Origin of the sequence: Alteromonas sp. MmMcT2-5 (assembly GCF_022348315.1) — a bacterium.
GTDB classification, from domain to species: domain Bacteria; phylum Pseudomonadota; class Gammaproteobacteria; order Enterobacterales; family Alteromonadaceae; genus Alteromonas; species Alteromonas macleodii.
In genome coordinates this window covers 1-57671 of sequence record NZ_JAKRFB010000025.1, presented here as the reverse complement: position 1 = coordinate 57671, position 57671 = coordinate 1, and the positions used below count along the sequence as shown (strand labels likewise).

General features: G+C 44.6%; 49 protein-coding genes and 6 tRNA genes (1 of these 55 running past the window's edge). 27 read left to right on the top strand and 28 right to left on the bottom strand.

Annotated elements, in window-relative coordinates:
* Nucleotides 1–202 carry the start of an ATP-binding protein gene (locus MHN09_RS12165; RefSeq protein ID WP_239240888.1) on the bottom strand. 2276 nt of this gene lie to the left of the window's left edge, so the window shows 202 of its 2478 coding nt (coding positions 1–202); it begins with the start codon at nt 200–202; its stop codon lies off the left edge, out of view.
* Nucleotides 203–375: 173 nt separating this feature from the next.
* Here MHN09_RS12165 and MHN09_RS12160 point away from each other — a divergent pair, with 173 nt between their 5' ends.
* The gene (locus MHN09_RS12160) at nt 376–735 is read left to right on the top strand and encodes a VOC family protein (protein ID WP_239240886.1); all 360 of its coding nucleotides are present in this window, start codon (nt 376–378) and stop codon (nt 733–735) included.
* A 119-nt stretch (nt 736–854) separates the two neighbouring features.
* Here MHN09_RS12160 and asd read toward each other — a convergent pair whose 3' ends face one another.
* A complete protein-coding gene (asd, locus tag MHN09_RS12155; protein WP_014948878.1) occupies nt 855–1979 on the bottom strand; it encodes an aspartate-semialdehyde dehydrogenase in 1125 nt (374 codons plus the stop codon).
* 483 nt (nt 1980–2462) lie between these two features.
* On the opposite strand from asd, the gene MHN09_RS12150 reads away from it, so the two are divergent.
* Entirely contained in the window at nt 2463–3029 is a 567-nt protein-coding gene (locus MHN09_RS12150; RefSeq protein ID WP_049585883.1) for a cytochrome b, read from the top strand.
* Between the two features lie 137 nt (nt 3030–3166).
* On the opposite strand, the gene MHN09_RS12145 is transcribed toward MHN09_RS12150, so the two are convergent.
* From MHN09_RS12145 to MHN09_RS12135, 3 genes are read right to left on the bottom strand one after another with little or no spacing between them, the layout of a single operon-like run.
* Nucleotides 3167–4765, bottom strand: a complete 1599-nt coding sequence (locus MHN09_RS12145; RefSeq protein WP_049585884.1) for a sensor domain-containing diguanylate cyclase — start codon at nt 4763–4765, stop codon at nt 3167–3169.
* Complete coding sequence (locus MHN09_RS12140) at nt 4758–5201, bottom strand: hypothetical protein (RefSeq protein ID WP_049585885.1); 444 nt, start codon at nt 5199–5201, stop codon at nt 4758–4760. Before MHN09_RS12140 ends, MHN09_RS12145 begins: the two co-directional genes overlap by 8 nt.
* Nucleotides 5202–5210: 9 nt before the next feature.
* Nucleotides 5211–6455 (bottom strand): hypothetical protein, encoded by a 1245-nt coding sequence (locus tag MHN09_RS12135; RefSeq protein WP_239240884.1) that lies wholly within the window; start codon nt 6453–6455, stop codon nt 5211–5213.
* Between the two features lie 331 nt (nt 6456–6786).
* Here MHN09_RS12135 and MHN09_RS12130 point away from each other — a divergent pair, with 331 nt between their 5' ends.
* The gene (locus tag MHN09_RS12130; RefSeq protein ID WP_049585887.1) at nt 6787–7284 is read left to right on the top strand and encodes a YgjP-like metallopeptidase domain-containing protein; all 498 of its coding nucleotides are present in this window, start codon (nt 6787–6789) and stop codon (nt 7282–7284) included.
* Nucleotides 7285–7396: 112 nt separating this feature from the next.
* Nucleotides 7397–7816 carry a CBS domain-containing protein gene (locus MHN09_RS12125; RefSeq protein WP_239240882.1) on the top strand — a complete coding sequence of 140 codons (420 nt, stop codon included), beginning with the start codon at nt 7397–7399 and terminating at the stop codon, nt 7814–7816.
* 103 nt (nt 7817–7919) lie between these two features.
* Here the strand turns inward: MHN09_RS12125 and MHN09_RS12120 are convergent, their stop codons facing one another.
* Both MHN09_RS12120 and MHN09_RS12115 read right to left on the bottom strand, forming a co-directional pair.
* Nucleotides 7920–10961: an efflux RND transporter permease subunit gene (locus tag MHN09_RS12120; RefSeq protein ID WP_069943992.1), complete on the bottom strand. Its 3042-nt coding sequence runs from the start codon at nt 10959–10961 to the stop codon at nt 7920–7922.
* A gap of 3 nt (nt 10962–10964) precedes the next feature.
* On the bottom strand, nt 10965–12047 hold the full coding sequence (locus MHN09_RS12115) for an efflux RND transporter periplasmic adaptor subunit (protein ID WP_061485276.1): 1083 nt from the start codon (nt 12045–12047) through the stop codon (nt 10965–10967).
* Between the two features lie 209 nt (nt 12048–12256).
* Here MHN09_RS12115 and MHN09_RS12110 point away from each other — a divergent pair, with 209 nt between their 5' ends.
* On the top strand, nt 12257–12871 hold the full coding sequence (locus MHN09_RS12110; RefSeq protein WP_014976048.1) for a TetR/AcrR family transcriptional regulator: 615 nt from the start codon (nt 12257–12259) through the stop codon (nt 12869–12871).
* Between the two features lie 509 nt (nt 12872–13380).
* Nucleotides 13381–15462, top strand: a complete 2082-nt coding sequence (locus MHN09_RS12105) for a TonB-dependent siderophore receptor (protein ID WP_049585922.1) — start codon at nt 13381–13383, stop codon at nt 15460–15462.
* A gap of 94 nt (nt 15463–15556) precedes the next feature.
* Here the strand turns inward: MHN09_RS12105 and MHN09_RS12100 are convergent, their stop codons facing one another.
* From MHN09_RS12100 to MHN09_RS12070, 7 genes are all read right to left on the bottom strand, one after another.
* Nucleotides 15557–16048 carry a GNAT family N-acetyltransferase gene (locus MHN09_RS12100; RefSeq protein ID WP_049585890.1) on the bottom strand — a complete coding sequence of 164 codons (492 nt, stop codon included), beginning with the start codon at nt 16046–16048 and terminating at the stop codon, nt 15557–15559.
* Between the two features lie 93 nt (nt 16049–16141).
* Nucleotides 16142–19321: an efflux RND transporter permease subunit gene (locus MHN09_RS12095; RefSeq protein ID WP_156086138.1), complete on the bottom strand. Its 3180-nt coding sequence runs from the start codon at nt 19319–19321 to the stop codon at nt 16142–16144.
* A 9-nt stretch (nt 19322–19330) separates the two neighbouring features.
* Complete coding sequence (locus MHN09_RS12090; RefSeq protein WP_014948891.1) at nt 19331–20479, bottom strand: efflux RND transporter periplasmic adaptor subunit; 1149 nt, start codon at nt 20477–20479, stop codon at nt 19331–19333.
* A 139-nt stretch (nt 20480–20618) separates the two neighbouring features.
* The gene (locus tag MHN09_RS12085; protein WP_069943995.1) at nt 20619–21734 is read right to left on the bottom strand and encodes a GGDEF domain-containing protein; all 1116 of its coding nucleotides are present in this window, start codon (nt 21732–21734) and stop codon (nt 20619–20621) included.
* A 2-nt stretch (nt 21735–21736) separates the two neighbouring features.
* A complete protein-coding gene (locus MHN09_RS12080; protein ID WP_069943996.1) occupies nt 21737–22348 on the bottom strand; it encodes an ABC-type transport auxiliary lipoprotein family protein in 612 nt (203 codons plus the stop codon).
* A gap of 177 nt (nt 22349–22525) precedes the next feature.
* Nucleotides 22526–24178, bottom strand: a complete 1653-nt coding sequence (pqiB, locus tag MHN09_RS12075) for an intermembrane transport protein PqiB (protein WP_049585894.1) — start codon at nt 24176–24178, stop codon at nt 22526–22528.
* Entirely contained in the window at nt 24175–25317 is a 1143-nt protein-coding gene (locus MHN09_RS12070; protein ID WP_145912130.1) for a paraquat-inducible protein A, read from the bottom strand. The genes pqiB and MHN09_RS12070 overlap by 4 nt, the downstream gene beginning before the upstream one ends.
* Nucleotides 25318–25641: 324 nt before the next feature.
* Between MHN09_RS12070 and MHN09_RS12065 the strand changes: the two genes are divergently transcribed.
* A complete protein-coding gene (locus MHN09_RS12065) occupies nt 25642–26022 on the top strand; it encodes a hypothetical protein (protein WP_239240880.1) in 381 nt (126 codons plus the stop codon).
* A gap of 17 nt (nt 26023–26039) precedes the next feature.
* Here the strand turns inward: MHN09_RS12065 and asnS are convergent, their stop codons facing one another.
* Nucleotides 26040–27437 carry an asparagine--tRNA ligase gene (gene asnS, locus MHN09_RS12060; protein WP_014948897.1) on the bottom strand — a complete coding sequence of 466 codons (1398 nt, stop codon included), beginning with the start codon at nt 27435–27437 and terminating at the stop codon, nt 26040–26042.
* 325 nt (nt 27438–27762) lie between these two features.
* Between asnS and MHN09_RS12055 the strand changes: the two genes are divergently transcribed.
* Nucleotides 27763–28251 carry a hypothetical protein gene (locus tag MHN09_RS12055; RefSeq protein WP_239240878.1) on the top strand — a complete coding sequence of 163 codons (489 nt, stop codon included), beginning with the start codon at nt 27763–27765 and terminating at the stop codon, nt 28249–28251.
* Between the two features lie 183 nt (nt 28252–28434).
* On the opposite strand, the gene MHN09_RS12050 is transcribed toward MHN09_RS12055, so the two are convergent.
* A complete protein-coding gene (locus tag MHN09_RS12050) occupies nt 28435–29403 on the bottom strand; it encodes a calcium/sodium antiporter (protein ID WP_049585898.1) in 969 nt (322 codons plus the stop codon).
* A gap of 252 nt (nt 29404–29655) precedes the next feature.
* Here MHN09_RS12050 and MHN09_RS12045 point away from each other — a divergent pair, with 252 nt between their 5' ends.
* Together MHN09_RS12045 and MHN09_RS12040 are read left to right on the top strand one after the other, a co-directional pair.
* Nucleotides 29656–31143: a RimK family protein gene (locus MHN09_RS12045; protein WP_239240876.1), complete on the top strand. Its 1488-nt coding sequence runs from the start codon at nt 29656–29658 to the stop codon at nt 31141–31143.
* Complete coding sequence (locus MHN09_RS12040) at nt 31140–32414, top strand: GNAT family N-acetyltransferase/peptidase C39 family protein (RefSeq protein ID WP_239240873.1); 1275 nt, start codon at nt 31140–31142, stop codon at nt 32412–32414. Before MHN09_RS12045 ends, MHN09_RS12040 begins: the two co-directional genes overlap by 4 nt.
* Before the next feature lie 125 nt (nt 32415–32539).
* Here MHN09_RS12040 and MHN09_RS12035 read toward each other — a convergent pair whose 3' ends face one another.
* The 3 genes from MHN09_RS12035 to bioA all read right to left on the bottom strand — a co-directional run bounded on the left by MHN09_RS12035 (nt 32540) and on the right by bioA (nt 35309).
* A complete protein-coding gene (locus tag MHN09_RS12035; protein WP_196494329.1) occupies nt 32540–32821 on the bottom strand; it encodes a hypothetical protein in 282 nt (93 codons plus the stop codon).
* 465 nt (nt 32822–33286) lie between these two features.
* Nucleotides 33287–33808 carry a DUF2937 family protein gene (locus tag MHN09_RS12030; protein ID WP_239240870.1) on the bottom strand — a complete coding sequence of 174 codons (522 nt, stop codon included), beginning with the start codon at nt 33806–33808 and terminating at the stop codon, nt 33287–33289.
* 175 nt (nt 33809–33983) lie between these two features.
* Nucleotides 33984–35309 (bottom strand): adenosylmethionine--8-amino-7-oxononanoate transaminase, encoded by a 1326-nt coding sequence (bioA, locus tag MHN09_RS12025; protein WP_187446124.1) that lies wholly within the window; start codon nt 35307–35309, stop codon nt 33984–33986.
* Between the two features lie 38 nt (nt 35310–35347).
* Here bioA and bioB point away from each other — a divergent pair, with 38 nt between their 5' ends.
* The 4 genes from bioB to bioD are packed head-to-tail and all read left to right on the top strand — an operon-like array spanning nt 35348 to nt 39721.
* The gene (bioB, locus tag MHN09_RS12020; RefSeq protein ID WP_168532636.1) at nt 35348–36472 is read left to right on the top strand and encodes a biotin synthase BioB; all 1125 of its coding nucleotides are present in this window, start codon (nt 35348–35350) and stop codon (nt 36470–36472) included.
* Nucleotides 36472–37833 (top strand): 8-amino-7-oxononanoate synthase, encoded by a 1362-nt coding sequence (locus MHN09_RS12015; RefSeq protein ID WP_168532634.1) that lies wholly within the window; start codon nt 36472–36474, stop codon nt 37831–37833. Before bioB ends, MHN09_RS12015 begins: the two co-directional genes overlap by 1 nt.
* 2 nt (nt 37834–37835) lie before the next feature.
* Entirely contained in the window at nt 37836–38954 is a 1119-nt protein-coding gene (locus MHN09_RS12010; protein ID WP_239240867.1) for a methyltransferase domain-containing protein, read from the top strand.
* Nucleotides 38951–39721: a dethiobiotin synthase gene (gene bioD / locus MHN09_RS12005; RefSeq protein ID WP_187446126.1), complete on the top strand. Its 771-nt coding sequence runs from the start codon at nt 38951–38953 to the stop codon at nt 39719–39721. Before MHN09_RS12010 ends, bioD begins: the two co-directional genes overlap by 4 nt.
* On the opposite strand, the gene pepE is transcribed toward bioD, so the two are convergent.
* Nucleotides 39692–40414 (bottom strand): dipeptidase PepE, encoded by a 723-nt coding sequence (gene pepE, locus MHN09_RS12000; protein WP_014978798.1) that lies wholly within the window; start codon nt 40412–40414, stop codon nt 39692–39694. The genes bioD and pepE overlap by 30 nt on opposite strands.
* Before the next feature lie 93 nt (nt 40415–40507).
* Between pepE and MHN09_RS11995 the strand changes: the two genes are divergently transcribed.
* From MHN09_RS11995 to MHN09_RS11960, 8 genes are all read left to right on the top strand, one after another.
* Entirely contained in the window at nt 40508–40984 is a 477-nt protein-coding gene (locus MHN09_RS11995) for a low molecular weight protein-tyrosine-phosphatase (protein ID WP_239220152.1), read from the top strand.
* A gap of 57 nt (nt 40985–41041) precedes the next feature.
* Nucleotides 41042–42019, top strand: coding sequence for an iron chelate uptake ABC transporter family permease subunit (locus MHN09_RS11990; RefSeq protein WP_061094643.1), 978 nt, complete (start codon nt 41042–41044; stop codon nt 42017–42019).
* 15 nt (nt 42020–42034) lie between these two features.
* Nucleotides 42035–42970, top strand: a complete 936-nt coding sequence (locus tag MHN09_RS11985; protein ID WP_239220153.1) for an ABC transporter ATP-binding protein — start codon at nt 42035–42037, stop codon at nt 42968–42970.
* A 179-nt stretch (nt 42971–43149) separates the two neighbouring features.
* On the top strand, nt 43150–44493 hold the full coding sequence (locus MHN09_RS11980; RefSeq protein ID WP_187446129.1) for a 3-deoxy-7-phosphoheptulonate synthase class II: 1344 nt from the start codon (nt 43150–43152) through the stop codon (nt 44491–44493).
* A gap of 159 nt (nt 44494–44652) precedes the next feature.
* Nucleotides 44653–45651, top strand: a complete 999-nt coding sequence (locus MHN09_RS11975) for a DUF4118 domain-containing protein (protein WP_156078139.1) — start codon at nt 44653–44655, stop codon at nt 45649–45651.
* A 4-nt stretch (nt 45652–45655) separates the two neighbouring features.
* A complete protein-coding gene (locus tag MHN09_RS11970; RefSeq protein ID WP_239240864.1) occupies nt 45656–46351 on the top strand; it encodes a response regulator transcription factor in 696 nt (231 codons plus the stop codon).
* Nucleotides 46351–47007 carry a TrkA family potassium uptake protein gene (locus MHN09_RS11965; RefSeq protein ID WP_014948916.1) on the top strand — a complete coding sequence of 219 codons (657 nt, stop codon included), beginning with the start codon at nt 46351–46353 and terminating at the stop codon, nt 47005–47007. Before MHN09_RS11970 ends, MHN09_RS11965 begins: the two co-directional genes overlap by 1 nt.
* On the top strand, nt 47004–48368 hold the full coding sequence (locus MHN09_RS11960) for a TrkH family potassium uptake protein (RefSeq protein ID WP_039227356.1): 1365 nt from the start codon (nt 47004–47006) through the stop codon (nt 48366–48368). The genes MHN09_RS11965 and MHN09_RS11960 overlap by 4 nt, the downstream gene beginning before the upstream one ends.
* Here MHN09_RS11960 and MHN09_RS11955 read toward each other — a convergent pair.
* The 3 genes from MHN09_RS11955 to MHN09_RS11945 all read right to left on the bottom strand — a co-directional run bounded on the left by MHN09_RS11955 (nt 48365) and on the right by MHN09_RS11945 (nt 50790).
* Complete coding sequence (locus tag MHN09_RS11955) at nt 48365–48688, bottom strand: hypothetical protein (protein WP_101563943.1); 324 nt, start codon at nt 48686–48688, stop codon at nt 48365–48367. The two genes, MHN09_RS11960 and MHN09_RS11955, sit on opposite strands and share 4 nt — an antisense overlap.
* A 65-nt stretch (nt 48689–48753) precedes the next feature.
* Entirely contained in the window at nt 48754–48969 is a 216-nt protein-coding gene (locus MHN09_RS11950) for a DUF3820 family protein (protein WP_014948919.1), read from the bottom strand.
* Nucleotides 48970–50790 carry an ABC transporter ATP-binding protein/permease gene (locus MHN09_RS11945; protein WP_101563945.1) on the bottom strand — a complete coding sequence of 607 codons (1821 nt, stop codon included), beginning with the start codon at nt 50788–50790 and terminating at the stop codon, nt 48970–48972.
* A 324-nt stretch (nt 50791–51114) separates the two neighbouring features.
* Here MHN09_RS11945 and moaA point away from each other — a divergent pair, with 324 nt between their 5' ends.
* Nucleotides 51115–52083 (top strand): GTP 3',8-cyclase MoaA, encoded by a 969-nt coding sequence (gene moaA, locus MHN09_RS11940; protein ID WP_156078142.1) that lies wholly within the window; start codon nt 51115–51117, stop codon nt 52081–52083.
* Between the two features lie 128 nt (nt 52084–52211).
* Nucleotides 52212–52739 (top strand): GNAT family N-acetyltransferase, encoded by a 528-nt coding sequence (locus MHN09_RS11935; RefSeq protein ID WP_156078143.1) that lies wholly within the window; start codon nt 52212–52214, stop codon nt 52737–52739.
* A gap of 45 nt (nt 52740–52784) precedes the next feature.
* On the opposite strand, the gene MHN09_RS11930 is transcribed toward MHN09_RS11935, so the two are convergent.
* From MHN09_RS11930 to MHN09_RS11910, 5 genes are all read right to left on the bottom strand, one after another.
* Nucleotides 52785–54407, bottom strand: coding sequence for a response regulator (locus tag MHN09_RS11930; protein WP_101563950.1), 1623 nt, complete (start codon nt 54405–54407; stop codon nt 52785–52787).
* Between the two features lie 245 nt (nt 54408–54652).
* Nucleotides 54653–54728, bottom strand: a tRNA-Val gene (locus MHN09_RS11925).
* A gap of 37 nt (nt 54729–54765) precedes the next feature.
* Nucleotides 54766–54841, bottom strand: a tRNA-Val gene (locus MHN09_RS11920).
* Nucleotides 54842–54878: 37 nt separating this feature from the next.
* A tRNA-Val gene (locus MHN09_RS11915) sits at nt 54879–54954 on the bottom strand.
* Nucleotides 54955–54991: 37 nt separating this feature from the next.
* Nucleotides 54992–55067: transfer RNA gene (locus MHN09_RS11910), tRNA-Val, on the bottom strand.
* An 845-nt stretch (nt 55068–55912) separates the two neighbouring features.
* On the opposite strand from MHN09_RS11910, the gene gltX reads away from it, so the two are divergent.
* The 3 genes from gltX (at nt 55913) to MHN09_RS11895 (ending at nt 57652) form a co-directional block, all read left to right on the top strand.
* Nucleotides 55913–57322 carry a glutamate--tRNA ligase gene (gene gltX, locus MHN09_RS11905; protein WP_239240861.1) on the top strand — a complete coding sequence of 470 codons (1410 nt, stop codon included), beginning with the start codon at nt 55913–55915 and terminating at the stop codon, nt 57320–57322.
* Between the two features lie 85 nt (nt 57323–57407).
* Nucleotides 57408–57483, top strand: a tRNA-Ala gene (locus MHN09_RS11900).
* A gap of 93 nt (nt 57484–57576) precedes the next feature.
* Nucleotides 57577–57652 (top strand) — tRNA-Glu (locus tag MHN09_RS11895).
* Nucleotides 57653–57671 lie beyond the last annotated feature (19 nt).

The following is a 57671-nucleotide window of genomic DNA, read 5'->3' as shown; positions in this document are numbered from 1 at the left end:
GGCGTTGGTGTATCGAGAGTTGGTACTGAACATAAAGCGCGCCCACTTTTCTTTTTTCATCTTGCGTTAATGTGTCAGATAACAACCAAGCTTCAAGCTTTTTTATTGCTGCCCCTATAGGCATAGGCACTAAGGTTTCAACGTCCACTTTAATTTCGCTGACCTTGTCTGAGATAGATGCATGAGCACTAACCGTTCCCATACTCCAAGTTAGGACAAGCAATAAAGCCAAACTAATAAAATGCTGCAAACTAAGTGACCCGAATAAATGCTATTTGTCTTATGTTAAACGATTAAGCACGTTTAGAATTTAATCAATAAGTCTAAAGTTGGTGATAGTATGAGCTCATCATTTTTTTAAAAGAGGAGAGTGACATGCAAGAAAGCAGCAAACTCAACTATGTCGAATTTGCATCTCTAGATATTCGCCGCTCAAAAGCGTTTTTTGAAAGTGCGTTTGGCTGGTCTTTTACCGATTATGGCAGTGAATACAGTGCGTTTAGCAATGCTGGCATGGACGGAGGGATTTTTTCTGCACAACGTGTGATGAAGGCAGAAAGTGGTGCGCCTTTATTGGTGCTGTATTCCATTAACATTTCTGAAGCGCAAGAATGTGTAGAAAAAGCAGGTGGAGCAATTACTAAACCGCTGTTTGACTTCCCGGGGGGCTGTCGCTTTCATTTTGTCGAGCCAGGTGGTAATGAGCTTGCTGTTTGGTCTGAGTCGGCAAAATAGCGCTACCGTATCTTCGATGTCTAGTGATTCTGGCTTTTATAGTCTGATAAAAAAACGCCTTGCGTGTAACGACACAGCAAGGCGCTTTAAATTCAGATTAATTAGCTATTGGCTTGTCGTTACTTTTGCTCAAGCACAATGCGCAGCATTCTGCGAAGCGGCTCTGCGGCACCCCACAATAGCTGATCGCCGACAGTAAATGCCGAGATATATTCAGGACCCATGTTAAGCTTGCGAATACGGCCTACGGGAATAGACAGTGTACCGGTCACTTTCGCTGGCGTAAGTTCTTGCATCGTCGCGTCGCGATCGTTAGGAATCACTTTTACCCAGTCGTTGTGGTTAGCCAAGATTGTTTCAATTTCGGCTAGAGGCAAGTCTTTCTTTAGCTTAAGTGTGATAGCCTGGCTATGACAGCGCATGGCGCCAACACGTACACAAATACCGTCTATCGGCACTTCACTGCCTTTAATGCCTAAAATCTTGTTGGCTTCCGCTTGGGCTTTCCACTCTTCGCGGCTTTGACCTGAAGGTAGTTGCGAATCGATGTAAGGAATTAAGCTACCCGCAAGCGGAACACCGAACTGTTCACTAGGATAGTCTGCGCTTCGAATAAACTCAGACACTTGCTGGTCAATTTCTAAAATCGCGGTAGCAGGATCTTCAACTTTAGCTTTCACATTACTGTGAATTGCACCCATTTGATTAATTAGCTCACGCATGTGCTGTGCACCCGAACCTGAAGCGGCTTGATAGGTCATTGGCGAAGCCCATTCAACCAAGTCTTTCTCAAACAGGCCACCGAGTGCCAGCAGCATAAGGGAAACCGTGCAGTTTCCACCTACGTAGGTACGAATGCCTTTTTCAATGCCGCTATCAATTTCTTTGCGGTTTACTGGATCTAGAATAATTACGGCATCGTCTTTCATACGAAGCGCTGACGCAGCATCAATCCAATAACCGTTCCAGCCAGTGGCTCTTAAATCGTTGTACACGGCTTTTGTGTAGTCGCCGCCCTGACAGGTAATAATGATATCCTGTTTAGATAGCGCTTCGATATCGTGCGCATCTTCTAGAACACCAGCATCCTTTCCAGCAAAATCTGGTGCTGCACTACCTTTTTGCGAGGTAGTGAAAAAGGTGGGCTCAATGTGCGCGAAATCTTGCTCTTCTTGCATGCGCTGCATTAATACTGAGCCAACCATACCGCGCCAGCCCACTAAACCTACTTTTTGTTGTGACATTAAATTGAGAACCCTTGTTACTAAAATGAAAAGTACTTCACCGCTTATGTTTGTAAAAATTGGTCAATACCCAGACCTTTTAATTAATTGGCGTGTATTGGAAAAACATAAAAGTGATGTCGAGCGCCGCGTGCCTAGGGCACTGGCGCAATACCTGTCGTTTTTATTTTTGTCTTTGCAGTCTAAGTGTTATTCATCCCGCTGGCTAGATGGTTTTTATAAATAATCTATCGCTGATATAAGCATTTTAGAAACGGCTAGTTCATGGCAAAAAATTTCAACAAAACACTTGAAGGAGCAATCAAAGCGCAGGGTAGAGAGTGAACCTGTATTAACCCCTCAATGTGTTTATGCACTGCTTACGGTCTAAAAATTGCTCTATGAATAGAATTAATCCCTCACAATGTGTGAGGAGATATACAATATTGAGATACGCTTTAAGGAAAACGTAGTTCTTAATATGAAAATAAAAGTGAGGAACGCATGCAGTACGATAGTCATAACAAATTTGCTACCACTACGGTATTTTTGCATTGGTTGGTTGGATTAACCATTATTGGCTTGCTTGCCACGGGGATTTACATGTCGGAAAACGGTGTATATGCACTATACCCCTGGCACAAAGCGATTGGTTTTCTTGTACTCTTTGTAGCACTAGCACGTGTGGTATGGCGCATGAAAAATGGTTGGCCTAGCGCTGCTGCTAAATATAAGCCAATAGAGCACAAATTAGCGTCAGTTGTGCACTGGGTGTTGATTATCGCCACGCTCTTAATGCCAATTTCAGGCTTGATGGCGTCGGTATTGGGTGGGCACGGGCTGTCAGTTTTTGGCCTGGAGGTTTTCGCGCCAAATTATAGTGTTGAAGATCCTGAGAAAACACTACCGATAAATTACGAGCTTTCCAAAGCAGGTGGCGCTATACACTTCTATCTTGGTTATACCGTTATTGTCGCACTCTTGCTACACATTGCTGGCGCTCTTAAGCATCATTTCGTTGATAAAGATGGCACATTGAAGCGCATGCTAGGCAAAACCATTGGGGAGTAGTGCTTAATATCCTAGTTTTCGTGTATACCTTCGTCATCGTAAAAGTATTTTGACTGAAGTTTGCACCTAGGGAGAACAGGTAGATAACTTTCAAGTAGAAGCCGAGCTATTTTTGCTCGGCTTTTTTTCTTCAACATTTATTGGCTGCCATTACGTGATGCTGAGTCAGCAAAGAAGAGGTAGTCATTGGGCGCTGAGACCTTGTTTTGTTTCGCTTTGTACATGGCAATGTCAGCCAGTTTTATTAACGTACTCATGTCATCGCTCATGGCAGGGAAAAAGGAAACGCCGACACTCATTGAAATAAAGGTTGGCTCTGGGTCGCCGTTAAAGTAGAAAGGTTGCCTCACCCCGTCATTCACTTTTTCTATGGCGCGTTTAACAGAAACTTCGTCTTCAGCTTGAAGTAATAATACAAATTCATCGCCGCCCCAACGTATCGCTACATCGTTTTTGCGAATTTTTTCCTGTAACTGTTCAGCCACAAAGATGAGTACTTCGTCGCCCGCATCATGACCAAAAATATCGTTCACCGCTTTGAAGCCATTCAGGTCAATTAACGCGAGAGCGAAGTGGTGGTCTTTTCTCATTAACTTCGCAATCAGCTTTTCACCGCCATTGCGATTATAAATACCTGTGAGTGCATCGAAGTCTGCCTGTAGGGCCAGTTTCTGGAGTTCGTGTTTTCGACTAGAAATATCATTCAGCGTCAGCTGATAGTAGCGTTCGCCATCATCAGTGACTAAAGGGCTTGCGATTAGTTGAACCCATGTGGCGTCGTCAGTTTTCTCTGACTTTAGTTTATATTCACCTGTTGCAAACTCATTGCGTGCAAATGCCTCCGAAAGCGAAGTTTTCATTGCAGTAGGCGCTTCAAATAGCTCCTCAAGTAGCTCGCCATAACCTTGCTTTATCTCTAGGCCAATCTTTTCTACCAAGTCGTTGAAGGCCTTATTTCTAAGCTCGATAATTCCATTTTCCGCCATTAACACAGTGGCAGACTTTGCGTTTTCAAAAAGCATTCTGAAACGCTTTTCCAGAAATTCGATTTCTTCCCTAAGTTGACGCTCTTGAGTGAATTGCTCTTCGACTTTGTTTAACAGTTGATTGGTGTCCTGCACCAGCTCGCCTATTTCACTTCGGGAGTGATACTCCGGCATTTCAATTCTTTCTTTTGTGCCTGGAGTAATCTTATGCAGTGAACGACCCACGCGAAGCATAGGAGAGATTATGATGTAGTAGGTAATTATCAACGCAACAATGCCGACAACCACTGCTTCAACATACAATGAATAATTATTGTCAGTACTTATTTTTTTCGCCTGTTCAATAATGTGGGCAAAGTTGGGGTAAACATTGACCTCAGCCAAGGTGTCTTCAGGAATGAATGGGTGCCTCACCAAAAATACCCGAGGCTTGACGTCTTTGCTGATGGCATCGTTCACGTTGAATTGATAATACATTGCATCGCTTTTTATAGACGCAGCGAGTATTTTTTCACTTTTAACCAAGCCGTTGATCGCCTCTTTTGCCAGATCTTCATCTTCTAAAAAAGCAGCGATAGACGCCGTTGCGGCAACGGTTTGGTAAAGTTCTTGAATATCGTTGTTCGCTTCACTAATTTCGTGCTCATACGTAGCGCGATAAAAAAATTCGGCGGTCGTAAGTACTACCAGCATAGCAGCAGCTACTAATATGAGTGAAAAACGAAACCCTAAGCCGTGGATGTTAATCAAAGCGGTATACTACCTTCATTTTGTCGGTGACGTACGACTCATATACATAGGCTAAGGCTGACTCATCGTCTTCTAGCCGTTGTTTAACATCTTCTATAGTTTGTTCTATCGCAGGTGGTTTAACACGTCCAGAAAACTTCAGTCTAGACCAATACGCATTAACGCGAGCAAGGGGAAGGCCCACCAGCGATTTATAAAATTGACCTTTTAGCTCGTCATTAAGCTCTATATCGATGGGCGTTGCCTGCCTACCGTTAGGGAAAGCCGAGTACTTGCCCATGAAGAGATCTATAATCTCTTTCTTATCTAAAACCTGCACATCATTGTTTAAGTTAGTAACAACAACGATTTTCTCTTGTGATTGCGCTACTGAGGAAAAGCTATACAAGGCAAGCACGACAGCCAGTAGGGGTGAGAAGTGTTTATAAAAAGTCATCTCCTCCCCCTAAAAGCTGAAACTTAACGCAACAAAGAGAGTGTGAACAACCCCATCTTCATCATCTACAACAAGACCATCTCTGGCGCGTAGACCAGTTCCTCTAGCTTCAACATCAGTTCGCTCAAGCTGCACTTTAAAGGCTAGGTTTTCTTGCAAATCCCAACGCCATCCGAGAGAAAGTGTTTGTTGATGATGTGCTAAGCTACTCGCTACTTCTTCTACAAAAACGGCTAGTTGAGCAGTGCTCTCGTTTATTGGGAAGCCAGGTTGCTCTTGGCTAAGAAAGTATGTGTCTGTCTTTGCAAATGAGTATAAACCGTAGAATGTATGCGCACCATAAAGGTAGCTGAGGTTGAGGAAGCCATTAAAAGAGGGTCTCAACGCAATTGAATTTGAATCGATATATGATAGCTCGCCAGAAAGCTCCCACGCATCAAAAAAACGGTTGAAGTAAACGGACGTATAGTGAATGGTTGTATCTTTAAAGCTTACTTCTTTAGAAAAGTCTATGGCGCCGCTCCAAAATGGCTGTAGCTGCGCAACGGAAGCAGCGACAACTGCTAAATCTTCGTCGTCATTGTCCGCTTCGGTTTGGGTGTGTTTAAGAGCAAGGCTCCAGTCGAATGAGACAAATTCAACACCAATTGAACGTAAGTTATTAAACGTAATCGGGTTGTAATCGTCACTAGAAAAGTCGCTCTCTCCGCTTCCCCAAAAGCCTTTAATCAATAAATTAAAGTTGTCGTAAGGCTTAGTGTAGCTAATGTCTCCTCCATCAAAGCTTCTTGCGGGAACAATACCGTAAACCTCGGTAGGGACTTTCACCCAAGGATAGGCTATCGACACGTCTCTGGTATCACTGAAGTGAAAAATATCGGCTGCAAGTCTTCCTGCTCTTACTTGCCACGATGGGGTTATATCGTATCTTAGAAACGCCATCTGGGTTATCGAATCGAGGTTTTGCTCATCTTGCTCTCGATAAACGAATTGACCCACAAAGTCTAGGTTATCAGAAACGCTATAATCAAGCTGTACGCCAACTAAACTCAAAGGCTTGAATGCAAGGCCGCCTTTTTTCGCCGACTCCGCTTGAAACCGGTCTGAACGAAACTGATACCTGTCAGAATCGGAAGTTGCTGTTGCAACGGTGCCAAAACCACTAACCTTTACGTTCTCTTTTTCAGCAAACGCACTATTAACAATGAGGAAGCTCATCACCATAGCGATAACTGAGAAGGACTTTTTAATCATCAATGCGTATCCAAATTCAAGCTTGTCTTTGCTAACACCTAAAAATCATACTTTCGAGCTGCTGGTTACAGTAAGAATAGTAAAGAAACAGGAAAACGTATGAAAAGTCAGCTTTTTTTATTTTTTTAACCGAGCGCTTGATAAATGCGAGTGGTATCTTCGAGCGTTGTTTGACCAGCATATCATTTAGCTTGTCGTTACTGTAGGGGGGATTCCTAATATGACTTCTTGTTACTGCTGTTTTTTATTTTCAACAGAAATGTTTGTAAGCGGCTTTCACTGTCTACGGCTCCAATTTGCTTTATAATTCCTGACGTAAAGGAGAAAAAACGTGAATGAATATGCGCGGTATTTTAACGGCTACCCTTCAACTATTGTGGAGCAAGCCTTACAGCTCATTTCCAGCAATCGGCTACAGCGTTATTTACTAAAAAAATACCCAGAGGCCCATGATATAACCACCGATAAATTGCTGTATCAGTACGCGACGGAATTAAAAAAGCGATACTTAAAAAATGCGCCACCGTTTGGGCGAGCCGCGTTTAAAAAGCAAGGTGATATGATAACTAACGCGCTAGGTACGCATACTTACCGTATGCAGGGTAAAACGCGCAAACACGATTTGGCCATTAATAACGATTTACTCTATGCCCCAGAGGCCTTATTAAAAGCCCTTGTAGTGCATGAACTGGCGCACTTCAAAGAAAAAGACCACAACAAAGCCTTTTATAAGCTTTGCTGCTATATGGAGCCAGATTATCATCAACTAGAGCTGGATTTACGCTTGTTCTATGTGGCCGTATCAATGGGAGAAAATCCGTACACGTAACATGAGAATGCCTTATTGGGTGTCGCTATGTTTAACCCGTGTTAGGTACAATTGTCGTGTGCTTGCTATAACTAAATTAAAGCCGAAGCACTGGAATTAATGAGGAGTATTAATGAGCATTGCTAAAATTATGTCTACGCGGGTGGTTAGCGTGCACATGGATGACAGTTTACAGTCATTGCGCGAGCTCTTTGCTGCTGCGGAGTTTCATCATTTGGTCGTGGTGCATGACAATAAGCTGCAGGGGATTATATCTGACAGAGACTTGATGAAATCGATTAGTCCTTTTGTAGATACCCTAAGCGAACGAAAGCTTGATCGCGCTACATTGGATAAAAAAGCGCACCAAATCATGACTCGTGAAGTCATTACACTTAACCCAAGTGACTCTGTTTATTCGGCTATTGAGCTTTTTAATTCCCACAAAATTTCCTGCATTCCTATTATCGACACGAAAAGGCATCCAGTAGGAATGGTGTCGTGGCGCGATGTGATGAAGTTTATGCAAATTAGGGTAGAGGCAAAGCGTTAGGTCGGTACTCGTATGTTATTAATAGTGAACACCGCTTGAAAGGGGAGTGGTCTCTCTACCTGCGTTTATAAATTGCGGTGAAGAGACCGTTAGTTTTAAAGCGTTAGCTTTTGCGGTAGCTGACTTTAAACAGCAAACTGTAGAGTACGGGCACAGCGATAAGTGTAAGTACCGTCGCAAAGGCCAGGCCACCCATAATGGTCACTGCCATATCGGCAAAGAAGGCGTCGAACAGCAGCGGCGCCATCCCTAATATGGTCGTTACCGCCGCCAGTGAAACAGGGCGTACACGGCTGATAGTAGCGTCAACAATCGCTTGGCGAATGGCTAAGCCTTCTTCTATCTGAAGGTCAATTTCTTCAATAAGTACAATAGCGTTCTTAATAAGCATGCCAAACAAGCTTAAGAAGCCGAGTAGCGACATAAAGCCAAACGGCATATCGGTACCTAATAGACCAGAGACTACACCAACAATAGCCATAGGTACTACAAGCCAGATAATCAGCGGCTGACGAGCATGACCGAATAGCAACACTGAGATAATAAACATGACTAGGAAGCCAGCAGGCAAGCCAGCGCCCAGCGCTTTTTGTGCATCGCTAGAGCTTTCAAATTCGCCACCCCATTCTAATGAATATCCAGCTGGAAGTTCTATGTCTTCAATAAGTGGGCGGATTCTCGCTAACGCTTTGGCTGCAGTTTCATCGTCACCCGGCTCAGCTTCTACCGTAATGGTGCGAACGCGGTCGCGACGGTGAATACGCATTTCTTCGGTCATTAACTCCAAGCCCTGAGATACCTGCGTGAAAGGCACATATTGGCGCTGTTGCGTAGACCATACTTGTGATTCACGTATTGATTGAAGCTCGGTATCTTCTGCCTTACCCATCTTTGCAATAATGTTGTAAGCATAATCACCGTCTTGCACCGTACCTAGCTGAACGCCGCTACTTGCATACTGTATAGTCTGGCTAAAGTCACTATGCGAAACGCCAGCAATCCCTGCGTTGTAGTTGTCAAATTGCGTATTAATAGCAAAGCCTTTTTCACGCCAGTTATGTCGAACGTCTTTCACTTGTCCGTCAGCAAAAAGCAGTGCTTTGGCTTCATCCGCCAGTTCGCGAAGTATTTCAGTATCTGGGCCTGAAAAACGGGCCTCAAGTTTTGCACCAGAGCCGGGGCCAAACTGCATGCGCTCCATATAAAAGCTAGCGTCGAAGTCTAGGTCGGTAAGCTTACTCGCAAGCGCGCTTTGAATAGCCGGAATATTATCAAGTTCATTCGCACGAACCATGAAAAAGGCATAGTTTTCGTTAGCACTTTTAGGTGCATAAGTGAGGGTGAAACGATCGGCGCCTTGCCCTATAAAGGTGGTTACAGCCGTGACGTTTTCCATTCCCAAAATACGAGCTTCAGCTTCTTTTGCAATGACTTCAGTGGCACGTATATCTCTATCTTGCGGGCCCCAATAATGCACAAAGAACAGCGGCGCGTTTGACGGAGGGAAGAAGCCTTGTTTTACCATGCCAAAACTTCCATAAGCCACGATAGTAATAACAAACAGTGCACCAATGGTTACCCAACGAAGCTTAAGTGCGCCTAAAAGTGCACGCTTAAACCAGCGTTGCGATGCAGAGAGTTCGTTACCTGTGGTTTGCCCAATACCTTTGCGGTAAAAATACGCGCCAAGCACGGGCACCAAGGTTACCGCTAATACCCAACTTATCATGAGGGAAACCAACACTACGGCAAACAATGAATAAAGAAACTCGCCTGTAGCATCGTTTGAAAGGCCTATGCCTGAAAAAGCCGCAATACCGATAACGGTTGCGCCAAGTAAAGGCCACTGTGTACGCTTAACAATAAAGCTGGCTGATTCTTTGGCTGTAGAGCCGGTGGCCATGCGCAGCATCATCCCCTCAGCAACTACGATAGCGTTATCTACCAGCATACCCATGGCGATAACCATGGCACCAAGTGATATCCTTTGAAGCTGAATATCCATAAGCCACATGATTAGAATAGTACCTAGTACGGTGACAAGTAGCACAGAGCCAACTACCACGCCTGAGCGCCATCCCATGAACAAACATAGCGTTAAGGTAACAACCGCCACCGACATAACGAGGTTATTTATAAAGCCAGTAACCGATTCGTCGACGACTGAGGCCTGATCGTAAATAGGCGTAAGCGTAATACCGACAGGCAGTTCTTGAAGCAGCTTTTCTACTTTTGCGTTAACACGCTCGCCCACATCAACAATGTTAACGTCGGTCAACGCTGATACTGAAAGCGTAAGTGCTTCTTCGCCGTTGTAGCGTACATGAACGGGCTGTATGTCGGCAGGCTCTAACTTTAGCGTGGCAATATCAGCAACCCGAAGGGAACGGTTTGTGCCAGGCACTACCACTGACAGATTAGATATTTCTTCTAGTCTGTCTGGCGCGCGCTCTACAATTAGGCGCACATTTTTTTCGTCAACTTTAATACGGCCGCCGTTGAACGGGCGCAGGTTGTCTTCAAAAAGAGAGGCGAGATCAGGAAATGAAATGCCTAAGCCCGCGAGTTGATAAGGGTTGATATAGGCCACTATCTGTTCTTTTTGAACGCCAGTGACATTTACTTTGGCAACGCCTTCTGTAGTAAGCAGGTCACGTCGAATAATTCGGGCGAATTCTCGAAGCTCCCGGGTATCGAAATCAGGTGCACTTAACGCGTAATAAAGCCCGTAAACGTCACCGAAATCATCAAATACCACTGGGTTTTGTGCACCCGTTGGCAACGAGCTTGCGGTGTCGCGAAGTCGCTTTCTCAACTCATCCCATATCTGTGGTAAGAGGTTACTGTCGTAAGTACTCTTAACTTCAACGGTAATTTCGGAAAGGCCCGGCGATGAAACTGACGTCACTTCCTTTAACTGCGGCATTTGCTGAATGGCAATTTCCAAGCGTTCAGTGACTTCACGTTCTACCTTTTCAGCACTGGCTCCAGGATAGTTGGTGTATACCTTTACCTGTTTGATGGTAAACGCAGGGTCTTCTAAGCGACCAATTTTGCTCATAGCCAAAATGCCGCCTAAAAGCAGGATGACTACCATTAGCCAAATGTTGACGGGCTTATCAATTGAATAGCGTGCGATATCCATAAATTACTTCTCTCCTTGGTAAGGAAGTACTTTCATGTCTGCACGCATTTGTGTTGCTCCAGCAGCAACCACTTGCTGGCCAAGAGTGATTTCACCTTGGCTTTTACCTTCGATAATTGCTAGTTCATTTTCAATATGCTTAACATTTACAGCTCGCTTTGTTACTGCATTCGTTTCTTCGTTGTATACCCATACGGCAAAGCCAGAGTCCTTGTTACCCACAAGTGATCTTACAGGCACAACAAAGCCCTCTGGATACAGACTACCTTGTAGGCTGACTTTTACCACTGCGCGGGCGCCTGGCGTTAACGGTAGTTCTTCGCGAGGCTCCATGGCAAACACCACTTCATAAGTTTGCGACACAGGGTCGGGTTGAGTAGAGTGCTCTACATAGTTCACCGGGTACCACTGGCTGCGATTGGTGGCTAATGTGGCGCTGGCTTGTTTTATCCCACGGCCAATATTGGCAGTAAGTAAGCGCTCAGGAACATTTATGTTGAAGTATATTTTAGACACATCTTGCAGGCGAGCAATCGGCGTACCTGCGGCAACAAAACTGTTATTTTCAACAAGTCGTTGAGATACCTTTGCATCAAAAGGAGCATAAAGCTGTGTGTAGCTCAAATCTTGCTCTGCATTTTTTAAGTCGATAACCGCTAGTTCGTAAGATGTTTTTGCAGTATCCAGAGAGCTCTGTGCAACTAGCTTTTGAGCGAACATTTTCTCAATTCTATCAAGCTCTCGTTTAGCCTGATCAAGTCGTGTCGTAGACTCGTCCACGCGTCTTTCGAATGGTTTACGATCAATAGTGGCCAGTAACTTGCCTTTATTGATATCACTGCCTGTCACCAAGTCGGTCTGGATAAGGCGGCCTGAAACTTCAAAGCTTAAATCGACGGTTTTCACTGCCGATACAACGGCAGGGAAGGTGAATTCGTCAAAATCTGGAATGTTGCTAACCGTAGCGAGTTTGACATAACGAGGTGCAACGTTTGCTTGTTGCTCGGCAGGCTCTTCGGAAGAACATGCACTTAAAGTGGAAACCGATAAAACGCTTAAAAATAAAATGTGAGAGAATCGCATCATGGACATAGGTGTATGTAATCCATAGTCAGGGTAATTAAAGTATAGATGTGTAAACCAAGGTAGTGATGATATGCACAACGGCAGCAAAGATAGCCATTACCTAAAGTAAACTGGTGAGTGCATTTTAGTGCGGTCACATTGAAAAGTAAACTGTTCGGTGTAAAATGATCGGGTTAATGTAGCGGATAACTAATTTTGAGAATTTCCATATGGTAGGCAACACACGTACGCGTAGCGACATCAAACGCGAAGCCATTATTCAGGCGGCAACACAGGCATTCCAAGAGTTTGGCGTTAACGGCACAAGCATGGATAAGCTGGCTGAACTGGCAAATGTGTCAAAGCGCACTGTGTACAATCACTTTTCTACAAAAGAAGAGCTGGTGATGCATTTGGTTACGCAGCAGTGGCAAACGGCTATTTTAAATATTAATAAAAAGTACGATGCTACGCTTCCGCTAGACGAGCAGCTAGAAGACCTTATTTTGCAAGACATTGAGTTTATGGTGAGTGAATCACACCTCGATTTAGCTCGGGTTGCGATTGGCCACTTCTTCTACGAGCCGGAAAAGCTAAAAGATGAAGTTGCGCAATTAAAAGCCCAAGAGACGGCTATGCACCGCTGGTTAAAGGATGCCAAAGCCGACAATAAACTCGCGTTTGACGACTTGGATCGGGTTGTCGATGAAATTGATAGCTTAGTAAAAGGGCAGTGCTTTTGGCCTCAGCTGTTCAAAATTGAAGATTCCCTCAGCGATAACGATAAGAAGAGCTTAGCAAAACACACAGTGGCTTTGATTTTAAGCCGCTATGCTGTTGTGTAGTTGGCAGGCTATATCAATGAGTTTGTTCAAGGCTCTTTCAGTATTGAAGGGCCATTGAACTTTTACTTCCCAAACATTTTTTCCGCTTATCCGTCTTCGCGCTAACTTCACAGATCCCTCTTGATTCAAACGGACTACACTTCAGATGATGTAGCCAGTAAATACCTTTTCACTTAGCTGTTTGTTCTCCCTGTCGCTCGTCCTCCGACACCTGCAATATGCTCCTCTACAATCGTACGAAATATATTCACCTGCTTATTCTTTAGTCTATTTTGGTGCAATTTGAGTCTTATTCATCTAATAAATTAAGAAAATTTATAAAGAGTTTTTAAATTTTGTCGCTTTTGCTCTCGTCATTTGTTCTAAATTTTTATAATATCCCGACCAAAAATAACAACTATTATTATTTGCAATTGCAAAATTCGGCAGAAAGCCGGGTCGTGATAATAGGGTTTTACAGATTTTTAAAAGTAAACACACAACACTTACAGAACACTTGGAGAGCAATTTTGAAATTCAAACTTACGAGTATTGCTGCTGCGATAATTCTAAGCCCAGCAACTTTTGCTGCTGATATGGAAGATATTGAGAGACTAACGGTGAAAGGGAAGTACCTTTCGGTTAACCAGTCCAACTCAATTAAAAGCCCTACACCTATTATCGACGTGCCACAGAGCTTGTCGATTATTACGGCTGAAGAAATAACGGCTCGCGGTATTACTAGCATTGGACAAATTATTGACTACGCACCAGGTGTTAATACATCGCAAGGTGAAGGTCACCGCGACTCGGTAGTATTCCGTGGTGTGCGCTCTACTGCAGATTTCTACTTAGATGGTAACCGTGATGACGTTCAATACTACCGTGCACTTTACAATGTTGAACAGGTAGAAATTCTTCGTGGTCCAAATGCATTGCTATTCGGTCGCGGTGGTACGGGCGGTATCTTAAATCGTGTATCTAAGAAAGCGAAAACGAGCGATAAGTTTGTAAACTACAACGTATCTGCTAATACGTTTGGTGCATACAACTTACAGTTAGACACCAATGTTGACACGGGCGATAAGTCGGCCCTGCGCATTAACGCCATGTACGAAAGCTTAGATAATCATCGCGACTTCTTTTACGGAGATCGTTACGGCTTCAACCCAACGGCACGCTTTGAGTTAAGCGATGACACAATTGTTGATGTGTCGTATGAATATATCGACCACGAGCGCTTTATTGACCGCGGTGTGCCAACAGCCAACGGCGAGCCAGTTGAAGCGTTTGAAGAAATCGTGTTTGGCGATCCAGATAACAATTACCAAACATTGGGCGCTGACGTGTTCCGTGCAAACGTTGAGCACACTTTCTCAGATAACCTGAAAGGTAACTTCAACGCTTTTTACGGTGACTATGACAAAGTTTACTCGACCTTTTATGCGGCAGGTTATAACGCTGAGACTGAGCAAGTAACGCTAGACGGATACGTTGATACTACGCAGCGTGAAAACATGATCTTGTCTTCTAACCTAGTTGGCGAATTTGAAACGGGAAGCATTGGGCACACGGTTATCTTCGGTGGTGAGGTTATTAATACCAAGTCAAACCAAGATCGTTACAACCCTGTGTTTGATTCCACTGACGGTGATAGAGAAACGTTTAATATTTCACGTCCGTTAAGCTTCCGTGGTTTAACTGGTACAAATGCTGAAGGCGTAACAGTTACAGCAGACTTCTCTGACTTGAACGACGATACGCATGTAGACTTGGATGTATACTCTTTCTATGTTCAAGATGAAATTGCACTATCAGACAACTTCGACCTTGTACTAGGTGCACGTTTTGACAGCTTCGATATTGAAGTATTCAACGCGGACCCTGAAGTTTTAGAGACACGCAGCAGAAAAGACGAAGAAGTGTCACCGCGTGCAGGCCTAGTGTATAAGCCACAGAAAAATATCTCTATATACGCTAGCTACAGTGAGTCATTCTTGCCACGCAGCGGCGAGCAATATGCGAATATTAATGGCGACGCAAACGCGCTAGATCCAGACACGTTCACGAACCAAGAAATTGGTGTTAAGTGGGACTTCAACGACAGCATGAGCTTTACAGCAGCTATCTTTGAGAACGAGCAGACGTCATTGGATAACGACCCGAATGACCCTGAAAGCTTTGTTGAAGTTGACTCAGATGTATCTGGTTTTGAGCTACAGCTGCAAGGTTATATCACAGACAAGTGGTATATTACTGCAAACTACAGCAACCTTGACGGCGAAAACGCAAGTGGCGTAGAGCTTCGTGAGCTGCCTGAAAATACGATGTCTGTGTGGACAACCTACGAAGTGAATGAAGTATTTGGCTTCGGCATTGGTGCTACATATCAGGACGAAAGTAAGGTATCGACAAGTGCTTCATCGCCTGTACTACCTAGCTATACGCGTGTTGATGCGTCTGCTTACTACACGCTTAGCGACAAAATGCGCCTTCAGTTAAACGTTGAAAACTTGACTGATACGCTTTACTTCCCGAATGCACACTCTACGCATCAGGTAACAGTAGGTGCGCCAATTAATGCGCGTCTATCACTGATTGGTTCTTTCTAAATTAACCGTCAGTTTTAAAATATTGTTTAAAAGCCATTCGCGAAAGCGAGTGGCTTTTTTTATCTTTGCACTTTGTATTTAGAGGCTTTGTGCTCTATTCGCCTTGCTTTGCAAAGTCGATAAGTGTCTGTCCATCCATACGATAGCCTAACCATTCACTCTTTGGTTTAGCGCCAAGTGACTCGTAAAAATCGATAGCTGGTTTGTTCCAATCTAAAACGCTCCATTCGAAACGCCCGCAGTCGTTTTCTACCGCTGTTTTAGCTAAGTGTTGCAATAACGCTTTCCCTGCACCCAGGCCACGTGATTTTGGTGAAACATACAAATCTTCAAGGTAGAGACCATTGCGTCCTTGCCACGTTGAGTAATTAAAGAAATACACAGCGAAACCAATAGGTGCGTCATCGCTTTCACACATTACACAATGCGCGGTTGCGCCTTCTCCGAATAATGTTTTTAATAGCGCTTCTTCATCTGCTTCTACTTCATGCTCTGCTTTTTCATAAATAGCAAGTTCCAGAATGAACTGGCGAATTTGTGAAATATCCTCAGGCGTGGCGGGTCTTATTGAAATGGCGTTGCTCATGGTGACTCCCATCATAAATAATCAAAAAAAATGAGCCAATAAAGGCTCATTTTAAAACAGTTAGGTGTTTGTAGCTTTTCTCAGCGATAAAAGCTAGTCCATCGATGCACTTGGCTGAGGTACATGTGTGTGTGAAGTACTATTGCCGTCGTTATCCTTAGTAGGCTTTTTGCGTACAATCTTGCGCTTAATAAACGTAAACGGACCACGTAAATCAAGCAATATTAAGTACAAGCACGGCACCAATATAAGCGTTACAAGCGTAGCGTAAAGTACTGCAAAGCCGAGTGCTGCAGCCATTGGTACAACAAACGCTGCCTGTAGGCTTGTTTCAAACATAATGGGCAGTACGCCCACAAACGTAGTGATTGAGGTTAACGTAATCGCTCGGAAGCGCGCGGTACCAGCTTCGGTCACCGCTTCTTTAATGCTGTAGCCTTGTGCACGGCGCTGGTTCACAAAGTCAGTCATGACTAGTGAGTCATTGATAACAACCCCCGCAGCAGCGATTAGGCCAAAGTTAGACATCATAGATAAGTCTAAGCCCAGCACAAAGTGGCCGAAGACTGCGCCTGTAAAACTAAACGGGATAACCGACATGATAATAAGTGGTTGCCCATAGCTTTTAAGTGGTACAGCAAGAAGGATATACACCATGATCATGGCAGCTAAGAAAAACAATATCTGCTCATTCTGTTGCGCTTGCTGCTCCTCAATGTCACCACCAAGTTCAGTCATAACCGACGGGAACGACTCTTTTAATTGAGGAAGTAGCTTCTCTCTAATTTCAGTGACCACTTCGTTTGGCTCAATCTTTTCTTCATCGATATTGCCCCAAATGTAAACGCTACGGTATCCACCTTCACGGCGAATGTAGCTTATACCTGGTTTCTCCTCTAAGGCCACAACGTCACCCAGCATAACTTCCTGACCATTAGGCGTGGTGATCAAAGAGTACTTCAAGTCGGCGAAGCGTTCGCGGGTAAGTTCTGGGTAGCGCACCATTACTTTCACTTCTTCACCGTTTCGAATAACACGTTGTGCCTCGCCGCCGTAGAAGCCTGCACCTACTTGAGAAGCGATATTAGATAAAGTAAGACCCAAGTCGTACGCAACTGGAAGCAATGTCATTTGTACTTCTTTGCTTGGAGGGTCGATAGTTGAGCTAACGTCAAACAAGCCCTCTTGCTGCTGCAGCATTTCAATAAACTTAAGACCTGCTGCGTTTAGGGTGTCGATATCAGGGCCAAAGAGTAAATAACCAAATTCGCCGTCATCACCATCACCGTTTACGTCATCAACTACGGTAAATGATTTCATGCCGGTAATTTCAGGAATGGCTTCGCGCCAGCGACGAGCAAGCTCAAACGTGTCAATAGGGCGGTCTTCTTCATTAACTAACGGCGTTAAAATACGGCCTTCAGTTCTGTCATCGTTAAACGCCAGGCGGTCTCTTATCATGCCTTGACCAAACTCATCGATGATTTGTTCTTCAACGTCTAAGATTGTTTGCTCAACAATTTTTAACGCGTTAATGGTTGCTAAATCTGAGACGTTTTCATTCATCTCTATTTTAACGCTTGGGAAGTCATGAGGTACTTTCGGATTGGGGACCATTCTTACGTAATTAGCACCAATAAGCCCCATACTTAGCATTAGCATTGCGACGAACATCATGAGTACAGCCCAGCGCCATTCAATCGCTTTCGCTAGAGAACGCTTGTAAGGACCGTTAACAAAAGCAAAGAATCGCTTGTTAAAACGCGACCGCCAGCTATTTTGTTTAACTGGGGAAAATTTAGTGTGGGCTAAGTGGGCCGGCAGAATGAGCTTAGATTCAACTAGACTGAATGCTAAACACAAGATTACGACAACAGCGATATTATAGAAGAACGCGCCTTCAGGCCCGCTGCTTAGCGTAAACGGAGCAAACACGGCGATAGTGGTTAAAACACCGAATGTGGCGGGCGTAGCTACGCGCTTGGCACCGCGGATTACATTGTCAACACCGCCACCTTTGCTTTCAATTTCGGTGTAAGCACTCTCGCCAATAACGATCGCATCATCAACCACAATACCCAGTACCATGATAAATGCGAACAGCGAAAGGATGTTTATGCTTACACCAAACAAAGGCATTAGCATCATGGCACCAAGGAAACATACCGGTAAACCAACCATAACCCACACGGCAAGCCTAAAGCGCAAGAACAGGGTTAACATTAGCGCCACTAGAATTGAGCCTTGAACCAGGTTCGACAACATCATGTCTAAACGAGCGTTAAGGTAATAGGTCATATCAACCAGAATTTCTAGGCTTACTCCTTGAGGAAGGCTTTCGTTTTTCTGATCAATATAGGCTTTTACGGTTTCGGCTACAGGAATGGTGTTTTGGGTTTTAGTGGCTTTAACGGCAATGTAGATAGCGTTCATGCCGTTGTATTTAAAGTAGCGTTCACCTTCAACAAATCCATCGTTGATATAAGCGACATCGCCCAAGGTTACCTTAGCGCCGCCTGTGCCAATTTTAATAGGGATTTGCTTAAACTCATCGCCGCTGTAGTACTGGTTTTCAACACGTACCGATACGATACCTGAGTTAGTTCTAAGCTGACCTGCGGAAATGTTGGCAGAGTAACTATTAATTGCCTGTGTGACATCGGCAATAGTTAAGCCGTACTTCCTAAGCGTATCAGGTTTAATTTCAATGGCAATTTCATCGTCCGGCGTATTGGCTTCAACCAAAGAGATAGAGCCAAGTTGTAGAAGCTCATCTTCCACCTCTTTTGCCAGCACTTTGAGTTCTGATAAAGGCAAGTCACCGACAATAGGCATTTCAATAACTTGCTGCTGGAACTCTACTTGGGAAACATTAACCGGCTCCATGCCAGCGGGGAAGGTGGCAATACTGTCAACGCGAAGCTTCACCTTATCAAGTACATCTGTTAATTCAGCTTTAGTGTCAATTTCCAGTGTAACTGCACCGCCACCGCGAAATGCACGTGAAACCGTACGCTTAATCTCAGTAATGTCTTTTACTGCTTCCTCAACTTTAATGAAAATACTCTCTTCAATCTCTTGAGGTGAAGCACCAGGGTAGTTGGCTTCAACGGTGATGTAGTTTATTTCGATGTTTGGAAACATCTGACGCTGAATAGTGAAATAGCTCGCTATCCCCATGATGATGATAAAAATCATCAGTAGGTTGGCGGCCACGGAGTTTCTGGCGAACCAAGAAATAATGCCGGTTTGTGTATCGTTGTGGTTTTCCATGACAGCTCCTTAGTTCGCTTTTGCTGTCACAATTTCGGTCGTGGTCTCAATGACCTTAACAGGCATACCGTTTTGAGGATATTCGGGCAAACTCATCACGACTTTTTTGGCATTGAAATCGCCTTGAATAAGGAAGTCGCCATTTTCTTCGCGAACAACTTTAACCTTTTGCGATTTTAATCTGTCTTCGTCATCTAACGTCCACAACAATCGATTGGTTACCAACTCTTGAGGTACGCGGTATACGTCGCTAAGGGTTTTTCCTTCAAATGCGATTGTGCTATACGAACCAAACTTTACGATAGGCTTCGACGAATTGATGGCGTAAGGATCTTCAATACGGGCAACGAAATAGCTCATACGCGTGGTGTTATCTACCACACCCGTATCACGGTGAATGGTACCTTTTACAGTAGCGCCCTGCACATCATCTACTTCGATGGCGATTTCACTACCAATGGTGTTGTCTGCTAGAAAAACACGGTCAAAGCCGGCTACAGGGAAGGTTACTTCAGCGTATTCGATGTTGTTAATGACAGCGACTGGCGTGCCTTGAGTTACATAGTCACCAGTGCTGATATCTCTAGATACTATAAGTGCATCGTATGGTGCTTTTACCTTACAGTTGTCTAAGTCACGCTTTGCGATTTTAAGCTGCGCTTCAGCTGATTTTACGCCAGCTTGCGCACTCATCACTTGAGGTTTGCGAAGGTAAAGGTCAGTAACCCGTGCGTTAGGCATCGTTTTCGCTTCTTTGGCAGCGACATCAGCTTGGGCTTGCTCTTGGATAAGCTGTGCTTGCGCGCTAGCGAGGTTAGCTTCAGCCAGCAACAATGCCGCTTCATATGCGTCAGCTTCTATTTCAAATAAGGTTTCGCCACGTCGAACCAGACCGCCGCTCACAAACTTAGGGTTCCAGCGCTCAACTTCTCCCGATACCTGAGCTGCAAGGTTTGTGGTTTCAAGGGGCGTTATTTCGCCATACGAGGTAAGTTGAACGCGCACGTCTTCTGGCGATAAAGCTTCAATAGTCACCGTTGGGCGGGTATCAACTTCTTCTGTAATAGTATTATCAGAGGCAGAGGCTTCGATTCCTTTCATACCTAAGTAGCCTACTAATAAAACACCAATAGGCAGTGCAACTTTCATCCATTTCATGGCTAAATCTACTTTTATAGCGAATACTTTACATAGTGTAGCGCTAAAGTGTTTCAGGAATACAGCGCAAATGTAACTAAACATGAGTCAATTTTGTGTAAAGTCAGTTATCCGTACTGATTTAAACAGGGAAATTGGTTTAGTTTTCCGAAAAAGAGGGGGAGCTCAACGACGAAAATTCACACACGAAATCTCGACCATTATCTTTGGCATAGTAAAGTGCTTGGTCTGCTCGACGAACGGCGCAGGAAATATCTATATCGGGATTTACTTCGCTCACCCCGAAACTACTCGTTACATGGATCTCGCTACCGTTAATATTAAGCGGTGCGTTGTTCAAAATATCTCGAATATTTTCCAAGGCATTTACAGCACCCGCTTCATCAGTATCGGTAAAGATGAACATGAATTCTTCGCCACCCCACCGTGCGAGAATATCTTGTCCTCGCAGACGAGAACTAAACACTTTTGAAATCTGACGAAGGACCTCGTCACCTTGTTCATGGCCTAAGGTGTCATTAATACTTTTAAAGCGGTCAATATCTGCAATGGCGACTGAAAATTTACGTTTGCTTCTCAGCATTCTTGCGTACTCGCGCTCTAGACACTGCTGCGCACCTCGCCGGTTTAATAACTGAGTTAAGTGGTCATGCTTGGCCTGGCGCTCAAACTGCTCACTTAAATAAAGTGCTGTGTCGTAACTCTTTTGTCTACTGTACTCATAAAACGCCGACAGAAATGAAACGGTTAAAAAAGAATACAGTAAACGAGTTTTAAACGCGTAGGTGTAGTTTGCTACAAATGAAGCGTCATTGAAGGCGAACAGCACGATGGCGCTAACTAGCGTATAGGCAATAAGTGCGATGAGGCCTCTGACAAAGCCTGCAAAAAACATAGTGACTGGCGGCACCAAGTAAATCCAAAGGGGACCGGTATTGTCTTTTCCACCGGTAATCAGCAGCAGGAGAGTCAGTACCATTAAACAGATAATGAGAAGTGTTATAGACCATGTACGAGCTTTGGCTGACGCAAACCGAACTTGTAAGCGCTGTGAAATAGCAAATACTACACTGGCAGTATAGAGCGTAGTTGAAAGAGAATATTCACCGTCAATAAAAGCCCTAGAGCCAAGCAAGAACGTGATAGACATACCCACTGCCGCAAAAAGGTTCACCACCATAATGCGTCTGTTGGTTTCATCCTTGTAGTGACGGCTTACGCCACTAAATACGTATTGCTTGAGAGCGCCGAACATGATTAAACAGATTTTGTCACAGTTTTTCTAATATCTTCTGCGAGTTGTTGGATAGTATTTCTCATTGCTTTGATACTTGGAGAAAATCCATCATCTTCAAGGGGCGTTTTGAATAAAAATGGATAGCTTTGCGTTTGGCCTTCCACGTGAGTAATCACATATTGGCCAGATAGAATAACTTCCCCTTCATAGGTGCTGACAAAATCATTGAGGTGCAACGCCATATGAATGGCTTCTTCACTTGCGTAGTGATCGGGGCGAAGCAATGACACTTGCTTTGATGCTAACGCGCTGGTTAGCGCCTTAGTAAGCCCTTCGTCTACAGGTTCGGCCCATAAGTGACTGGTTGAGATATGCAAGTTGGTGTCACTGGTTTGGTACACAAGCCCACGGTGTTTGAGATATTCCGGTAGGGTTATCTTATCTATTACAACAGCCGTTGATGCTTTGTTTACGGTATATGCACTGTCACCCGTGGTGTGAAGTAAGTAGTATGTCAGCGAACGAGGCGCGCTACTACACGCCGATAATACGCAGGTGAAAAGCGCAAATACACCGATAAACAGTGCTTTACCTGTAGGTTGAGATGGGAAAACCTTAAACTGCTGTATCATTCTATTTATTCCTTCCATCCTTGTTTTTGGATGTTTCGCTATGGCAATACTGTCAATTGACATTCACTGTAGCGTATTACTTTCTTAATATCGGCTAATTATCAAGGATAAAGAGCATTCATTTTTTACGCCATTGTTGCTCGAAAATTAACCGCGTATTTGTTTGACTCTACTGCGCTAATTCTTCGCTTTAGGTTGAATGTCCGCTTCATCATCCTTTGAAAATATTAAACTATTCGGAGACTGGTTTAGCTTTAACAATAAAGGCTGAATGTTGCGCATGGTTTCTTGCAGCGCATCAACGGTCTCTTTTATCTCAGACTGGTTAAAACCACCCTCGCTGTAATTTTTAAGCAGGCCATCAAGGCTAACAAGAACCTGATTAAGATTACTATTTAATGCTTTCGCATCAATATCAGCGATAAGTACATCAAAGTCGCTGCTCGCCGTTTCCACAGACTCAGCAGCTAAACGCATGTCTTCAACGGCTAACTGCACATTTTCCACCATTTCCTTAAGCGGAAGCTGATTGATTTTGTCTAAAATTGCGTCGGCCTTTTGCGTCAATTGCGTGAACTCGTTACTAACAGTAGGAATTACTTCGTAGCCGTTAATCACTTCAATGCCGCCGTTACTGTCGGCATCAGGTACATGCTGTAAATCTACATACAAACCACTTGTTAATACATTACCCATGCGTAGCGATGCGCGAAGATCTCTTTCTAGCCAGTTTCGAATGGTTTGCTTTATTGCACTAAGGCCTTCTTTGGTATCAGGCTGCCTTGCTTTACCGGGGTAAATATTAATAAGCACGGGGATGGGATAATCTCGCTCCAAAATGTTGCCATCTAAAGCAGGGAAGGAGTTGATAGCAGTTACGTTGCCAATTTCAATACCACGGTATTCAACCGGTGCGCCAACGGTTAGACCTCGCACACTTTCATCGATAAGTAGCAAGTATTCAGCGGCGACTTTATAACGTGCATCTGAGGCGGATGTGCTATCCCCATAAATTGTGAAAAAGGCGTTATCTAGCACTTGTTCACCTTTTGGCACGCCGTCAGGGATCCCAAAGGTAATACCGTTTGCTAATAAGGTTTCCAAGCTGCCTGTTTCAATGCTTACACCGTTCGATTCAAGCAACAATTTAACACCGCTGACATCCCAGAAACGTGTCGTGTTGGTTATGAGTTTATGGTAAGGCGCTTCAATAAATGCGTCGTAATACACCACACGTTCTTCAATATTAAAGGTAGCGTCTTCAAACTCGCCAACTTTAAACCCTTTATAAATAACGGGATCGCCAGGTTTGTAGGCAAATTCGTCGTCACTTTTTAACATAACATGAAGCCCTGGAGTGCCAGGAGGCGTAACCGGTGGGCGCTCAAGTGCCGTAAAATGGAGTTGCTCTTTGCCTTTATCACGGGCTGACATGGCAATATAGCTGCCAGACAAGAGGGTGTTAAGCCCTGAAACCTCTGAAAAACTTATACGGGGGGCGACAACCCAAAACTTTGCATTTTCATTGAGTAGATGGGCCGCGCTAGCATCAATTCTGGCCGTGACAAGTACGCCGTTTAAGTCAGGCTTTAGCGTTATCTTTTTTACCTGTCCAATATCTAGGTCCCGCACTTTTATTGGTGTTTTGTTTACCTCAATACCTGTTGCCGAATGCAGCTCTATCGTAATGAGAGGGCCCTGATTCTTCCATTGGTAGTACACCATCCAGCCACCAATAACGATAACAAGAATTGGGATAATCCAAATGCGAGAAATGGACGAGGTCGGTTTGACCTTAGCTTCATTAATGTTCGGATCGTTTGTGGTCATGGTAATTGCTTCCACTGCTGCCAAATTAGCCTCGAATCAAACGTCATCGCGGCTATCATCGTTACAAATACAACGGCACAAAAGGCGAGTGCCGCTTGGCCCGGATAAATAGACATGGTGTTCCCCATCTGAATAAGGGATACCAGCACTGCTACAACAAAAACGTCTATCATCGACCAGCGGCCTATCGCCTCAGTGATGCGGTAGTAACGTATACGTAATTGTTTTGAAGTGGTTTTCTCTCGCTGTACGGAAAAATTGAGCCAAGCAAGAATGATAATTTTTGCCACTGGCACTACCACGCTGGCAACTAAAATAATTATCGCCACTGGATACGAGCCCGATTCCCACAACGATATGACACCACCAATAATCGTATTGGGCGTCTCTTGGCCAAAAAATTCAGTATACATAATTGGTAGTACATTAGCAGGAATATATAAGATACAAGCAGTGATCAACAACGCCCACGTACGCTGAATACTCTCTTGCGCTTGCGCTTCACACAATGGTTTAGGTTGTGGTGGTTGGCCTTGAGACATCCACATGGCGTAGCGTGTGGGATCAAATTGAGATATACAAAGAGCCGTGAACGCTGAAAAGCCAACGAATGCATAAAATGATAGGCCTATGGAAACGTCGGCCAATTCGGTAATTTTGATAAGGCTAACCAAGGTACCAACAAGAAAAATTTCTGCCATGCTCCACGGTAAGAGGGCTTTCACAAGTTTGTAAAGCCGCGGCAAGTAAAAGGGGCGTCGGTTTTGTATTTGAGCTAAAGATAACAATAGCAGGCCGCCGAGTACCATTCCGGGCAGCAATAATGTTGCTAAGCTGGTTATTATCGCTAGTGACAAATAATCGTTTTCAATGAGTACGGTAATACCGGTAGGCAAATCAATACTGTGCTTTTGCCCGCTAGCTTTAAATGTCAGAAAGTTAAAAGGTAACGAAAGTAATAAAAATATCAGAGCACTGAAAGTATAAGCGAGCAACTTTTCGCTTGCGCCATCGCGATGAGATATTAGTGTGTGGTTACATACTGAGCACACGGCCCGTTGCCTGTGTGCTAGGGCGGGAATGTGTACCTGAGTATGGCATTGCTCACAAACTATAGATAACGTATTTGATTCAGCCATATGCTTTTGCACGCCACTTTTTGTATGCTCGTTGTATGATAGATAGCAGCCTAGAGATATAACCCGTTGATTTTTAGAATCAACAGCATAGCTTATTGTGGGCATGTCGGAAAGTATAGCCAGTCGTATTTATCAGTATAACAACAATAATTGACGATTAAGTGATGGAAATAGCAAACGAAATTCGTAGTGTATATGGAAAAATTAAGAAGCAGGTAAGTCGTTTATTCCTGAAAAGGCGTGTTGGTTTTTTGCGTTTTTGGATAAGTATTACCTTCGCTCAGCGATGTTATTTTTTAGCAACCAGCATGCTTTTGGGGTGGTATGCTTCTTATTATTTTCTATCTGTTTTTCTTACTGCTATTGAAGCCGTTTGGCGTTGCGCGGTTTTGGCATCCAAAACACTATCGGTTCGCTACCTCTACCACATTGGCAAGACTAGCATGGACACTTGGCGTGGCGCTGCAGCTGGGAGTTTTAGCTGGGCAAGTTGGGCTACTCTCTGAATTTAGTAGTGAAAGTGCTAACCCTTTAATAAGCATAGAAAACGTAACGGAAAATGAGCTTGAAAATGGTGAAGCGCAACTTACTAAGGAACAAGCGGAAGATATTTCTGAGTTAGAAAAGGACTTAACCACGCTACTGACTATAACGGTTCAAGAAGTAAAAAAGCCCGCATGTAGCAATCTACATGCGGGCTTTTAAATCTAGCGAACAACTGCTTAGAAGCTAGCGTTGCCCGGTGTACGTGGGAATGGGATCACGTCACGTACGTTTTGCATGCCGGTTACGTATGCTACAAGACGCTCGAAACCAAGACCGAAACCTGAGTGAGGTACGGTGCCGTAGCGGCGAAGGTCCCGGTACCACGCGTAGTCTTCTTTCGATAGGCCCATTTCGTCAAGGCGTGCATCGAAAACGTCTAGGCGTTCTTCACGCTGTGAACCACCGATGATTTCACCGATGCCTGGCGCAAGTACATCCATTGCTGCAACAGTCTTACCGTCATCGTTAATGCGCATGTAGAACGCTTTAATATCTTTCGGGTAGTTCTGCATGATAATTGGCGCACCAACGTGTTCTTCTGCAAGATAGCGCTCGTGCTCAGAAGATAAATCGATACCCCATTCAACAGGGAATTCAAATTCTTTGCCGCAGTTTTGCAGAATTTCGATAGCGTCAGTGTAGTCCATGCGAACAAAGTCAGAGCTTACTAACTTTTCTAAACGCTCAATGGCGTCTTTCTTAATACGCTGAGCAAAGAACGCCATGTCGTCAGGCAGCTCTTCAAGCACGGCCTTACATACATACTTCAGCATGTCTTCAGCAAGCTGTGCTACGTCTTTCAATTCAGCAAACGCCACTTCAGGCTCAATCATCCAAAACTCGGCGAGGTGACGAGACGTGTTTGAGTTCTCTGCACGGAACGTAGGGCCGAAGGTGTACACCTTAGACATAGCTGTGCAATATGTTTCAACGTTAAGCTGACCTGATACCGTTAGGTAGGTTTCCTTGCCGAAGAAATCTTCTGAATAGTCAACATTGCCTTTGTCGTCGCGTGGAAGATTCATCATATCAAGAGTTGATACGCGGAACATTTCACCTGCACCTTCTGTGTCGCTAGCCGTTAGAATTGGCGTAGAGATCCAGAAGTAACCTTTCTCATGGAAAAAGCGGTGAATCGCCTGCGACAAACAGTTGCGAACGCGGGTTACCGCGCCGATAACGTTAGTGCGAGGGCGTAGGTGCGCATATTCGCGAAGGTACTCAATGCTGTGACGTTTAGCGGCCATTGGGTAGGTATCAGGGTTTTCTACCCAACCCAAAACTTCAACGTCAGTCGCGTCAATTTCAACGGCTTGGCCTTGGCCCTGAGACTCTTTCACTGTACCGGTAACCGATAATGAGCAGCCTGCTGTTAAGCGCTGGATATCGGCATAATTTGACAGAGAATTTAGCGCAATAACTTGTACAGGATCGAAGCAACTACCGTCGTGTAGTGCAATAAATGATAACCCCGCTTTAGAGTCGCGGCGTGTTCTTACCCAACCCTTTACGGTTACCGATTCGCCAACGGCGTACTTACCTTTAAGTACGTCAACTACGGGCGCATGCGTCATGTTAATTTCTCCGTCTTACTAATTTTATGTTGTTGCTTACTATTGAGTCATTTTCAACAACACAGTGCATTAAACTGTGAATGAAAAAATGCACTAAAATTTGCTTTATAGTCAATGTTTTTGGATTGCCATGCCGATAACTTACTAGAATCTGTATTAGCTTTTCGCTTTTCAAAAAGGCATTTCGCAATTCGCTTGGTGCCAAGTATAAGCAAAATACAGATCGAAACATGACTTGGTGATGTAAAAATAACCAATGAAATACAATCCAATAGCACGCTAGTATACCCAACATAAAGCGGGATGCCAGAGAACAGAGTGACAAATGGGAAATAAAAATGATTCGAACACGCCAGTGTCTCAGCAAGCACAAGAACCGAGTGCTACGCAAAGTGACGCTGACCGTTCTAGCGATGCCGAAAATGAGAGAAGTTCTATGACTTACGAGCAACTTGCAGAGCGACGTTCAACGCCCCGTTCTAAAACGCCTTTTTATAAGGTGATGCTTGGGTTAAACATCGTTGGCTGGGTTGGCATGGTTGTCGTACTCATACTATTTCACTATGCGCGCCCTGACTTTATCAGTGGCGTGCAGCAGTACTGGGGAATAAAAGGCGATACCAGTTGGTCTGAAAGTCATTTATCGGCCATGACCATCATGCTGCAGGTATGTTTAATAGTGAGTTTGGTTAGCATAATTATGCGTGCCAGAAGAAGCCGTCGTCAAAGCGATAGCTTTGGCATAAACCTATTCATTCTATTTGCTATTGCGGCGATAAGCCTAATCACACTGGCTACCACACTGGGCCTGTAAATAGAGAAAGCGCTCTACTTGCGGTGCACGTCAAAAACATAACTCAAGGGCAAAATGACAAAGCTTTGTGAGTAGCGCTTTCGACAAGCGGTGTTTATGTCACTTGACGGGTTTGCTATGAGCTTCCCATCAAGTGAGCGATGCATAATAAGCGTTATTATTTACAAGGCTTGCGGCAATAACTTAAATAAAAGCAGCTTGGATAAGCCAGTACGTATAGGCCGCGTAGGCCAGCACAAATGCTCCGCCTTCCAGACGGTTTAAACGTCCTTGGCGCTTAATGCCAATACAGAAAATGAATAGGGCAATGGTTGATGCGAACATCACCATAACGTCGCGGTATAAAAACTCAGAACCTACAGTCATTGGCTGAATGGTGCCTGCAATGCCCACTACTGCCAAAGTGTTGAACATATTAGATCCGATCACGTTACCAATGGCTAAATCGTGTTCGCCTTTCTTCACCGCCATTAGCGATGATGCAAGTTCTGGTAACGATGTACCAATTGCGATAACCGTCAACCCGATAATAGTATCGCTAACACCGAAGAAGGTGGCGACTTCTACCGCGCCCCATACCAGCATACGTGAGCTTGCAACTAGCAATAAAAGCCCTGCAATCAACCACATTACGTGGGTTTTTACCGTACCTTCGTTGCTATTAATCTCTTCATCGTATTCGTCGGCGAGGGCGTCTTTGTCGCCTTTCATGCCGTGATAAATACTCCAAGAAAGCAGAAGCACAAATAGCCCTAACAAGGAGAATGCGTCGTCTTTCGAGATATTTAAGTCCCACACCTGCCATGCGGCAAAGAAGGTGATGCCAAGTAAAACAGGCAGCTCTTTCTTAATGATTTCTGATTTAACCGCAATAGGACTAATGATTGCGGTAAGGCCAAGGATTAACAGGATATTGGCGATATTAGAGCCATAGGCGTTACCCAGCGCTATGCCAGAGTTGCCCTGGATTGCAGCAAATATGGAAACAATAATCTCGGGGGCCGATGTACCAAACCCAATAATGAGCATACCGATGAGCAAGGGGGAAACGCCGAAATGATTGGCTACCGATGCGGCACCACCTACAAACTTCCCTGCGCTCCAAAGCAAAACCGGTAATCCGATTAAAATAGCCAAGCTGGCTAATAACATACGTACTCCTTAAACCATTCGTATCTTGTTTGCTTACTTCAATGTATAGGCAAACTCAATAAACAAAAGTCGTTTCAATCTATTCAAATGCACATTAGTTTTCGTTGTCTTAACGATGAAAAAAAGCCGTGCTGATAATGCTATGCAAATGATGAGTAAAGCGTAAACTCAGCGCTACTTTAATCGTGTTTGTAAATTGAACAAACACGCCCTTAATTGTAACTGACAACACACTATTTAGAAGCGAATTACATGCACAATACACTGATTGTTACTGATGATGTTACTCCTTTTTGTAACACAGCTTTAACCGTGCTGACTTTTCAAGATTATCTTGCTGAGTTTCCAAAGTTGAACGAGCCCAAAACACGCGTTATCAATATTTGTGATACCACGCGTTACTTAAGCGAAGGGTACTATTGTTCACTTTTGGCTCAGGCACGTAATCACTCTGTATTGCCTTCTGTAAATACCATTAACGATTTACGCATGGCGGAAGAGAAAAGTATCGATCGCATCGTCTTCTCTTTGTCGGTATCTCAAGACAATACGGAAATTACTGATGAGCCTATATTAGTACTTTTCGGCGAAGTGAAAGATCAGCGCTTTAAGCGTTTGGCGCGCCAAGCGTTTGAAAAATACCCGTACCCTGTTTTGGTGTTAAGCCCAACAGTTACCGATACGAAAGTGTCGCCTAAAGCCACGGGTAGAGTACAAATTGAAGGCTTTGCAAGCGTACAGGCAAAAGCGTTTAAGGACTTAAACGCCAAGCAACAAGCGCGTTTCATTGAGCAATTAGAAGCACATACCAAAATACAGTGGAAAGCCGGTAAAACGAGCAAACGTACTCGTTGGGATATGGCCATTTTGGTTAACCCAGAAGAGAGCACGCCGCCTAGTGACGAACGCGCCATTAAAAACTTTGTGAAAGCGGCTGAAAAAGTGGGCTTTCGCGCAGATGTGGTGAGTCGTCTGTCGCAAGAAGAATTGGGTCACTATGATGCATTGTTCATTCGTGAAACGACGGCGATTGACCATCATACTTACCGCTTAGCGCGTGCCGCAGAGCGAGAAGGCATTGTGGTTATGGACGACACGCAGTCAATTCTGCGCTGCTGTAACAAAGTGTACCTGCAGGATGCGTTTGCTTATCAGAAAGTGCCAGCGCCGAAAGCGACGTTTGTATCGAGCGCTACTGATGAAGTATGCGAAAAACTCATAACTGACTTTGGTTTGCCGCTTGTTTTAAAACTGCCAGAAAGCTCGTTTTCCCGCGGCGTGCATAAAGCTGAAAATAAAGAAGCGTTAAAAACGCGCTTAGAACAAATGCTGGCTGAATCGGCACTTGTTTTGGTTCAGGAATATATATTCACTGAATTCGACTGGCGAATTGGTGTATTAGGTGGCAAACCTATTTACGCTTGCCAATACTTTATGGTCCGCAACCATTGGCAGATATACAACCATCAGGGAGACCGATTCTCTTCGGGTGGATTTGCCACAATGCCAACATTTGAAGTGCCTAAGCCGGTGTTACAAGCTGCTATCAAGGCCGCTAAAGCGGTGGGTGACGGCTTGTATGGTGTAGACATCAAGCAAACCGGCAATGCAGTTTATGTTATTGAAGTGAACGACAACCCAAGTATCGACTCGGGTGTTGAAGACAAATATTTAGGCAAAGAACTGTACGAATTAATTATGCAGGAATTTGCTGACAGGTTGGAGCAAAGAGGGCGATGATTACATCGGCTGAGCGAGTAATTGAAGTGAATAATGCAAGTCCACAGGAAAGCGCAAATCGTGCATATGGCCTAGCTGAGGGCGCATCTAATACTAAATCGACAAATAGTGTTGGTGTGCCTTCTACGCAGTCGAGTGTAGTGCTGCGCATTGCGACATTACACGATCTTGCTTCGCTTCAGCACATTGAGCAAACTTGTTTCACCACCGACAGGCTAAGTAAAAGTCGTTTCAAATTTTACATTGATGCACAGCACGCAGAGCTTATTGTGGCCGAGCGTGAGCCGTCGACTTCAAGTTCTAACCTCGACAAAAATAAGCCGAGTGTAAATAGCATTGTTGGCTATGGACTGTTGCTACTGCGTCGTGGAACGCACCTCACTAGACTGTATTCTATCGCAGTCTTGCCTGAGGCGAGAGGGCTTGGCGTTGCTGAAAAGCTCATAAATAGCTTGGGGGAGCGGGCGCTTTTGCGGGGAAAGCGATTTATGCGCCTGGAAGTGGCAGTAGGTAATGCCGGCGCCATTGCTCTGTATAAAAAATTAGGGTTTAGTCAGTTTGGTATGTATACCGATTACTACGACGATCACACTGACGCATTACGTATGCAAAAAGTGTTGGTGCCGAGTAAATCAGTTAAGCCAGAGGTTTATCCGTGGTACCAACAAACGACTGATTTTACCTGCGGTCCATCAGCATTAATGATGGCAATGTGTGCATTGAACAATCGCTATGAAATGACCCAAGAAAAAGAACTATCGTTGTGGCGTACTGCGACCACGATATTTATGATGTCAGGTCATGGCGGTTGCCACCCGGTAGGATTAGCGCTCGCCGCGGTAAACGAAGGTTATGCAGCGAAAGTGGTCATCAATCAGGATGTCCCGCTTTTTGTTGATGGCGTTAGAGATACTAACAAGAAAGCGATAGTCGAAAATGTTGAGTCGCAGTTTATGGCAGAGGCACGTAGAAAAGGCATTTCTGTTGAAATCTCTGACTGGCGAGTTGATGTTATCGACCAAACCCTTAAAGCTGGCGGGGCAGTATTGTGCTTAATCAGCACATACGCGTTCGATAAGAAAAAGGTTCCCCATTGGGTTGCGGTGACTAGCTGCGATTCTCATTGCTATTATCTGCACGATCCAGATGCGAGTGAGGGGCAGCCTGTCGAGTATCAACACATTCCGGTTGCCCGCGAAGACTTTCTAAGGCTTGCCAGCTATGGCACGCGTAAAGTAAGAACATTGGTACTCCTTAAAAAGAAAAAGTAACACGAATTTTTGCTTAGGCCTGAGGCACGGAGAATGCTTGAGGCCTCATACCATTAGTTCGCAAAGATAAATACCCACTTAACGAAACTTAAAATAGCCATAACCTTGGCGTGCTTACCCAAGTATTAGTGATGTACTTGCGTAACGTTAACCTTTTTATTTAGCGTTTTAAGTTGTTTTACTAATTGAGAAAGCTCTTTCACCGAACCTGAATAATCAATGTGCTTATTCATTTCCTGGCCTTTCACAGCACTTCTATAAAGCGCCTCAGTTTCAAAACACGCTGTTTGCTCATTTAACGTGTTCCATTCCGCTTTTAGGTCGCTTGGAATACAGTGACGTTTTGCAATAATTTTGTCTTTTATTTGCAACACTTTCCCGATTAATAATTGTGCATCTGTTGGCATAATAATATCTCCTGTATAGCTTTTTGTGTTTAACTTGCTGTTTATCAAAGGTATTGAATGTTTACTTTGATAGGCGTAGTGTAAATTCAGCAACATCTCAACACACACTCATAATAAGTGTTGCAGCAAAGATGCCAACTCTTACTAGATGATGACTTAGAGCACGCCAAATGTGCCTAATGCGGATCGCAACTGTTGAGGCTCACTAGAGCGAGAAAGAGAGCGAGAAAAAGAGAGAGGAAAAAAACGAGGAAAAGCTAAAACGAAAAATAGCGAAGCCGGCTGACGGATAGAGAAAAAGCCCACGCTATCTTAGTGCATGGCTTGCATGACGCCCTGAAATCTCAGGCCACGAAATATCAGAGCATGCAGCTTTTTAAAATTTAATGTGTTGTTTAGTGGAACTGGTAGAAGTGGCTTTTTAAAAGGCCAATAAAACTCGCATTAATAAGATAGACCCATGTGCTATTTATAAGCGTAGCGCTTGGGTTTATTTTTGATTTTCTTAACCTGACAATAGCAGAAGTGTGGCGTCCAAATTAACAGATTAAGTAAGATAGCGGTAACAAGGCTGAACACAATTGACGAAGGCGTTAGTGGGACAGAGGGGCTGAAATTATCTAACACGCGCTTCAGCGTACCATATTGAGAAGGCGAGGCCATAAACACAAGCTTTTCGAAGTAATGACCGTGCTCTAGCTTCCTTATGCCTTGCTCTAAAGTGGTGATCTGGGCGAAGCGTGTGGCTTTCATCGAGGCATTCTCTCGCACAACTGGCTCACTGTTTTTCTGTAAGCTTTCAAGCATGGCTTCAACCGAAGAAAAACCATGCTGCTTGGCGAGCGCTGACGAACTAGAAACTTCATCTCTCAGTGCATCATAATAACCATTGAGGTATTGACGATAATGATCCGCCAAGATGGGGACTTGAAGTGTAATGATAAACAAGACAGCAAATACAACTTTATCTAAAACACGTACTATCATTCAAATCTCGCTATAAACACTCTGCATTAATGATCTAATTAGTGACCCGCTTTAACGTTGAATGATCACTCTATAACAAAACTAACATCAACCCTCGGGCCATCTGACGTCAACTGGTCGTTCAAAACTCATATTTCACCCAAGAAGGAGATAGTTAGCGTAACAATCTCACACACTATTTCAAGGCGGTGTAAATCGCATGGGTCAGCTTACTTAACTGCTCGGAAGATATAATGTAAGGAGGCATAATGTATACCAATTTCCCGAATGGCCGTATCCACACGCCATGTTTCACAAAATGGCGTTGAATTTCGGCAACATTGACGGGGTTTACCGTCTCGACTACCCCTATAGCACCTAACACCCTTACGTCAGCGACTCGCGGCAAGTCTGCACATTTTGCCAATTCGGTTTGTAATTGTTTCTCAATGACAGGAACTTGTTGCTGCCAATGATTTTCGTTAATTAGCGACAGACTGGCATTGGCCACCGCGCAGGCTAACGGGTTGCCCATGTATGTGGGACCGTGCATAAATACGCCAGGCTCCCCTTGGCAAACCCCTAAAGCCACGTCTTCGGTACACAAGGTCGCGGCCAGTGTCATATAACCACCCGTAATCGCTTTACCCAAACACATGATGTCAGGCGAAATACCTGCATGCTCACAAGCGAAGAGCTTACCTGTACGGCCGAAGCCAGTAGCAATTTCATCGCAAATTAAAAGTACGTCGTAGGTATCGCAAAGTTGTCGGCAGCGCTTTAGGTATTCGGGGTGATAAATACGCATGCCGCCTGCGCCTTGAACAACTGGCTCTAGGATAAGAGCGGCCATGGTGTGGTGATGTTTTTCAAAAATCTCTTCAAGCGGAAGAATGTCATCTTCGCTAAACGTTTGCCCAAATCGAGTTTGAGGGGCGGGCGCAAAAATCTGCTTGCTCAGTACGCCCTCAAATAAACTATGCATGCCGTTAACGGGATCGCACACGCTCATTGCGGCAAAGGTGTCGCCATGGTAGCCATTGCGCGGCGCGACAATGCGAGACTTCTCTGAGCGCCCTTGACACGCCCAGTATTGAATCGCCATCTTTATCGCTACTTCAACAGACACTGAGCCAGAGTCTGCTAAAAATACACGCTCTAAACCTGCCGGCACCATGTTAAGTAACGATTTACACAAATCTACCGCCGGTTGGTGGGTAATACCGCCAAACATAACGTGAGAAAATGCGTCAATTTGCTTGTGCGCAGCATCGTTGAGTACAGGATGGTTGTAGCCGTGAATAGCTGCCCACCAGCTAGACATGCCATCTACTAGCACTTCACTTGTGGCCAAGGTAAGTTCAGCGCCTTTTGCACCAACTACTTCATAGCAGGGAAGGGGATTAACCGCCGAGGTATAGGGGTGCCAAATGTGTTGTTTATCAAATTCTATATTGTTCACAAAATAACCATTGGTAAAGGTTTTAAATTGGTCAGAGTTGACAACTCGATATTGGGCCATAGACTAAGCCAGCGATAATAATTAGTAAAGGACAGTCAATGACGCTGGCTAGTGCGCCTTCTGCGCAAACGACAACTATTCGAAACGATTGGACCAAAGCTGAAGTCGAAGCTTTGTTTGCCATGCCATTTAACGATTTACTGTTTAATGCCCAAGCAGTGCATAGACAGCATTTTAATCCGAATGAAGTGCAGGTCAGCACGCTTTTGTCGATTAAAACCGGTGCTTGCCCTGAAGACTGTAAGTACTGCCCGCAAAGTGCTCGGTATGATACGGGCCTTGAAAAAGAACGATTACTGGAAATTGAAAAAGTCATCCAGCGTGCGAAAGAAGCAAAGCAAGTGGGCTCAACCCGTTTTTGTATGGGGGCTGCTTGGCGAAATCCACGCGACAGAGACATGCCTTACATTTTAAAAATGGTTGAAGAGGTGAAAAGCTTAGGCTTAGAAACCTGCATGACGCTAGGTATGTTGACCCGCGATCAAGCTGTGGCCTTAAAGCAAGCGGGCCTTGATTATTATAATCACAACCTTGATACCTCTCCGGAATACTACGGCGATATTATCACGACCCGTACTTACCAAGACCGATTGAATACGTTAGAGAACGTGCGTGCTGCAGGCATGAACGTTTGCTCTGGGGGAATTGTTGGCATGGGAGAAACGGTGAGCGATCGCGCTAGTATGTTAGTGCAATTAGCCAACCTTCCTGAGCAGCCTCAAAGTGTACCTATTAACATGTTGGTTAAAGTAAAAGGTACGCCACTCGATAGTGTAGAAGACTTGGACTATTTTGAGTTTATCCGCACTATTGCCGTTGCTCGTATTATGATGCCTAAGTCACATGTGCGCTTGTCGGCAGGCCGCGAAGCAATGAACGAACAAATGCAGGCGCTTTGTTTTATGGCAGGCGCGAATTCTATTTTCTATGGCTGCAAGCTGTTAACCACGTCAAATCCAGATACCCATGAAGATGTAATGCTGTTCAAAAAGCTTGGTATTAATACTGAGCGTACAAGGGATTACTCAGACGAAGCACATCAACAAGTGTTAGAAGAAGAAATTGCCCAGCAACAAGAACAAGCCGACGACAGGAACGACTTGTTTATTGATGCAACCAAGCCTAAGGTAGCGCCAAAGAAACAGCATTTAACGGAGGCGTAATGGCCTTTCACTGGTTAGACGATTCGCTGAGCGCGCGTACCGAGCAAGGCTTGCTGCGCCAGCGCCACTGCCAACAATACGAAAAAGACAGCATTATTTGTATTAACGGTGAGCACTACCTTAATTTTTCAAGCAATGACTACCTAGGCATGCGCCAGCATGAGGGTGTATTGCAAAGTTGGGTTGAGGGGCTAGCGCAATTTGGTGGTGGCAGTGGTGCATCGCCATTGGTAACTGGGCACACGCAGGCTCATTTGGCGCTAGAGGCCTACATTGCCGATGGTTTAAACCGAGAAGCTGCGCTGTTGTTTAACTCTGGCTTTGCGGCCAATCAGGCACTGTGCATGGCACTTTTTCCTTATATGTCTCACCCTAATAAAAGCGCGAGCGCGGGTCATATTATTGCCGACAAGCTCATGCACGCTTCGTTTTTAGAGGGGGCACAGTGTGTATCTGACAGCGCTAAGCTTCGCCGTTTCAAGCATAACGATCTAAGTCATTTAGAGAGCCTGCTATCAAACGTTTGTCACAGCCAGTTATCCGATGCGGTTGGTAATTCTTATGCAAACCAGCAAGACATTCTGATTGCCAGTGAAGGTGTGTTTAGTATGGACGGTGACGTAGCGCCTTGCGAAGGTATCGCTGAACTGGCCGCTAAATATAATGCATGGTTCATGTTAGACGATGCACACGGTATGGGTGTATTGGGTGAAAACGGCTTCGGCACAGCAGAAGCACTAAACTTAAGCCAGCAACAAGCGCCTATTGTTATGGGAACATTTGGCAAAGCAGTGGGCACGGCCGGTGCCTTTATTGCAGGAAGCCAAACCCTAATTGATTATCTGGTGAATTTTTCTAAACACTATGTGTATTCCACTGCCATGCCGCCAGCACAAGCGGTGGCGACCTTGTACTCTCTCACACATATCGCCAGTGACACTGCCCGCCGCGAAACGCTACAAACCAATATCTCCTATTTCAAAGAGTCGTTTCAAAAACGTTTTGGACAGACACTTAATACAAGCGCGAAAGGCGATGCGTCAATTGAAATCACCTTGGGGCAATCACAAAGTGCGATTCAGCCTATTATCGTTGGTAGCCCAGAACGTGCAATTGCACTAAGTGACGGGCTAAAACAGCGCGGCATTTGGGCAACGGCTATCAGGCAGCCTACTGTACCGAAAAACCAAGACAGGCTGCGTATTACGCTTACGTCAAATCATACATCACAGGATATTGACGTATTGCTTGATGCGCTACAACTTTCACTTAATAACTTTCTGTTAAGTGAGACTTCAGTAGAAAAAGAATCAGACAGCGCTGTGAATACTCCTGACTCTGTAAGTAAAAAAGAGATGTAACCATGTCACTAAGTCCCGCTATAAAAGCTGCTATGTCGGCAGAATCGAGAAGTCTCTTCGACGGTAAGCTGTCGCGTGACGCGGTGCAGGCGGCTTTTAAGGCAAACGGGGCTTTTTCGTCCGAGACATCTTTTGAATCTGAGAGAGCGACTAACGCTAAAGGGACTCTCACAGTTAAAACTGCTTACCCTTCTGATTGCTCCTCCAAAGCTGCGGCACATTTGAGTGCAGAGGAGAGCGCTAAGACTGAGAGCTATATTACAGCTGAAGGCGATGTTAAAGCTGAGGGCTCTATAACAGCTGAAGGCTCTATAACAACTAAAGGCGCTGCAAAAGCTGAACGCGATGATACTGCTTCAGCAATTAACGAGCAGGACGTGGCGCATCGCTTTTCAAAAGCGGCTGTGCAGTACAACAGTATTGCGGGTGTTCAGCGCATTATTGCCAAGCAGGCATTAGCGAACTTACCGATAGACCTACAGGGTACGGCTCTTGATATCGGCTGTGGTACTGGCATTCATACCCAAACCCTTGCAAATAAAGGTGCAGCTGCAACTGGCGTAGACATTGCCGAGGGTATGTTGGCGCAGGCCAGAAAAATGTACTCTGACCCCATTTTCGTAGAAGGTAGTGCTGTTGATTTGCCTTTCTGTGATAGCCAATTTTCAACCGTATTTTCATCTATGGCGCTTCAGTGGGTTAGCGATACTGGGCTTGTTGCTAACGAGATAGCGCGAGTGCTTGAAAAGAGTGGTATTGCCGAGCTGGCGATTATGGTGGCGGGTTCATTTAATGAACTTAAAACGGCGCGCAAAGTAGCGCAGCTTCCGCAAGCCGAAACCTATATGCCAACAACCGCACAATGGGTAAATGGCTTTAAGCAGTCGGGCCTTTCTTTGCAACGGCTGATTACTAAGGACTATGTCGATACTCACTGCGATATTATGTCGCTACTGCGCTCTGTGAAGGGGGTTGGCGCAGGTGAAACCGGCCAAAGACAACCGCCGCTCACCCGTCGAGATCTTAAAAAATTAGCCATGGCTTACAGTAATATGAGCAGTGTAGAAAGTAAGTTACCGCTTACCTACCGCGTAAGTCATTTTAGATTGGAAAAACGATGAAGCAGTATTTCATTACCGGTACCGACACCGAAGTAGGTAAAACCTATGTTACCTGCCAACTACTACAAGCTGCGCAAAAAGCCTCGTTAAGCGCCATCGGCTACAAGCCTATTGCAGCCGGATGCGAACAGATAAACGGCGAGTGGGTTAACGAAGATGCGCTAAATATTCAGCAAGCGTGCTCCAAAATACGCGCAAATAAAGCCATTAAAATTACAGACAATAACGAGCTAAAAAGCGCAAATGAAAAAAACGAAGAAAGTGGACAGACACTTCCTTTGCATCAAATAAACCCAATTGCACTAAAGCCGGCTATTGCACCACATATTGCTGCCCTTGAAGAAGGTGTTGCGTTAACGTTTGACGAGATTGCAAAAGGGCTTGACGAACTGCACGCCTATCAACCAGATCTTTTGTTAATGGAAGGTGCAGGTGGGTGGCGTTTACCGCTAACGGTAGGTGATGAGTATACGCCCACTTACTATCTTTCTGATGTCGTGAAAACACTCAAAATGGATGTGATTTTAGTTGTAGGCATGCGACTAGGTTGCTTGAATCATGCGCTATTAACCGCAGAAGCAATTCGCGCCGATGGACTTACCATTAAAGGATGGGTTGCGAACGACATCACGGGTAACATGACGCGATACCAAGAAAATCTGCACTCTCTTAAAGCCATGTTACCCGAACCGCTACTGGCAGAAATTCCTTACCAGGTAGTGCCCAACGATGAGGCGTTATTCGCCGCTATCAAGCAAATAAGTTAAATCATCACCTGAATGAATTGGCGTTTTTTCTTCACCTAGAAAGATAAAGCCGTCTTTTTCACCCACTAGGGTAAGTTGATTATGAGTAAGGCGCAGCGCTGTGCCTTCGCGAATAGCAACTACTGGCGTGGTTGGATTAAGCGTGGTGAACTCTGCCAGACGTTGGTCGCGGGTTTCGCCATTGTGGCCCGGCGGCTGATAATCGGTGTAGTGCGGGTTTAACTGAAACGGCACGATATCTAGTGCATCAAAGCTAGGCGGCTCGATAATGGGCATGTCGTTAGTGGTTCTAATTGATTGACCACAAATATTCGAACCTGCACTCCAGCCAATATAAGGAGTGCAATCGGCGATGGCGTGCTTTATTGGCACAATAAGCGCGTTTGCATAAAGGGTAGAAAGCAGGTGAAAGGTGTTTCCACCGCCTACAACAATGGCTTGGCCGTTTTTCTTTGCGTTATTTACCGCGGCAACCGGATCTTCAACGGAATGTAGCCCAGTAACCTTGCACTCTGGCAGGGCGGTAGCAACGGCGTCTACATAGCTATCGTACGTTTGAGTGACGGCGGCATAAGGAACAAATAGAAGGTCGCGAATTTCGCCTAAGTGTGCAAAAATAAGCGCTCTAGCGTGCTCTAAGTAAGCCTCGTCGCCTTGACGCGAGCTACTTAGCATAAGTACATGTGCGGTCATACTAACTCCACAATTTTTCTGACGGCGTATCATACGTGAAACTAGGCATAAAGTTTAGTCGCGCTCCGTCACTGCGTTGAAATAGGATTTTGAATGAAACAATCTACATCGGTGTTGTTCGTGTGTTTGGGTAATATTTGTCGTTCTCCAACCGCAGAAGCCGTGTTCAAACACAAGGCTGCACAAGCCGGATTAAATATTGAAATTGACTCAGCGGGAACCCACGGCTATCACATTGGTAACCCGCCCGATAAGCGTTCGCAAGCCGCAGGCGTAGAACGAGGCTACAGTTTCAAAGGGCTAAAATGCCGACGTGTGGATGAAAACGACTTTGAGCGATTTGATTTCATTCTTGCCATGGATAACAGCAACCTTGCTAATTTGCACGGTATGTCGCCTAGCCAGTACCACGATAAAATTAAGCTGTTTCTTGATTTTGCAAATGCAGACGATAAAGAAGTACCTGATCCATATTATGGCGGCAAGCGCGGCTTTGAGCTGGTGTTGGATCTTATCGAAGAAGCGTCGGACGGTTTGATTGCGCATATTAAACAAACCCAACAACAATAAACGCAAATCATATTGATAAACCATCTCGAAAGCCCACGTTGAGAACCCGTATTGACAATGACAGGAACTAAACGCACCGCCGTCACTTTGGTTGTAATAACAGTACTTTTGTCACTCGTCATAGGTGTGGTAGGGATTGTTGGCGTGACAGGGCTGTCTGATACGGCGGCTGAACTAAAACAGCATATTATTGTTCAGCTTCAAATACCGCTTATTCTCACTGCGTGTTTAGTAGGGGCGGCACTGTCTACAAGTGGCGCTACCTTGCAAGTAGTACTGCGAAATCCCCTGGCAGATCCGGGAATTATTGGCATTACGAGTGGCGCAAGCTTGGTTGCTGCGCTTTTGCTACTGCTAACCCCACAATGGGCTACAGCGTACCTACACTATTTGCTGCCTTTGGGATGTTTTATTGGTGCGTTGTTATCTACATTTATTATCTACCGCTTAGCAAGAAAACTGTTGGGCTCCTCTACGGCTGTTATTCTAGCGGGTATTGCCATCTCTACTCTTAGCGGCGCTATTATCGCTTGGCTTTACATGTTCAGCGACGCTAATGCCCTGCGCAATCTTACTTTCTGGTTAATGGGTAGTTTGTACCAAACTAACTGGTTAATTTTGTCAGTGGGTGGCCCGTTAATCGCTGTTGCTGTCGCATTACAGCTTTATTTCGCCGGCGATTTAAACAAGCTCTATGCTGGTGAACTTGCAGCAAAAAGCAGTGGTGTGGATGTGGAGAAACTCACTGAGCGCGCACTCATTGTCTGCGCTATTGCTGTAGGCACTGCGGTGTCTATGGCAGGCTCTATTGCTTTTGTTGGCTTATTAGTACCGCATATCTTACGTTTGATCATCGGGCATAATAATCGCTATTTGTTGCCGTTAAGTGCATTAAGTGGTGCAAGTCTGCTGATGCTGGTTGCGTTAAGCTCTGAAATGACCCGTGCCATTACGCTTCCGGTGTCTATGGTAACAGCTACGTTAGGCGGTCCATTATTAATTTGGGCATTAGCTAAAGGTCAAATAAAAGGGTAGTGGAGGGGAAATGAAATGACGACAAACAATTTTAGACCCCAGCAACGCCCTGATTCTGGCAGCAATGAACGAATAAATGCTAGTGAGCAAGACACCATAATTACTAACCCTAAGGAAAACGTTAGCGTTAAAGATGACGTTGCTGATTGCAATAGCCCAGCGAATAGCCATAACCTAGCAGATAGTCGTACCGTTTTAAGCTTACAGAATGTAAAAGTGGCATCGCGACTTTCGGTGGAAGGTTTACGTGCAAAAAAAGGCGAGTGCGTTCACATTATAGGACCAAATGGGGCAGGGAAATCAACACTGTTGCTTATTCTTGCGGGCCTTATTGACGCTGATGAGGGCACCGTCATGCTGCTAGGCAAACCAATGAACGATTGGTCGCTGGCAACACTTGCGAGTGTGCGCACCTTATTAGCGCAACAAAGCGAAAGTGGTTTTCACTTGTCGGTAAAAGAATACCTAAGCTTTTATGCAACAGCACAGCAAGATGAACTAATTCCTCCGGTTTTAGAAAAAGCACTCGAAATATCGGGTTTCTTGAACCAAATTGTCACCCAGCTTTCTGGCGGCGAGCGTCAGCGAGTTGAGATTTGTCGTTCGCTTTTGCAAATTTGGCCGCAGCTAGAGCGCGGAGAGGGGGTAGTGCTTTTAGACGAGCCATTGCAAGGACTTGATATAAGGCATCAATATGCACTGGCTAGTTTGGTAAAATTCCTTTGCGATAAAGGGAATACCCTACTTATGACGTCTCACGATATCGCGCTTAGTGCCAACTATTGCGATAGTTTATGGCTTATGCAAAAAGGTCGCATGGTAGCGTTCGGTAAGCCACAAGAGGTGGCCACGCAAACAAACTTAGAAAGTGTGTTTGAATGCCATTTTGCTATAAGCAAGCACGATAACTTTCTAGAAATTCAAGTTTGCGCACCTATTTCCCTAGAATAAATGTGGTAAAGTGCCTCCAGCATTTTTTTAGATTCACATTTTCACATTAGGCTGATTATAAAAAAGCGCTACGGATACATCTTAAAGCGCGTTACAGTCTTTTTTATTCGAAGCGTAGAGCTTCAATATTTTTTTTCAGTAAAACGTTTGCCCTACGTTTTTTATTCAGGAGAACACCGTTGAGTAATTGGCAAGTTGACAGTTGGAGAAGTAAACCTATTCTTCAGCAACCAGAGTACGACGACAAAGTACGTTTAAAAGAAGTAGAGCAAACATTAAGTTCTTATCCACCGCTTGTATTTGCTGCTGAAGCCCGTGAGCTTAGACGCCAGCTAGGTGAAGTCAGCTTGGGTAAAGGCTTTCTTTTACAAGGCGGCGACTGCGCTGAGTCGTTTGACGAATTTAATGCGCCTAAAATTCGCGATACCTTTAAAGTTATTCTTCAAATGGCCATTGTGCTTACCTTTGCTGGTCGTTGTCCGGTAACTAAGGTTGCCCGTATGGCAGGCCAGTACGCCAAGCCGCGCTCATCAGATTTCGAAACCCGCGATGGCGTGACTTTGCCAAGCTATCGTGGTGATATCATCAATAACTTCGAATTTACCGAAGCGGCCCGTCGACCAGATCCAGACCGTTTGTTGGAAGCCTACCATCGCAGTGCATCAACACTGAATTTACTTCGCGCGTTCGCACAAGGTGGTTTGGCCGACCTTCATGAAGTTAACCGCTGGAATATGGCGTTCGTTGAAAACAATCCGCTTAAAGAACGTTATTCTGATATGGCCAACCGTATTCAAGATACCCTTGAGTTTATGGATGTTATTGGCATTAACGCGCAAACCAGTTCTACGCTGCACGAGACCTCACTGTTCACGTCGCATGAGGCATTGCTGTTGAACTATGAGCAGGCGCTAACACGCATCGATACCCTTACCGGTAAGCCTTACGATTGTTCGGCTCACATGGTGTGGATTGGCGAGCGTACCCGTCAACTTGACCATGCGCACGTTGAGTTTTTCCGTGGCATTCACAACCCAATTGGTGTGAAAGTAGGGCCAAGTATGCAGGAAGACGAGCTTATTCGTTTAATTGATGCACTTAACCCGCTAAACGACCCAGGACGCCTGACCCTGATTACACGCATGGGTGCCGATAACCTGGCAAATAACTTGCCGCGCTTATTACGTAAAGTGAAAGCTGAGGGCAGACACGTTGTATGGAGTTCTGACCCAATGCACGGCAACACGTTCTCGGCATCGAGCGGCTATAAAACCCGTAACTTCGATGCAATTTTGAAAGAAATTAAGCAGTTCTTCCAAGCTCACGAAGCAGAAGGTACTCACGCAGGTGGTATTCACCTTGAAATGACCGGTCAGCACGTAACGGAGTGTACTGGCGGTGCTTATGAAATTAGCGATGAAGACTTAGCGCAAGCCTACAAAACGCAATGCGACCCGCGCTTAAATGCAGACCAAGTACTTGAAATGGCATTCTTGGTGGCTGATCATTTGCGTAATGCGTAATGCGTAATGCGTAATGCGAAATGCTTAAAGTGACCAACATCGCATTGGCAATTTGAAGAAACGGCATCATTGGGATGCCGTTTTTTTTACCTAAATTTTACGCGTATATTTGAGGTTAGGTTGATATGCTCATTGTGTTGAAGTAAACACGATTGACCTATGACGCAATTTAAACACGGTTTCTATACACTCTTTATTATGGCTGTGGCTATTTTAGGGTGTTTAGCACTTAGCAACTGGTTACTGCCGCTTGGCGGTATTTTGCTCATTCTACAGCTTGCGTGTGCCATTGTGGCGTTAACGACCTCAAGGTTTTACGGCTTGCTTGCAGGGGTAGCCGGAGCACTGAGCTTTAATTATTTTTTCACCGAGCCTTTGCACTCATTTCAAATTGCAGAAGTTGAAGACAGCATAAATTTTGTCGTTTTCATCATTGTAGCCATCCTCATTAGCGAGCTTGCTGTCTACGTTAATTCTCAACAACATGCACTACAGGTTGTTAAAACACAATCTAGTGTCCTGCGATCTGTGTCCCACGATTTGCGTACGCCGCTCTCTACCATTATCGGTTCTGTTGAAACCTATATGACATATCAAGACAAGCTTGATGACATTGAGAGACAGGCACTGTTAAAAGGGGTTCACGATGAAGGTAAACGCCTTTATGTTTACGTTGAGAACCTGCTTCAAGCCACACGAATTGAGCATAACGCGTTAGCGCTAAATTTAACCCATGTAAACCTGACTGCCTTTTTAGCTAACCTTGAAAGTCGTATTAACAGTGGACGACTAAAAGTGATCAACAACAGTGACAGTCGCGGTATAACTGTGTCTGAATCACTGTTTGAACAAGCTTTATTTAACGTAATTGATAATGCCCTTAAATTCAGCGATGACAGTGTATTGCTGATGGTTAGCCACTCTGATGGAGAGTTTAAGTTTCAAATAGCCGATAAAGGCGAAGGGATCAGCGATGAACAGCTACAAGCGCCAATACAGCTTTTTCAAACCAGTCGTCGCAGCGATAGTGGAAAAGGCGGCATTGGCTTAGGGCTAAGCGTAGCAGCAGGCATAGTTCACGCCCATAGTGGTGCTATCAAGCTGTCGAATACCACACCAGGCCTTCTCGTCAGTATTACAATTCCAAAAAGGGATTAGCGCAATGAGCCACACCATTCTACTTGTTGAAGATGATGCGAATATTCGTCAGATGCTGAGCATCGCGCTAGGTGCAGAAGGCTACCTTTGTGTTGAAGCTGCTTCGGTTCGAGAAGCTTTGTCATTGTTTAATCAGCACCGTCCTGACCTTGTCATACTCGATTTAGGGTTACCTGATGGTGAGGGCAGTGAAGTACTTAAACGCATAAGAGAATCTAGTCGCCTGCCAGTGCTCGTGTTGTCTGCAAGAGATCAGGAGTTAGACAAGGTCGACCTGTTGTCCCGGGGGGCCAATGATTATGTTAGCAAGCCTTTTGGGATCAGAGAGCTTGTCACCCGGGTGAAAGTACTGCTTAGAGACTTCAATCCTGTGGTTGAGCCCACAACGCCCACGCGACAGATTGGCAAGATAGCATTGGATATTACCGAGCGACGGCTGCTCGTTGAAGGCGAAGTTATCGCGCTCGCCCCAAAAGAAGTTCAGCTTCTTGACGAGCTTACAAAACAGCCTGAGGCGTTTGTTAGTCAACAAGAATTGTTAAGAAGAATATGGGGTCTGCATCACAGTGAAGATACCCACTACATCCGCGTTCTTGTAAGACAGCTAAGAAAGAAGATAGATCCGTTCGAGAAAGATTTAATAGAGACAATGCCTAAACAAGGCTACCGAATAGCGGTTGATAAACCGGAGGCTAATTAATGTCGCATTTTAGCGTAATTGGGCTTGGCAAGTTTGGCTTAACGGCCAGTTTAGAGTTAATTCATATGGGACACACCGTTACAGGAATTGACCAAAGTGAAAAGCTGGTTGAACAGTATGCAGGTGAGTTTACACAGTGCGTTGTGTGTGATGCCAGTGATGAGCGTGCACTCAAGGAATTAAACTTGTGTCAGAGCGAAGCCGTGCTTGTTGCTATTGGCGAGGATATGCAAGCTAGCTTACTGTGTACGTTAGCACTAAAAAACTTGGGCGTAGCCAATATTTGGGTGAAAGCTAATAGCTCTGCTCACCACGCTATTTTATCCAAGCTGGGTGTGTCGAAAATTATTCATCCTGAAGAAGAGATGGGAGCAAGGGTGGCGCAAGCGCTTAACTACCCAATGGTGAATGACTACTTGGGTATAGGGCACGGCGTTTATATCGTTGATGTCATTTTGTCTGATCACTTTTCTTCACAGCGCTTAAAAGACGTGCTGTCCGTCGGTAAGGGGCAAGTCTCTTGTTTGTTAGTTAAGCGAGGTCACCAGCTACATCATAATCCATCGTTAGACTTTGAAGTTACTTCGAAAGATACCGTTATTCTCTGTGGCCATAGAGAGAATCTTGTTAAAATAGCGCCTAGGCTAGCACAATGAACAGATGGGATCCTGGCTACAGACCGATAGAGCGCTCGCCTAAAGGTATCAATAAAATTCAGGTAGGGCCGCCTCTTATTCTCTCTCTAAGCTTTGTGGCGGTGATTTTCTTAGGCACCGTTATCTTAAAATTACCAATGATGACTCATGAGCCCATCTCGTGGATCCAAAGCCTATTTACTTCCACATCGGCGGTTACAGTAACGGGTCTTGTGGTAGTCGATACCGGTTCTGTTTTTACAACAGCTGGACAAGCGGTGATTGCGGTTTTAATCCAGCTGGGGGGCCTAGGGTTGATGACGTTTGCCATCGTCACGCTCATTGCCCTAGGAAGTAAAATCAGTTTCTTGCAGCAATCGGCAGTGAAGGAGGCGTTTAATCAAACAGATTTATCAACGCTTGTGTCTACAGCAAAGTCGGTACTGATTTTTGCTTTCTTCGTTGAGTTAGTGGGTTTTTGTATTCTGTCGGCCTACTGGATGCAGGAAAAAGGAGTAAGTGAAGCGTTATTTCACGCGTTTTTTTACACCATCTCTGCGTTCAACAACGCAGGATTTGCACTTAGTGGGGATAGTCTTTCCGCCTATGTGGGAGACCCGATTATCAACATCACTATTTCTGCATTATTTATTATTGGTGGTCTCGGGTTTTCCGTTTGGATAGAGCTTCATAAAAAGCGCAGATGGCAACGTATCTCTGTGTATGCCAAGACAATGATATTGGGTACGCTAATTGTCAATGTAACCGCCTTTTTGCTTATCTTTGTTATTGAAAGTGATAATCCTGCAACCTTGGCGAACCTCGATACTCAAAGCGCATTATGGGCATCTTGGTTTCAAGCCGTTACTCCAAGAACAGCCGGCTTTAATACGCTGGATATAGCATCGTTAGAAGATCCAACGACAGCATTAATGTTGTTGTTAATGTTTATTGGCGGGGGCTCAATGAGTACCGCAAGCGGTATAAAACTGATGACTTTCATCGTTTTAATCATTGCCGCATACAACTATATTCAGCGGGGAGCTGCACCACGACTCTTTGGCAGAACAATTTCAAATGACACTATCAGCAAAGCGCTAGCGCTTACGATGATTTCCATAGGTATTACGTGGATAGCTATTTTTCTTTTACTAATGTCAGAAAAAGCTGACTTTTTGGATATCGTGTTCGAAGCGGTTTCTGCTCTTGGGACCGTGGGTCTTTCCAGAGGGCTAACTGGCGAGCTGTCAAACAGTGGTGAGTGGATCATTATCTTACTGATGTACGCGGGTAGATTAGGGCCTTTGACATTGGCTTATTTTATTGCCAGCCCTCGAATAAGCCGCATTAAATACCCAGAAGCTAAGCTAGCAATTGGTTAACCTGCAGAAATGGCGGCTCGTTCATCTTCACTTAAAATACCGACGAAGATGGTTTCTCTTCTTAAGTTGGCTGTACGCTCATCGTCAGCCAAAAGAAGCGCCTTAAATACGTCTGGTTGATGGCGAGCTTCAATTATTCCTTTCCAAAGAAGGTAGCTTCCATAGCGCATCATTTTGTTGTGATAACGGTTTTCTAATGTTTTTTCGACTTCTTCGAATAGCTCTGGTTGCAACATCAGTTTGTCGGCAATGGCATTATGTATTTTTTTGATACGTTCGTTTACGTCACTTCGACGTTGCTTTCTGGGTCTTGCTAACATAAATCTTAGTGTGGTTAGAGTTTACTCATTTTGCCATTAGGGGACGCTGAGTCCCCGTGTGATTGCTAGTCGTCATTTAATAGCGGTTCTACAACAGACTCTAAGCCGTTTAGCTTAATTTCATACATTAAAGCGAGCTGTTCACCAAGCTTGTTTTCTGGAAAGCCTTGCTTGTGAAACCAGACCAAATAGGGTTCAGGTAAATGAAATAGGCGTCTTCCAGCGTATTTGCCAAAGGGCATCACTTGGTTAATAGCGGCTTTAATAAGCGTTGGGTCCATTTACTGATTACCTTTTGTCTTGGGATTTTCGTTGAGGTCTTCATCTTCACGTTGTTGTGCTTGCCATAGTGCTGCGTATTCACCACCTTGCTCAAGCAAATAAGTGTGTGTCCCTTCCTCTACAATGGTACCGTTTTTAAGTACAAGGATCTTGTCGGCATCAACAATTGTGGACAGTCTATGGGCGATGACTAAGCTGGTGTGTCCTTTAGCAGCGTCGCGAAGGGCCGCTAATATCGCACGTTCTGACGTGCTGTCTAACGAGCTGGTGGCTTCATCAAAAATCATGATTGGCGCGCCTTTAAGTAAGGCCCTTGCGATAGAAACGCGCTGCTTTTCGCCACCAGAAAGTTTTAGGCCTCGCTCACCTACCGTTGTGTCTAGCTTTTCAGGTAGGCTTTCTACAAATGCTTCAAGATGCGCGAGTTTGATAACTTGCTTAATGTCTTCATCGCTGGCGTCAGGGTTACCGTAGCGAATATTCTCTAGCAAGGTAGTGTTAAACAGCACCGTATCCTGAGGGACAATGCCGATATGTGAACGCAGACTTTGTTGCGTAACCGATGCGATGTCTTTTCCATTTATCGTGATGTCGCCCTGTTGAGGCTCATAAAACCGAAAGAGTAGTTTCATCAGCGTTGATTTTCCTGCGCCGCTTTCACCCACTACCGCTACTTTTGAGCCTGGCGGTACATCAAAGCTTAAGCCGTTAAGTATTTGTCGATTCTCAGTGTATGCAAAATGCACATTGTTAAATCGCAGTGCAGGGTTCGCACAGGTTAATTCTGTAGCGTCGTGGGCATCTTTTATGGCCGGCGTTTGGGCGAGAAGGTCAAACAACTTATCGATATTCGCAAGGCTCCCTCGAATTTCACGGTACACAAACCCCAAGAAATTTAAGGGCATAAAAATTTGCATGGTGAAGGCGTTTATCAATACAAAGTCACCTATGGTCATTTCGCCATTCATGACGCCAAAGGCGGCGTTTGCCATCATAGATGTCATGGCGATAGCGATAATGGCAGCTTGACCGCCATTCAATGCAAATAGCGACAAGCGGTTTTTTCTTCGTGCCTTTTCCCATGCAGCTAAATCCGTGTCGTAGCGATTGGCTTCAAAGGATTCGTTGTTAAAATATTTAACGGTTTCAAAATTTAGCAGGCTGTCTACCGCCCGGGAATTGGTGGTCGAGTCTGCCTCATTCATCTGAGTAACAAAGCGAGTACGCCAATCCGTGGCTTTCATCGAAAAGCCAATGTAAGCCACCACGCTAACTACAATAATTAACGCGAAAGATACGCCAAACTGAAACAAGAGTAAGCCTACAACAAGAGTGATCTCTAACAGGGTAGGAACAATATTAAACACCATAAAACGCATGAGGAAGCTTACGCCGTTGGTACCGCGCTCTATATCTCGTGACAATCCGCCTGTGCGTCGATTTAAATGAAAGCCCAAGTCTAAGTTGTGCAAATGTTTAAAGACTTTTAGGCCAAGGCGGCGCATGGCACGCTCTGTAACCCGACCAAATAGCGTGTCTCGTACTTCGCCGAGCAAAACATTCAGTAAACGCAGTGTTCCGTAGGCAACGATAAGGCTGATAGGTACCGCTAATGCAAGCGTGGTTAGGTCGCCATTTAAGCTATCGACAGTGTATTTCAATACATAGGGTAGGCCGATACTGGCAAGTTTTGCTGCTACTAGGCACAGTAGAGCAAGAAATACACGGTGCTTGAACTCTAGGAGATAAGGCCAAAGCTGTGAGAGAACGTGCCATTTAACAGGTTCGTCGACATTGGTAGGAAAACGGTTTTTTCTCATTTTATAGTGTGCTTTATTATTGTGTTTACAGTGTTAGGAACGCGCTGATTCAAAAAATAGCTTTTCGTAAACGTTGTAATAGATATTGAGCTAACCTGCTCGTGTAGGGCGATTTTCGCTTTTTGAAGTACGTTTTGAAATAGGCTAGAGATTAAAATGGTCTTAATTATAGCGATGAATGTGTTTAATTTTGGTTTCACCGCGCGTACACTAGAGGTAGTTTAATTTAGTTACCTTGTTATTTACTCAATGTTTTACTGGCTTATGTTAGATTGAGAAAGCCGTGAATTGAATGACTAAGCAGCACAGGATTAAGGAGTTAGTTTGTTAGAAGATAGTTTCGGTAGACAGTTTCATTATTTACGTTTGTCAGTGACCGAAGCGTGCAACTTTCGTTGTCAGTACTGTTTGCCAGACGGATATGAAGGCCCGACGAGCGATCAGTTTATGACGCTAAACGAAATTGATACCTTGCTCAAAGCGTTCGCTAAGCTAGGTACGTCGAAAGTGCGCCTAACAGGCGGCGAACCAACGCTGCGAAGAGACTTTCTTGATATTTTACAGCTAACAAGTAATACGCCTGGTATCGAACGTGTAGCGATGACAACACATGGAGCGCGAATGGAAAAGTTTGCGCATCAGTGGAAAGAAGCAGGGTTACACCAAGTAAATGTAAGTATTGACAGTTTAGATCCCCGTCAGTTTGCCGCTATAACAGGACAAGACAAGCTTAAAGCTGTACTTCGAGGGTTAGACGCAGCGATTGATGCCGGCTTAGACGTGAAAGTGAACTCTGTCTTACTCAACGATTTTTCAGATAGCCGTCTTCATAGGTTTCTTGCTTGGCTAAAAGATATGCCAGTAACGCTCCGGTTTATAGAGCTAATGGAGACAGGCAACTTAAATCAGTTTTTCAATAAGCAACATCAAAGTGGTACGCCGCTAAAAAGTACGTTGTTAGACATGGGCTGGCAGCCTTTGTTGCGTAGAAAAGATGCGGGGCCAGCGCAAGAGTTTTACCACCCTGACTATGCCGGTAAAATTGGCTTAATCATGCCTTACAGCAAAGATTTTTGTAAAACTTGTAATCGACTACGTGTTTCTGCCCCAGGAAAGCTTCACCTATGCTTGTTTAGTGAAAATGGGATAGACATGAGACATCTTCTTGCCACTGGAAATGTGGATGAAGTGGTCGCTTTTTTACAAGATGTGCTGGGTCAAAAACACGAAACACACTATTTGCATGAAGGTAAAACAGGGGCAACCAAGCACCTTGCCATGCTGGGAGGCTAGTTAATTGGCTCTACGTTAAAGGAAAATGTAGGGCAAAATAAATACATCGAATAAGTTTGGTTTGTTGTAAAAATGAGCTATATTCAGCGGTGTAAGTATATTAAAAATAATAACGATAAAGGAAGTATATGCATATCAAGGACAGTGCGCGTCTCTCCTACCACTATATAACCGATAAAGACGCCGATTTTTTATGGGTGCTCGACCAAGACGAGCTCGTCATGAAGTATATCAATGGTGGTAAAAAATCCTCTAAAGAAGACATTCGCGATATTTTTGTTCCTCGCTTCCAAGCTTATTCCAACCCTGCTTTGGGGTGGGGGCTCTGGCGCGTGGAAACGCTAGTCGAAAAGGAAAGCATTGGTTGGATTTTAGTTCGTCCCTTTGGCTTTTTCACACAACACCCCGAAAGTGACAATATGGAACTAGGGTGGCGTTTTAAGCGCCATACGTGGGGGCAAGGCTATGCAACAGAAGCCGCACAAGCTGTGAAAGAAGCGCTGTATGATATAGGTGTTGAAAAATTCTCTGCTATTGCTAACCCGCAAAATAGTGCGTCTATCAATATTATGAAAAAGCTAGGAATGACGTTTAGTCACGAGCTCGAGTATAAAGACAAACTCTATCATGAGACAGTAGTCGTCTATTCTAATTAAGTATGCGGATTGGTATAAGAAGGGCGAGGGGAATGACTGACGTTATCATTCGCTCTTTAGAATGCTTTTCACGTTCTCGTAGCGAGAATACTGGTCTTCTGACAAAGCTGCCGACTCGAGTGTTTCTCTACATTTTTTGATGGCCGAAAGGGTGTCGGGAAGCATAGGCGCGTTAGCTTTTCGGGCCCTTACTATTGCTTGAAGGTAGTTAAGCGCAATAGAGGGATTTTTAGGCATGACGCGGAACGCTTGAGCAAATGTTGTGTAAGACTGCTCTAAATTACCCCGTTTATACTGTGCAACGGCGGTGTTGTTAAGTATTTTAGGGCTTAGCGTAATCGCTTCTTTTTCTTCTTTCTCTTGTTTTAAATAGGTGGCCATGAGGTTTAATTCATCGTTCTCCTCATCCTGCCTTGAGGAAATGGCGTCTAAAATCGCAAGGGACTCTTTCTTCATTCCTACTTCATGAAGGGCTTTGGCTCTATCAAGCAAGGCTTCTGTGGAGTGGTGTTGGGCATGATCAGTGTGAAAATCTGACAACAGCATTTGTGCTTTCACTGTGTCGTCTTTCAAATAATGAAGACGCGCGTCAATCACCGTCAGCTCATCGTTTAAGGCTGCTTTCGGGTGAGCCTTTTTCAACTGTCGCAAATACTCATTAGTTTGTTTAACTATGCTGTTTACGTGTTCGGGCTCAGATGTCATAGCAAAATCAACACCCGCTCTTGCGGCAGTTAAATAAATATCTGGCTTGTCATGGATAGAGTCTTTCGCGTAGCGGACCACCTTTTTAGCGCTGTTAAACTGACTTTCGTAATCATGGGTGATCCGCGCTAAATTTATCGCTAACTTATGTCTAGCAATGTTTTGAGGGGAGATATTGCACGCCAGCGATGTACACTCCAGCGCTTCGTCAAAAGCTAACTGCTTAATTTGCAGTTTGGCGAGTAAATCATAGGCCTCAAGCGCAGAGTCAGGTCGCATTGCTAACTGGATAACTTCTCTTTCGGCATCGTCCAATTCATTGAGCGCCAACAGACTCTTCGCGATCCCCATTTTAGCCCAGCTAAAATCTTGAACGTTAATTATCGATTCAAAGAAGGCTACGGCTTCTTGAAACCTTTCTGTGATAATCAACAAATCGCCTTTAATCTTCATCGCTAGCGGAAAGTGTTCGGCTTGCTCAGGCTGCAATAGAAAGAACTCAACCTCGGCCAGGGCTTTTTCGTAGTCCTTTTTATCCATGAATGAATAGATATTCTTTAGTGCTTTTTTCCTTGATAAAACTCTGGAAAGTCGCCTGTCTAACTCGTTAACCGAAAAAGGCTTAGCGATAAACTCATCCGGCTGTAACTCTATGATGGCGTGTACGACTTCTGCTGAGGTATCTGCACTGGTGAAGATGAATGCGCTTGTGAGGGGTAGTGATTGAGTTTCGTTTAGTTGCTCAAGTAAAAAATAACCGCCTTGTTCAGAGCGCAAATTATAAGAGCAGATAATGGCGTCATAATCATGTTCTTGCAGTGCCGAAAGGGCATGAGAGGGCCTATCAACATAGTTCATGTTCTTGAAACCTAACTGCTCAAGTGCGTAGTGCATATGGCTTTTCGCCAGCACCTGGTCTTCAGCAATTAACAACTTAGTATTTCTAGCTAAGTGTAGTTTCATCAATTAGTAGCCTCTGAAACATGAGAACCCTTATTTTTCTTACCATATCACGGTAAGTACACCTTAAGTATAGTTCTTTATGGAGACTATCGCATAATGGAAGCTGCTCGTAGCTGAATTTCAGTACTGGTTATTGATAATGATTGCTGGATTTGGTGTAGGAGTAGCCAAAATGCTTTAACGTGACAACGACTAAACATAGTTAGATTGTTGTGTTTCTAAAGATTGAGATATATTGAGAGGGATGGTGGACGCTACTGGGCTTGAACCAGTGACCCTCGCCTTGTAAGGGCGATGCTCTCCCAACTGAGCTAAGCGTCCGTATTTTTAATTTCACTGTTTAACCACGGTGAGGAAGTGGTGGACGCTACTGGGCTTGAACCAGTGACCCTCGCCTTGTAAGGGCGATGCTCTCCCAACTGAGCTAAGCGTCCGTATTTTAGATTTCACTATTTAACCACAGTGAGGAAGTGGTGGACGCTACTGGGCTTGAACCAGTGACCCTCGCCTTGTAAGGGCGATGCTCTCCCAACTGAGCTAAGCGTCCATATTTTTTATTTCACTGTTTAACCACTGTGAAGAAGTGGTGGACGCTACTGGGCTTGAACCAGTGACCCTCGCCTTGTAAGGGCGATGCTCTCCCAACTGAGCTAAGCGTCCATATTTCTTTAAAGCTTGCCTAAGCAAGTGGGGCGGTATTATAGAGTCGGTTCCGTTAGTGTCAACAATAAAATTAAAGAAAAATGACTGTGTGCCCGAATTTTAGACACTCTGGCTGCATCTTAACTAAATTGATGAAAAGAACAGCGTTTTTAATCGCGTTTTGAATTCATCGATAGACAAAAACTGCAGCGTTGGTTTACACGAGCCAGTTGGAGTTTGGGGGGACAGACACTTATTTACCACAAACATATAATTAAATTGGCCTCGCACAATGGGGCTTCGCACAAGGGACACACACTCATTTTTAAAAGAAGATGTGGCAAACAAGGGCAAAGTGCAAGCGCAAAGTGGACACCCACTTATTTTTTCGTAGCTTAACGCTAGTAAACCTAGCCAAATAAAAGTTGTGCTTACTTTATTCTTGAAATATCAATTGAATTATCAAGTGGACAGTCACTTAAAAACGCGCAACGAAAAAACAAAGGAGAGAAGGAGAAAGGACAGACACTCACGTAAACCTGATAAAGTGCGTGCAGAATCTTTTTATTTAAAGTACCTGGTCTTTTCGGACACCCACTTACTTTTTTGAAGCTATTATCGGTTCTGTCCTTCTCTGATCGTTGGACTTTTTTGAGTGTGTGTCCACTTCAGCAAGAAATGAATTTTGAAAAAGTGGGCTTCAACAATAAGTGTCTGTCCACTTTATAGCTCACTTTCTTCGTACCATTTAAACTACTTCAAGAGATTTCTTTTTCCTTCTATTCTTATCTTACTTTTGAAGTCGCGCGGACACTGGTAGAATGCGCCCAACTTTAGAAATACATTAACAATAGAGAGTGACCATGTCGGTTGTTACACGATTTGCACCCAGCCCAACAGGCTATCTTCACGTTGGCGGCGCACGAACTGCGCTTTATTCTTGGCTTCTTGCTAAAAGCAAAGGCGGCGAGTTTGTTCTTCGTATTGAAGATACAGATATCGAGCGTTCAACTGAAGAAGCAAAGCAGGCCATTCTAGACGGAATGCAATGGTTAGGTTTAACGTGGGATACGGGTCCAATCTATCAGACTGAGCGTTTCGATAGATATAAAGAACTTATTCAGCAGCTTTTGGATGAAGGTAAAGCGTATAAATGCTTTATGAGCTCTGAAGAGTTAGATGCGATTCGTGAAGCGCAAAAAGAACGTGGTGAGAAGCCTCGCTACCCTGGTACGTGGAGAGACAGAACGGATCACCCAGAAGGTCAGCCTTTTGTTATCCGCTTCAAAAACCCTCTAGAAGGCAAAGTGGTAATTAATGATCACGTGCGTGGAAAAATCGAGATTAGCAATACTGAGCTAGACGATCTTATTATTCAGCGCTCTGACGGTACCCCTACATATAACTTCTGTGTAGTTGTTGATGATTGGGATATGGGTATTACTCACGTTGTTCGTGGTGAAGACCATATTAATAACACGCCACGTCAAATCAATATTCTTGAAGCGCTTGGTGCACCTGTTCCAGAATATGCTCACGTTTCTATGATTTTGGGTGATGACGGCAAGAAGTTATCTAAGCGTCATGGCGCTGTAAGCGTGATGCAATATCGCGATGATGGTTTCCTACCGCAAGCTGTGCTTAATTACCTTGTTAGGTTGGGGTGGTCTCACGGCGACCAAGAAATTTTCTCAGTTGATGAAATGATTGAGAAATTCAGCTTAGATGCCATTGGGCAATCTGCATCGGCATTTAACACAGAAAAGCTAATCTGGTTGAATCAACACTACATTAAGACATTACCAGCAAGTGAAATTGCGTCACACGTTAAATGGCACTTTGAAGAGTTGAATGTTGATTTAACGACAGGCCCAGCGCTTGAATCTATAATTGCTATTCAGGCCGATAGAGTAAAAACGCTAAAAGAGTTAGCTGAGATTTCTACGTACTTTTATCAAGACTATGAAGATTTTGATGCGAACGCAGCAAAAAAACACCTTCGCCCAGTCGCTCGCGGCCCATTAGAGCTTGCTAAAGATAAATTAATGGCAATTGAAGAGTGGAACCCAGAAAATATTCAGGCTGCTATAAATAGTACAGCCGAAGAATTGGAAGTGGGCATGGGGAAAGTAGGTATGCCGCTGCGTGTAGCTGTAACAGGTGGTGGTAATTCACCGTCGTTAGATATCACGTTGAATCTTATCTCAAAAGAGAAAATTGGCGAGAGAATCGACAAAGCGCTTACTTTTATAGCAAACAGAGAAAATTCATAAAAAAAGCGTTGACATGACAGGGGGGGATGCCTAGAATGCGCCCCGCTGTCACGGAACAGTCACACAAAATGACTGGTACCATGATGGGGCCATAGCTCAGCTGGGAGAGCGCCTGCATGGCATGCAGGAGGTCGGCGGTTCGATCCCGCCTGGCTCCACCAAGTCACATTGAGATGTGGTTTGATATAGGCTGAAGTTGTTAACGCAGCTTCGGACTGAAAAATTCGAAAATTTAGTTTCGAAGAAAGAATTCAGTCCCCTTCGTCTAGAGGCCTAGGACACCGCCCTTTCACGGCGGTAACAGGGGTTCGAATCCCCTAGGGGACGCCATTTTATCGCGTCACAGTCG

Coding starts and splice junctions, on each gene's coding strand:
- MHN09_RS12015 (WP_168532634.1), top strand. CDS start 36,472: ATGGCCTTTCACTGGTTAGACGATTCGCTGAGCGCGCGTACCGAGCAA.
- bioB (WP_168532636.1), top strand. CDS start 35,348: ATGACGCTGGCTAGTGCGCCTTCTGCGCAAACGACAACTATTCGAAAC.
- MHN09_RS11950 (WP_014948919.1), bottom strand. CDS start 48,969: ATGGACCCAACGCTTATTAAAGCCGCTATTAACCAAGTGATGCCCTTT.
- MHN09_RS12080 (WP_069943996.1), bottom strand. CDS start 22,348: ATGATACAGCAGTTTAAGGTTTTCCCATCTCAACCTACAGGTAAAGCA.
- pqiB (WP_049585894.1), bottom strand. CDS start 24,178: ATGACCACAAACGATCCGAACATTAATGAAGCTAAGGTCAAACCGACC.
- MHN09_RS12125 (WP_239240882.1), top strand. CDS start 7,397: ATGAGCATTGCTAAAATTATGTCTACGCGGGTGGTTAGCGTGCACATG.
- MHN09_RS12150 (WP_049585883.1), top strand. CDS start 2,463: ATGCAGTACGATAGTCATAACAAATTTGCTACCACTACGGTATTTTTG.
- gltX (WP_239240861.1), top strand. CDS start 55,913: ATGTCGGTTGTTACACGATTTGCACCCAGCCCAACAGGCTATCTTCAC.
- MHN09_RS12050 (WP_049585898.1), bottom strand. CDS start 29,403: ATGTTATTAGCCAGCTTGGCTATTTTAATCGGATTACCGGTTTTGCTT.
- MHN09_RS12035 (WP_196494329.1), bottom strand. CDS start 32,821: ATGCCAACAGATGCACAATTATTAATCGGGAAAGTGTTGCAAATAAAA.
- bioD (WP_187446126.1), top strand. CDS start 38,951: ATGAAGCAGTATTTCATTACCGGTACCGACACCGAAGTAGGTAAAACC.
- MHN09_RS12100 (WP_049585890.1), bottom strand. CDS start 16,048: ATGAGCAACGCCATTTCAATAAGACCCGCCACGCCTGAGGATATTTCA.
- MHN09_RS11945 (WP_101563945.1), bottom strand. CDS start 50,790: ATGAGAAAAAACCGTTTTCCTACCAATGTCGACGAACCTGTTAAATGG.
- MHN09_RS11935 (WP_156078143.1), top strand. CDS start 52,212: ATGCATATCAAGGACAGTGCGCGTCTCTCCTACCACTATATAACCGAT.
- MHN09_RS11975 (WP_156078139.1), top strand. CDS start 44,653: ATGACGCAATTTAAACACGGTTTCTATACACTCTTTATTATGGCTGTG.
- asd (WP_014948878.1), bottom strand. CDS start 1,979: ATGTCACAACAAAAAGTAGGTTTAGTGGGCTGGCGCGGTATGGTTGGC.
- MHN09_RS12135 (WP_239240884.1), bottom strand. CDS start 6,455: ATGATTAAAAAGTCCTTCTCAGTTATCGCTATGGTGATGAGCTTCCTC.
- bioA (WP_187446124.1), bottom strand. CDS start 35,309: ATGGCCCAATATCGAGTTGTCAACTCTGACCAATTTAAAACCTTTACC.
- MHN09_RS12095 (WP_156086138.1), bottom strand. CDS start 19,321: ATGGAAAACCACAACGATACACAAACCGGCATTATTTCTTGGTTCGCC.
- MHN09_RS11930 (WP_101563950.1), bottom strand. CDS start 54,407: ATGAAACTACACTTAGCTAGAAATACTAAGTTGTTAATTGCTGAAGAC.
- MHN09_RS11960 (WP_039227356.1), top strand. CDS start 47,004: ATGAACAGATGGGATCCTGGCTACAGACCGATAGAGCGCTCGCCTAAA.
- MHN09_RS12140 (WP_049585885.1), bottom strand. CDS start 5,201: ATGACTTTTTATAAACACTTCTCACCCCTACTGGCTGTCGTGCTTGCC.
- MHN09_RS11965 (WP_014948916.1), top strand. CDS start 46,351: ATGTCGCATTTTAGCGTAATTGGGCTTGGCAAGTTTGGCTTAACGGCC.
- MHN09_RS12090 (WP_014948891.1), bottom strand. CDS start 20,479: ATGAAATGGATGAAAGTTGCACTGCCTATTGGTGTTTTATTAGTAGGC.
- MHN09_RS12160 (WP_239240886.1), top strand. CDS start 376: ATGCAAGAAAGCAGCAAACTCAACTATGTCGAATTTGCATCTCTAGAT.
- MHN09_RS12085 (WP_069943995.1), bottom strand. CDS start 21,734: ATGTTCGGCGCTCTCAAGCAATACGTATTTAGTGGCGTAAGCCGTCAC.
- pepE (WP_014978798.1), bottom strand. CDS start 40,414: ATGACCGCACATGTACTTATGCTAAGTAGCTCGCGTCAAGGCGACGAG.
- MHN09_RS12070 (WP_145912130.1), bottom strand. CDS start 25,317: ATGGCTGAATCAAATACGTTATCTATAGTTTGTGAGCAATGCCATACT.
- MHN09_RS12120 (WP_069943992.1), bottom strand. CDS start 10,961: ATGGATATCGCACGCTATTCAATTGATAAGCCCGTCAACATTTGGCTA.
- MHN09_RS11995 (WP_239220152.1), top strand. CDS start 40,508: ATGAAACAATCTACATCGGTGTTGTTCGTGTGTTTGGGTAATATTTGT.
- MHN09_RS12065 (WP_239240880.1), top strand. CDS start 25,642: ATGCTTCTTATTATTTTCTATCTGTTTTTCTTACTGCTATTGAAGCCG.
- MHN09_RS12040 (WP_239240873.1), top strand. CDS start 31,140: ATGATTACATCGGCTGAGCGAGTAATTGAAGTGAATAATGCAAGTCCA.
- MHN09_RS12115 (WP_061485276.1), bottom strand. CDS start 12,047: ATGATGCGATTCTCTCACATTTTATTTTTAAGCGTTTTATCGGTTTCC.
- MHN09_RS12055 (WP_239240878.1), top strand. CDS start 27,763: ATGGGAAATAAAAATGATTCGAACACGCCAGTGTCTCAGCAAGCACAA.
- asnS (WP_014948897.1), bottom strand. CDS start 27,437: ATGACGCATGCGCCCGTAGTTGACGTACTTAAAGGTAAGTACGCCGTT.
- MHN09_RS12045 (WP_239240876.1), top strand. CDS start 29,656: ATGCACAATACACTGATTGTTACTGATGATGTTACTCCTTTTTGTAAC.
- MHN09_RS11985 (WP_239220153.1), top strand. CDS start 42,035: ATGACGACAAACAATTTTAGACCCCAGCAACGCCCTGATTCTGGCAGC.
- MHN09_RS12010 (WP_239240867.1), top strand. CDS start 37,836: ATGTCACTAAGTCCCGCTATAAAAGCTGCTATGTCGGCAGAATCGAGA.
- MHN09_RS11955 (WP_101563943.1), bottom strand. CDS start 48,688: ATGTTAGCAAGACCCAGAAAGCAACGTCGAAGTGACGTAAACGAACGT.
- MHN09_RS11990 (WP_061094643.1), top strand. CDS start 41,042: ATGACAGGAACTAAACGCACCGCCGTCACTTTGGTTGTAATAACAGTA.
- MHN09_RS11970 (WP_239240864.1), top strand. CDS start 45,656: ATGAGCCACACCATTCTACTTGTTGAAGATGATGCGAATATTCGTCAG.
- MHN09_RS12030 (WP_239240870.1), bottom strand. CDS start 33,808: ATGATAGTACGTGTTTTAGATAAAGTTGTATTTGCTGTCTTGTTTATC.
- MHN09_RS12110 (WP_014976048.1), top strand. CDS start 12,257: ATGGTAGGCAACACACGTACGCGTAGCGACATCAAACGCGAAGCCATT.